General features: G+C 63.3%; 55 protein-coding genes and 1 pseudogene (2 of these 56 cut by a window edge). 41 read left to right on the plus strand and 15 right to left on the minus strand.

Annotated features, from left to right (window positions below; genetic code table 11):
- Positions 1-624 carry the 3' portion of a TetR/AcrR family transcriptional regulator gene (locus tag ACWNZ3_RS18960; RefSeq protein WP_496902240.1) on the plus strand. The gene continues 12 nt to the left of window position 1, outside the view, so only the last 624 of its 636 coding nucleotides appear in the window; its start codon lies beyond the left edge, outside the window; the stop codon is at positions 622-624.
- A 17-nt stretch (positions 625-641) separates the two neighbouring features.
- On the opposite strand, the gene ACWNZ3_RS18965 is transcribed toward ACWNZ3_RS18960, so the two are convergent.
- Positions 642-1253 carry a helix-turn-helix domain-containing protein gene (locus tag ACWNZ3_RS18965; protein WP_274574450.1) on the minus strand — a complete coding sequence of 204 codons (612 nt, stop codon included), beginning with the start codon at positions 1251-1253 and terminating at the stop codon, positions 642-644.
- A gap of 150 nt (positions 1254-1403) precedes the next feature.
- On the opposite strand from ACWNZ3_RS18965, the gene ACWNZ3_RS18970 reads away from it, so the two are divergent.
- The 15 genes from ACWNZ3_RS18970 to ACWNZ3_RS19040 all read left to right on the plus strand — a co-directional run bounded on the left by ACWNZ3_RS18970 (position 1404) and on the right by ACWNZ3_RS19040 (position 16938).
- Positions 1404-2549: an NAD(P)/FAD-dependent oxidoreductase gene (locus ACWNZ3_RS18970; RefSeq protein ID WP_496902241.1), complete on the plus strand. Its 1146-nt coding sequence runs from the start codon at positions 1404-1406 to the stop codon at positions 2547-2549.
- Positions 2546-3829: a TRAP transporter large permease gene (locus tag ACWNZ3_RS18975; protein ID WP_496902242.1), complete on the plus strand. Its 1284-nt coding sequence runs from the start codon at positions 2546-2548 to the stop codon at positions 3827-3829. Before ACWNZ3_RS18970 ends, ACWNZ3_RS18975 begins: the two co-directional genes overlap by 4 nt.
- A 41-nt stretch (positions 3830-3870) precedes the next feature.
- Positions 3871-4836 (plus strand): TRAP transporter substrate-binding protein, encoded by a 966-nt coding sequence (locus tag ACWNZ3_RS18980; RefSeq protein WP_496902243.1) that lies wholly within the window; start codon positions 3871-3873, stop codon positions 4834-4836.
- 4 nt (positions 4837-4840) lie between these two features.
- Positions 4841-5365, plus strand: coding sequence for a TRAP transporter small permease (locus ACWNZ3_RS18985; RefSeq protein ID WP_496902244.1), 525 nt, complete (start codon positions 4841-4843; stop codon positions 5363-5365).
- Positions 5362-6810: a M81 family metallopeptidase gene (locus tag ACWNZ3_RS18990; RefSeq protein ID WP_496902245.1), complete on the plus strand. Its 1449-nt coding sequence runs from the start codon at positions 5362-5364 to the stop codon at positions 6808-6810. Before ACWNZ3_RS18985 ends, ACWNZ3_RS18990 begins: the two co-directional genes overlap by 4 nt.
- Positions 6811-6823: 13 nt before the next feature.
- Entirely contained in the window at positions 6824-8326 is a 1503-nt protein-coding gene (locus ACWNZ3_RS18995; protein ID WP_496902246.1) for an amidohydrolase family protein, read from the plus strand.
- A complete protein-coding gene (locus tag ACWNZ3_RS19000; protein ID WP_496902247.1) occupies positions 8323-9222 on the plus strand; it encodes a CobW family GTP-binding protein in 900 nt (299 codons plus the stop codon). The genes ACWNZ3_RS18995 and ACWNZ3_RS19000 overlap by 4 nt, the downstream gene beginning before the upstream one ends.
- A 272-nt stretch (positions 9223-9494) precedes the next feature.
- Complete coding sequence (locus ACWNZ3_RS19005) at positions 9495-10370, plus strand: GNAT family N-acetyltransferase (RefSeq protein WP_496902248.1); 876 nt, start codon at positions 9495-9497, stop codon at positions 10368-10370.
- Positions 10371-10754: 384 nt separating this feature from the next.
- Positions 10755-11927, plus strand: coding sequence for a DSD1 family PLP-dependent enzyme (locus ACWNZ3_RS19010; RefSeq protein WP_496902249.1), 1173 nt, complete (start codon positions 10755-10757; stop codon positions 11925-11927).
- Positions 11927-12322, plus strand: coding sequence for a RidA family protein (locus ACWNZ3_RS19015; protein ID WP_269360724.1), 396 nt, complete (start codon positions 11927-11929; stop codon positions 12320-12322). The genes ACWNZ3_RS19010 and ACWNZ3_RS19015 overlap by 1 nt, the downstream gene beginning before the upstream one ends.
- A gap of 9 nt (positions 12323-12331) precedes the next feature.
- A complete protein-coding gene (locus ACWNZ3_RS19020) occupies positions 12332-13189 on the plus strand; it encodes a GNAT family N-acetyltransferase (protein WP_496902250.1) in 858 nt (285 codons plus the stop codon).
- A gap of 9 nt (positions 13190-13198) precedes the next feature.
- Positions 13199-14476 (plus strand): NAD(P)/FAD-dependent oxidoreductase, encoded by a 1278-nt coding sequence (locus ACWNZ3_RS19025; RefSeq protein ID WP_496902251.1) that lies wholly within the window; start codon positions 13199-13201, stop codon positions 14474-14476.
- 20 nt (positions 14477-14496) lie between these two features.
- On the plus strand, positions 14497-15933 hold the full coding sequence (locus ACWNZ3_RS19030) for an aldehyde dehydrogenase family protein (RefSeq protein WP_496902252.1): 1437 nt from the start codon (positions 14497-14499) through the stop codon (positions 15931-15933).
- A gap of 106 nt (positions 15934-16039) precedes the next feature.
- Positions 16040-16630: a TetR/AcrR family transcriptional regulator gene (locus ACWNZ3_RS19035; RefSeq protein ID WP_496902253.1), complete on the plus strand. Its 591-nt coding sequence runs from the start codon at positions 16040-16042 to the stop codon at positions 16628-16630.
- Between the two features lie 14 nt (positions 16631-16644).
- A complete protein-coding gene (locus tag ACWNZ3_RS19040) occupies positions 16645-16938 on the plus strand; it encodes a YciI family protein (protein WP_496902254.1) in 294 nt (97 codons plus the stop codon).
- 50 nt (positions 16939-16988) lie between these two features.
- On the opposite strand, the gene ACWNZ3_RS19045 is transcribed toward ACWNZ3_RS19040, so the two are convergent.
- Both ACWNZ3_RS19045 and ACWNZ3_RS19050 read right to left on the minus strand, forming a co-directional pair.
- Positions 16989-18323, minus strand: coding sequence for an aspartate aminotransferase family protein (locus ACWNZ3_RS19045; protein ID WP_496902255.1), 1335 nt, complete (start codon positions 18321-18323; stop codon positions 16989-16991).
- On the minus strand, positions 18320-19078 hold the full coding sequence (locus ACWNZ3_RS19050; protein ID WP_496902256.1) for a beta-keto acid cleavage family enzyme: 759 nt from the start codon (positions 19076-19078) through the stop codon (positions 18320-18322). Before ACWNZ3_RS19050 ends, ACWNZ3_RS19045 begins: the two co-directional genes overlap by 4 nt.
- Before the next feature lie 228 nt (positions 19079-19306).
- On the opposite strand from ACWNZ3_RS19050, the gene ACWNZ3_RS19055 reads away from it, so the two are divergent.
- Complete coding sequence (locus ACWNZ3_RS19055) at positions 19307-20194, plus strand: MurR/RpiR family transcriptional regulator (protein ID WP_496902257.1); 888 nt, start codon at positions 19307-19309, stop codon at positions 20192-20194.
- Between the two features lie 135 nt (positions 20195-20329).
- Here ACWNZ3_RS19055 and ACWNZ3_RS19060 read toward each other — a convergent pair whose 3' ends face one another.
- A complete protein-coding gene (locus ACWNZ3_RS19060; RefSeq protein WP_496902258.1) occupies positions 20330-21469 on the minus strand; it encodes an ornithine cyclodeaminase family protein in 1140 nt (379 codons plus the stop codon).
- Between the two features lie 544 nt (positions 21470-22013).
- Between ACWNZ3_RS19060 and ACWNZ3_RS19065 the strand changes: the two genes are divergently transcribed.
- A complete protein-coding gene (locus ACWNZ3_RS19065) occupies positions 22014-22787 on the plus strand; it encodes an aspartate/glutamate racemase family protein (protein ID WP_269360707.1) in 774 nt (257 codons plus the stop codon).
- A gap of 341 nt (positions 22788-23128) precedes the next feature.
- Here the strand turns inward: ACWNZ3_RS19065 and ACWNZ3_RS19070 are convergent.
- A pseudogene (locus ACWNZ3_RS19070) lies at positions 23129-23215 on the minus strand (helix-turn-helix domain-containing protein); the annotation flags it as partial.
- Positions 23216-23612: 397 nt separating this feature from the next.
- On the opposite strand from ACWNZ3_RS19070, the gene ACWNZ3_RS19075 reads away from it, so the two are divergent.
- The 7 genes from ACWNZ3_RS19075 (at position 23613) to ACWNZ3_RS19105 (ending at position 30986) form a co-directional block, all read left to right on the plus strand.
- Positions 23613-24290, plus strand: coding sequence for a GntR family transcriptional regulator (locus ACWNZ3_RS19075; RefSeq protein ID WP_269360705.1), 678 nt, complete (start codon positions 23613-23615; stop codon positions 24288-24290).
- Positions 24290-25882, plus strand: a complete 1593-nt coding sequence (locus tag ACWNZ3_RS19080; protein WP_496902259.1) for a gamma-glutamyltransferase family protein — start codon at positions 24290-24292, stop codon at positions 25880-25882. The genes ACWNZ3_RS19075 and ACWNZ3_RS19080 overlap by 1 nt, the downstream gene beginning before the upstream one ends.
- A gap of 1 nt (position 25883) precedes the next feature.
- Positions 25884-26420: a TRAP transporter small permease subunit gene (locus ACWNZ3_RS19085; protein WP_274574473.1), complete on the plus strand. Its 537-nt coding sequence runs from the start codon at positions 25884-25886 to the stop codon at positions 26418-26420.
- Positions 26417-27973 carry a TRAP transporter large permease gene (locus ACWNZ3_RS19090; protein WP_496902260.1) on the plus strand — a complete coding sequence of 519 codons (1557 nt, stop codon included), beginning with the start codon at positions 26417-26419 and terminating at the stop codon, positions 27971-27973. Before ACWNZ3_RS19085 ends, ACWNZ3_RS19090 begins: the two co-directional genes overlap by 4 nt.
- A 29-nt stretch (positions 27974-28002) precedes the next feature.
- Positions 28003-29082, plus strand: a complete 1080-nt coding sequence (locus ACWNZ3_RS19095) for a TRAP transporter substrate-binding protein (RefSeq protein ID WP_269360697.1) — start codon at positions 28003-28005, stop codon at positions 29080-29082.
- Positions 29083-29211: 129 nt separating this feature from the next.
- Positions 29212-30657: an amidase gene (locus tag ACWNZ3_RS19100; RefSeq protein ID WP_496902261.1), complete on the plus strand. Its 1446-nt coding sequence runs from the start codon at positions 29212-29214 to the stop codon at positions 30655-30657.
- Positions 30658-30731: 74 nt separating this feature from the next.
- The gene (locus ACWNZ3_RS19105; RefSeq protein WP_496902262.1) at positions 30732-30986 is read left to right on the plus strand and encodes a hypothetical protein; all 255 of its coding nucleotides are present in this window, start codon (positions 30732-30734) and stop codon (positions 30984-30986) included.
- Positions 30987-31017: 31 nt separating this feature from the next.
- Here ACWNZ3_RS19105 and ACWNZ3_RS19110 read toward each other — a convergent pair whose 3' ends face one another.
- Positions 31018-31905: a LysR family transcriptional regulator gene (locus ACWNZ3_RS19110; RefSeq protein WP_496902263.1), complete on the minus strand. Its 888-nt coding sequence runs from the start codon at positions 31903-31905 to the stop codon at positions 31018-31020.
- A 100-nt stretch (positions 31906-32005) separates the two neighbouring features.
- On the opposite strand from ACWNZ3_RS19110, the gene gstA reads away from it, so the two are divergent.
- The 5 genes from gstA (at position 32006) to ACWNZ3_RS19135 (ending at position 35980) form a co-directional block, all read left to right on the plus strand.
- Positions 32006-32617 (plus strand): glutathione transferase GstA, encoded by a 612-nt coding sequence (gstA, locus tag ACWNZ3_RS19115; protein WP_496902312.1) that lies wholly within the window; start codon positions 32006-32008, stop codon positions 32615-32617.
- Positions 32614-32994 carry a nuclear transport factor 2 family protein gene (locus tag ACWNZ3_RS19120; protein WP_496902264.1) on the plus strand — a complete coding sequence of 127 codons (381 nt, stop codon included), beginning with the start codon at positions 32614-32616 and terminating at the stop codon, positions 32992-32994. The genes gstA and ACWNZ3_RS19120 overlap by 4 nt, the downstream gene beginning before the upstream one ends.
- Before the next feature lie 3 nt (positions 32995-32997).
- The gene (locus tag ACWNZ3_RS19125) at positions 32998-33228 is read left to right on the plus strand and encodes a tautomerase family protein (protein ID WP_269360689.1); all 231 of its coding nucleotides are present in this window, start codon (positions 32998-33000) and stop codon (positions 33226-33228) included.
- 122 nt (positions 33229-33350) lie between these two features.
- The gene (locus ACWNZ3_RS19130; protein ID WP_496902265.1) at positions 33351-35063 is read left to right on the plus strand and encodes a thiamine pyrophosphate-binding protein; all 1713 of its coding nucleotides are present in this window, start codon (positions 33351-33353) and stop codon (positions 35061-35063) included.
- Positions 35064-35131: 68 nt separating this feature from the next.
- The gene (locus ACWNZ3_RS19135) at positions 35132-35980 is read left to right on the plus strand and encodes an IclR family transcriptional regulator (protein ID WP_269360685.1); all 849 of its coding nucleotides are present in this window, start codon (positions 35132-35134) and stop codon (positions 35978-35980) included.
- A gap of 6 nt (positions 35981-35986) precedes the next feature.
- Here ACWNZ3_RS19135 and ACWNZ3_RS19140 read toward each other — a convergent pair whose 3' ends face one another.
- The 3 genes from ACWNZ3_RS19140 to ACWNZ3_RS19150 are packed head-to-tail and all read right to left on the minus strand — an operon-like array spanning position 35987 to position 39000.
- Positions 35987-37468 (minus strand): tripartite tricarboxylate transporter permease, encoded by a 1482-nt coding sequence (locus tag ACWNZ3_RS19140; RefSeq protein WP_496902266.1) that lies wholly within the window; start codon positions 37466-37468, stop codon positions 35987-35989.
- Positions 37469-37489: 21 nt separating this feature from the next.
- Positions 37490-37981 (minus strand): tripartite tricarboxylate transporter TctB family protein, encoded by a 492-nt coding sequence (locus ACWNZ3_RS19145; protein ID WP_269360682.1) that lies wholly within the window; start codon positions 37979-37981, stop codon positions 37490-37492.
- A gap of 56 nt (positions 37982-38037) precedes the next feature.
- Positions 38038-39000: a Bug family tripartite tricarboxylate transporter substrate binding protein gene (locus tag ACWNZ3_RS19150; RefSeq protein WP_496902267.1), complete on the minus strand. Its 963-nt coding sequence runs from the start codon at positions 38998-39000 to the stop codon at positions 38038-38040.
- Between the two features lie 148 nt (positions 39001-39148).
- On the opposite strand from ACWNZ3_RS19150, the gene ACWNZ3_RS19155 reads away from it, so the two are divergent.
- Together ACWNZ3_RS19155 and ACWNZ3_RS19160 are read left to right on the plus strand one after the other, a co-directional pair.
- Positions 39149-39916: an SDR family NAD(P)-dependent oxidoreductase gene (locus ACWNZ3_RS19155; RefSeq protein ID WP_496902268.1), complete on the plus strand. Its 768-nt coding sequence runs from the start codon at positions 39149-39151 to the stop codon at positions 39914-39916.
- Positions 39913-40845: an NAD-dependent epimerase/dehydratase family protein gene (locus ACWNZ3_RS19160; RefSeq protein ID WP_496902269.1), complete on the plus strand. Its 933-nt coding sequence runs from the start codon at positions 39913-39915 to the stop codon at positions 40843-40845. Before ACWNZ3_RS19155 ends, ACWNZ3_RS19160 begins: the two co-directional genes overlap by 4 nt.
- A 22-nt stretch (positions 40846-40867) precedes the next feature.
- Here the strand turns inward: ACWNZ3_RS19160 and ACWNZ3_RS19165 are convergent, their stop codons facing one another.
- Entirely contained in the window at positions 40868-42814 is a 1947-nt protein-coding gene (locus ACWNZ3_RS19165) for a sensor histidine kinase (RefSeq protein WP_496902270.1), read from the minus strand.
- Positions 42815-43445: 631 nt separating this feature from the next.
- On the opposite strand from ACWNZ3_RS19165, the gene ACWNZ3_RS19170 reads away from it, so the two are divergent.
- The 3 genes from ACWNZ3_RS19170 to ACWNZ3_RS19180 are packed head-to-tail and all read left to right on the plus strand — an operon-like array spanning position 43446 to position 45669.
- On the plus strand, positions 43446-44150 hold the full coding sequence (locus ACWNZ3_RS19170) for an ABC transporter permease (RefSeq protein WP_269360672.1): 705 nt from the start codon (positions 43446-43448) through the stop codon (positions 44148-44150).
- A complete protein-coding gene (locus ACWNZ3_RS19175) occupies positions 44150-44860 on the plus strand; it encodes an ATP-binding cassette domain-containing protein (RefSeq protein WP_496902271.1) in 711 nt (236 codons plus the stop codon). Before ACWNZ3_RS19170 ends, ACWNZ3_RS19175 begins: the two co-directional genes overlap by 1 nt.
- Positions 44860-45669, plus strand: a complete 810-nt coding sequence (locus ACWNZ3_RS19180; protein WP_496902272.1) for an ABC transporter substrate-binding protein — start codon at positions 44860-44862, stop codon at positions 45667-45669. The genes ACWNZ3_RS19175 and ACWNZ3_RS19180 overlap by 1 nt, the downstream gene beginning before the upstream one ends.
- A gap of 44 nt (positions 45670-45713) precedes the next feature.
- Here the strand turns inward: ACWNZ3_RS19180 and ACWNZ3_RS19185 are convergent, their stop codons facing one another.
- The 5 genes from ACWNZ3_RS19185 to ACWNZ3_RS19205 are packed head-to-tail and all read right to left on the minus strand — an operon-like array spanning position 45714 to position 50184.
- The gene (locus ACWNZ3_RS19185) at positions 45714-46211 is read right to left on the minus strand and encodes a DUF6505 family protein (protein WP_496902273.1); all 498 of its coding nucleotides are present in this window, start codon (positions 46209-46211) and stop codon (positions 45714-45716) included.
- On the minus strand, positions 46208-46924 hold the full coding sequence (locus ACWNZ3_RS19190; protein ID WP_496902274.1) for a biotin/lipoate--protein ligase family protein: 717 nt from the start codon (positions 46922-46924) through the stop codon (positions 46208-46210). Before ACWNZ3_RS19190 ends, ACWNZ3_RS19185 begins: the two co-directional genes overlap by 4 nt.
- Positions 46921-47991, minus strand: coding sequence for an Mrp/NBP35 family ATP-binding protein (locus ACWNZ3_RS19195; protein WP_496902275.1), 1071 nt, complete (start codon positions 47989-47991; stop codon positions 46921-46923). The genes ACWNZ3_RS19190 and ACWNZ3_RS19195 overlap by 4 nt, the downstream gene beginning before the upstream one ends.
- Positions 47992-47994: 3 nt before the next feature.
- Positions 47995-48198, minus strand: a complete 204-nt coding sequence (locus ACWNZ3_RS19200) for a DUF6494 family protein (protein WP_496902276.1) — start codon at positions 48196-48198, stop codon at positions 47995-47997.
- 33 nt (positions 48199-48231) lie between these two features.
- Positions 48232-50184: a 4Fe-4S binding protein gene (locus ACWNZ3_RS19205; protein ID WP_496902277.1), complete on the minus strand. Its 1953-nt coding sequence runs from the start codon at positions 50182-50184 to the stop codon at positions 48232-48234.
- Between the two features lie 380 nt (positions 50185-50564).
- Between ACWNZ3_RS19205 and ACWNZ3_RS19210 the strand changes: the two genes are divergently transcribed.
- The 6 genes from ACWNZ3_RS19210 to fdh3B form a co-directional block, all read left to right on the plus strand.
- Entirely contained in the window at positions 50565-51104 is a 540-nt protein-coding gene (locus ACWNZ3_RS19210; RefSeq protein WP_496902313.1) for a DUF3305 domain-containing protein, read from the plus strand.
- Complete coding sequence (locus tag ACWNZ3_RS19215; RefSeq protein WP_496902278.1) at positions 51101-51718, plus strand: DUF3306 domain-containing protein; 618 nt, start codon at positions 51101-51103, stop codon at positions 51716-51718. The genes ACWNZ3_RS19210 and ACWNZ3_RS19215 overlap by 4 nt, the downstream gene beginning before the upstream one ends.
- Complete coding sequence (locus ACWNZ3_RS19220; RefSeq protein ID WP_496902279.1) at positions 51715-52320, plus strand: TorD/DmsD family molecular chaperone; 606 nt, start codon at positions 51715-51717, stop codon at positions 52318-52320. The genes ACWNZ3_RS19215 and ACWNZ3_RS19220 overlap by 4 nt, the downstream gene beginning before the upstream one ends.
- A gap of 50 nt (positions 52321-52370) precedes the next feature.
- The gene (locus ACWNZ3_RS19225) at positions 52371-52583 is read left to right on the plus strand and encodes a twin-arginine translocation pathway signal protein (protein ID WP_269360657.1); all 213 of its coding nucleotides are present in this window, start codon (positions 52371-52373) and stop codon (positions 52581-52583) included.
- A 119-nt stretch (positions 52584-52702) separates the two neighbouring features.
- Positions 52703-55690 (plus strand): formate dehydrogenase subunit alpha, encoded by a 2988-nt coding sequence (locus ACWNZ3_RS19230; protein WP_269360655.1) that lies wholly within the window; start codon positions 52703-52705, stop codon positions 55688-55690.
- 11 nt (positions 55691-55701) lie between these two features.
- Positions 55702-55937: the 5' end (the start) of a formate dehydrogenase FDH3 subunit beta gene (gene fdh3B / locus ACWNZ3_RS19235; protein ID WP_114276808.1), read on the plus strand. The gene runs 358 nt beyond the window's last position; the window shows 236 of its 594 coding nt (coding positions 1-236); its start codon is at positions 55702-55704; the stop codon falls past the right edge of the window.

Here is a 55937-nt window from a genome sequence, read left to right on the forward strand (position 1 = left end):
GACAAAATGTCCCGCCTCGTGGAAAAGGCAGACGCCAAATCCGCAAAGCGCGCGCGCAAGAAGGACGATCTTGCCGACAGCGCCATCGCGGCGCTCAAGCAGCTTGGCTATGCCCGCACCAGCCTGCGCGACATCGCCGAACTGTCGGGCGTGGCCGTGGGCACGCTGCATTATTATTTCGAGGACAAGGTCGATCTGATTACCTATTGCGTCCGGCGCTACAAGATCAGCTTCATGAAGGAAATGCAGTCGATCCTGTCGGATGATGTGGAGGCCACCCAACTGGCCGAGCGCTTCATCAAGGGGTTGTCGCGGTCAATCCGGCGCGATGCGGAGACTCACCGGCTTTGGTATGACATCCGGTCCCAGGCGATGTTCGACCCCGCCTTTCACGAGGTCGTGCAGGACATCGAAAACGGGTTGATCGACATCGTCGGAGAGTTTCTGACCCGGACAGGCAACACCCATTCGGAGGCAACGCCGGTCTACCTCGTGCTGGATGCCGCGTTTCGGTTTCACCTGCAGAAATATCTTGCAGGCGATCAATCAATGCCTGCCAGGTTCGAAGCGCAGGTTTCGATGCTGCTGGCCTCGATCACTGCCGCACCCACATCCGGTGACTGACGGGACCGGACCGGCTTTCAACCGGGCTGATCGGCCTCGCCGGGCCTGAGGCGTTGGGAGTCGGTGCAGACGCACAGGACTTCGGCCTCCTGCGCACCGGTGCTGAGATAGGCATGTCCCATGGTGCTGTCGAGGTAAACGCTTTCCCCCTGCTGCAAGGTCACCGGGGCATAGAATTCGCTGCGTACTTCGACGGTTCCTTTCAGCACGATGAGGAATTCTTCGCCTTCGTGTTGTTCCAGCCTGCCGAAATCGTGAAGGGTCGAGGATTTGATGCGGGCAAGGATCGGCACCATGCGCTTGTTCGTCAGCTCGGCACAGAGGTATTTATATTCGTAGTTGTCGGTGTCGATGACGATGCCGTCGTCGATCCTGGAGGGCAGCATCCGGCTGTTGGGAGGGCGCTTGTCATAGGCGCTTTGTTCATCCCCGATCAATTGGCCGATAGACAGTTCCAGCCCCTCGGCCAGACGCAGAACCTTGTCGAGCGTTGGTGACAACGCGCCGTTTTCGATCTTGGAAATGGTTGAAACGGAGACACCCGAAAGCGATCCCAGGTCCGTCAGTGTCATCTGTTTCGACTTGCGCAAATGCCTGAGGCGCGCGCCAAGAGCTTGGGCAGTGGTCATGGATTCCGGGTCTCCGATAGGCTTCGGAATACTTTTAAGCCGGATTCTCCTGGAAGGAAATTATTTTCGTATGTGAGAAATTTTTGTTGCATCCTGCGAAAACCTGCCTAGCCTGACGGCAATGGAATCGACCCCATAGAAAGTGCTGCAATGGCTGGACAGACCCACTCGGCGGACGTGATCATCATCGGCGCAGGCATTGCCGGGGCATCGGTCGCGGCGCATTTGGCCGCCACACTGCGGGTTGTGCTGGTCGAGATGGAAAGCCAGCCGGGCTATCACACCACCGGGCGTTCCGCCGCCGTCTTTGCCCCCAGCTATGGGCCCGAAGCCGTGCGCGCGCTGACCCGTGCCTCTCGCGGGTTTTACGATCAGCCGCCCCAAGGTTTTGCATCGGAAGCGCTGCTGACGCCCCGCCAGATCCTGATGATCGCCCGTGCGGATCAGCTTGCCGCGCTGGAAAGCTCGATTGCTGCGGTGGCAACCGGGACCAGCGTGCAGCGGCTTGATGCGAGCGGTCTGCGCGCCCATCAACCCTTGCTGCGCGAAGGCTATGCAACTGCGGGGATGCTGGATTGTGGCGGGCAGGACATCGATGTTGCCGCGCTCCATCAAGGTTATCTGCGGCTGTTCAGGGCGCGGGGCGGTGTGACCCGTACAAAAGCCGCTGTTGAGGGGCTGAAGAGGGAAGGCAACACCTGGGTTGTCCGCACCTCTGGCCAAGACCACATGACCGCGCCGGTGATCGTCAACGCGGCGGGGGCCTGGGCCGATCAGATCGGGCAGCTGGCAGGTGCCGAAAACATCGGACTGGTGCCCAAGCGGCGTACGGCGATGGTTGTGGCGGAACCGGCGGGTTTCACCCGGCGCGATGCCCCCATCACAATCGACATTGACGAAGAATTCTACCTGAAGCCCGACGCGGGCCGGTTGCTGATCTCGCCTGCCGATGAAACACCAACCGATCCCTGTGATGCCCAGCCCGAAGAAATGGATGTCGCCATCTGCGCGGACCGGATCATGACAGCCTTCGATCTGGATATCAGACGGATCGAAAACAAATGGGCGGGACTGCGCAGTTTCGTCTCCGACAAGGAGCCGGTCATCGGGTTCTCCCGGAGGGTTGACGGTTTCTTCTGGATGGCCGGGCAGGGTGGATATGGTATCCAGTCCGCCCCCGCCGCCGCCGAGGTTGCGGCGGCCCTGATCCTGGGCGCGGAGATGCCCGCGGTGGTGACCGACACCGGCTTTGACCCTTCGCAGGTCTCGCCCAACCGGCTGGCGGTGCCGGCATGATCTGGATCGTGCCCTTCATCGCGGCGGCCTTTCTGGCCTCTGGCCTTGCGCTTGCCTATGTCATCGGCGGCGCGGCAGTGCTCAGCTTTGTCATTTCCGACAACACCCGCTACCTGGCAGTCCTGCCGCAAAAGGTGTTTTCCCAGATCAGCGTGTTTTCCCTGCTGGCGATGCCGCTGTTCATCCTTGCAGGCGAATTGATGAACCGGGGGGGCGTGACCAAGTCGCTGATCGACCTTTCGATGGCACTGATTGGACGGCTGCGCGGTGGGCTGGGGCATGTGAATATCATGACTTCTGTCTTTTTCGCGGGCATTTCAGGGTCGGCCGTGGCCGATGCGGCGGCGCTGTCAAACACCCTGGTCCCGGCGATGCGGGAACGGGGCTATACGGCGGAATATGCCGGTGCGATCACTGCGGCCTCGTCGATCATCGGCCCGATTGTGCCGCCCTCCATCATCCTGATTTTCTACGGCGCATTGATGCAGACCTCGGTTGCGGCGCTGTTCGTTGCGGGCATTCTGCCGGGCCTGCTGCTGGCTGTGGCGCTTTTCGCGGTCAATGGTTTCTTTGCCTGGCGCGACGATCACCCGCGCGTCGAAAAAGGCGAAGCGCCGAACCTGCTGTCCGCAGTCTTTGCCGCCCTCCCGGCATTGTGCCTGCCGCTGGTCATTGTGGGCGGCATCGTTCTGGGCTGGATGACCCCGACCGAAGCGGCCTCTGTCGCGGTAGGCGCCGCGATCGTCGCATCATTCTTCTATTCGCCGCTGACGGCCTCCGATGTCTGGGAGAGTTTCTCGCGCACCGCCGTCCTGACCGGGTCGATCTTCATGATCCTCTGCGCCGTGGCCGCCTTTGGCCATCTCGCCGCACTCGAAAGAATTCCGCAGGCGATTGCCGGGCTGGTCGATCAGATGGGCCTTGGCCCCGTCGGTTTCCTGATCGTGATGAACATCCTGTTTATCTTTGCCGGGATGGTGATGGACGTGCCCGTTGCACTGGCCTTGCTGGTGCCGCTGCTGGCACCTGTCGCACTGGCCAACGGGGCCGACCCCGTACACCTGGGCATCGTCATCTGCTTCAACCTCTGCATCGGGTTGGTATCGCCCCCGCTGGGCGGCTGCCTGCTGATCGTCTCCACCGTGACGGGCGTGGATTACTGGCGGCTTGCCCGCGCGGTCATGCCCTTTGTCTTTGCCGAAATCATTGTCCTGGGCGTGCTGGTTTTCACGCCCGAGATCAGCCTCTGGCTGCCCCGCGCGCTGGGGCTTTGGAAATAGCTCAAGACCACACCAACAAGGGAAGGAACAAGAAAATGAGAATGACAACCATTCTGACCGCTTCAGCCATCACCGTCGCCCTGACGCTGCCCGCAACGGCGGAAGTCAAGATCGCGCTCGACAGCCCGCCTGATCTGGAGAAATCAGGCACCTACATGTGGGCCCATACCTTTGGCGAATACCTCAACGCCAATGGCATCGAAGCCACGGAGTTTGAACGCAACTCGCTGGGCGAAGAGGCAGAGCGTCTGGACCAGGTCAGCCAGGGGTTGCTTGAAGTTTCCATGTCCGACGCGAAATCGGCAGGGGCGCTCGACACCACGATCAACGGGTCAATGATGCCCTACTTCTTCGACGACATGGCGCAACTGGACATGGCGCTGGACGCAGGCGGCATGCTGGCGCAGATCAACGCGGGCACCACCCCCAAGGGCGTGCGCGTGCTGGACATCGTCTATACCGGCACCCCCACGGGTATCTTCACCACAGAAGTGCCGATCCGCACGTTTGAGGACATGAGCGGCGTGCGGATGCGTGCCCTGGACGAGGTGCAGATCAACACATTCGAACAATGGGGCGCGAAAGGGACCATCGTATCCTGGTCCGAAGTGCCCAATGCGCTGCAAACCGGCGTCGCGGGCGGTTATATCAACCCGGCCTTTGTGCCGCTGACCTACGGGCACACCTCCTTCATCAACTATTTCACCAATGCCCGGATGAGCCCCTCTGTCCGCGTCGCGATTGCTTCCGAGGACTGGTATCAAGGTCTGACGGACGAAGAGCGCGCGACCGTGCAGGCGGCCGTCGCAGCGGCCCATGCGGCGAACCGCAAGCTGGTTTCCGACGATACCGAAGTGCTCAAGCAACTGGGTGAGGCGGGAATCGAGGTGATCGAACTGACACCGGAGGAGCGTCAGAAATTCCGTGACGCCAGCCAGCCGCTTTATGAATCCACCGAAATGCCCGATGGCGCGCTTGCCGCCTGGAACGCAGCGGTCGGGCGCTGATCCCATGCGGGCGTTGGCAAATCTGCTGGACCGGCTGTCGGGCGGGCTGAACCGCGTGGCGCTGCTGGGAGCTGTCCTGGCGGTCGCGCTGATGCTCTTCGCGGCCGGCTGGCAGGTCATCGCCCGCTACCTTCTGAACCAACCTCCGATCTGGACTGAAGAGCTTGCGCGCTTCTCCATGGTCTGGGGCGGATTGCTGGGCGCGACCTGCGCCTTTCGGTTCCGCAGCGACCCGACCCTTTTCCCCGACGCCCTGAAAGCCACCGGAACCCGCGGGTTTGCGGCCACTCTGGTCCGCGCCTTCGGCGTATTGTGCTTTATCCTGCCGATCCTCTGGTTCAGCTTCCTCGGGCCCGGCGCCGATCCGGCGCGCGGCTACCTCGCGCGGCTGGCGGGCCGGCAGACCGAAACGATGGACCTGCCGATGGTGGTCTTCGGGATAGCAATCCCGCTCGCCTTTTCGCTCATTCTCCTGCACGTGCTGGCCGATATCGCGCGGGCCATCGCCGAACTGAAAGACACCCGATGAAACTCTTCATGGCTTCGCTGGCAACTGAAACCAACTCGTTCTCCCCGATCCCGACGGGGTGGAGCGGGTTCAAGGAACATCTTTACACCAAGCAGGCATCGCGGGGCGAAGCGGGGCTTTACGCCGCTGCCGTCACGGTCTGGCGACACCGCGCCGAAGCGCTGGGATGGGAAGTGGCCGAAAGCCTGTCGACCTATGCGCAACCGGCGGGCCCGACCGTCGGCCATGTCTACGAGGCGATGCGCGATGACATCCTGAGCGATCTCAGATCTGCCATGCCGGTCGACGTGGTGCTCTTGTCGATGCATGGCGCGATGATCGCACAAGGCTACGACGATTGCGAAGGTGACCTGCTCGACCGGGTGCGCGGCATCGTCGGGCCCGATGCAAAAGTGGGGCTGGAGGTTGACCCTCATTGCCACCTTACCGAAGCGATGCTGGACAATGCCACCGCGATCATCTGCTACAAGGAATACCCCCATATCGACGTGACCGAACGCGCCGAAGAACTGTTCACCATCTGCGCCGATGCAGCGGCGGGCCGGGTCACGCCGGTCATGCGCGACTATGACTGCCGGATGATGGCCATGTATCATACGCCGTTCGAACCGGTGCGCAGCTACGTGGACCGGATGAGCGCGATGGAAGGGACGGGCGGTATCCTCTCTGTCTCTCTGGTGCATGGCTTTCCATGGGGGAACAATCCGCGCTGCGGGACAAGGACGCTGGTCATCACCGATGGCGACGCGGATCTTGCCGCAGAACGGGCCGAAGCCCTGGGCCGGGAGCTTTGGGACATGCGCGGCGACCTGCGCCGCTTCCCCGGCATGGACGAAGGGATCGACCGTGCCGTCGCATCCAACGCCGCACCCGTCGTGCTGGCGGATTTCGCGGATAATGCGGGGGGCGGGGCGCCTTCGGATTCCACCTATGTCCTCCAGGCCGTGCTGGAGCGCGGGCTGAAAGATGTCGCCATCGGCACCTTCTGGGATCCTGTGCTTGTCGGCATGTGCATCGACGCGGGCATCGGGGCCACAATGGCCGTGCGCGTGGGGGGCAAGATCGGACCCATGTCAGGCGATCCGGTCGATCTGACCGTGACGGTGCGCGGCATCGCCCATGATGCCGTGCAGCATCTGGGCAAGGCGGAAATGAACATGGGCGATTGCGTCTGGCTCGAAGCGGATGGTGTGCATCTTGTCCTGAACACGCGCCGCACCCAGACCTTCCACCCTGAAGCCTTCGAGAACCTTGGCATCAACCTTGCCGCAATGCAATACGTGGTCGTGAAATCCTCACAGCATTTCTACGATGGCTTCGCCCCGATGGCGGCAGAGGTTATCCACCTCGGCACCCCCGGTGCCATCACCCCGGATTTCACCAGGCTTCCGCTGACCAAACGCGACGGGAACTATTGGCCAAGGGTCGATAACCCTTTCTCATAGAATGGAATAATCCATGACAGATTTCCCCGACATCTTAATCCGCAATGGACGGGTGATGGACCCGGACAGCGGCTTCGATCAGGTCTGCGACATCGCCATCTCGGGCGGGAAGATCACCCGGATCGGCGCGGTATCTGACAAGGGCAAGACAGAGATCGACGCAACCGGGCTGATCGTCTCTCCCGGTTTCGTGGACATTCACGCACATGGCCAGTCGGTTGCGGCGGACCGGATGCAGGCTTTTGACGGTGTTACCACAACGCTGGAACTGGAGGTCGGCGCGCTTCCCGTGGCGGGATGGTACGACAGGCAGGCGGGTATTCCACGAGCGCTGAACTATGGCACCGCAGCGGCCTGGCTGTTCGGGCGCAAGGCGGTGATGGGTGCCATCACACTGGACGCCGGCGTGCATCCGATCGACCAGATGGGCGCCGGTGCGGAAGATATGCGCTGGTCGACAGAGGCCGCGGATGCGGATCAAACGAAAGCCATCGTCGCCCATGTGCGGCAGGCGCTGGATGAAGGTGCCATAGGCATCGGTATCCCCAACGGCTATGCCCCTGGCGCGGGGGTCAAGGAAATGACCGAAATCTGCGATCTGGCTTTTGAATACGGCACACCGACCTTCACCCATATCGCCTATCTCAGCAACATCGACCCGCAAAGCTCGGTCGACAGCTATGTGCGGCTGATTGGACTGGCAGGGGCAACCGGTGCGCATATGCATATCTGCCACCTGAATTCGACTTCGCTGATGGACATCGAGCGGGTGACGGAACTGGTCGCCAAGGCGCAGGCCCAGGGCCTGCCGGTCACGACCGAGGCCTACCCCTACGGCACGGGGGCCACTGTTGTCAGCGCCGGTTTTTTCAGTGACCCGGACTTTACCCGGCGCACCGGCAGCGATTATTCCAATGTCGAGCTGATCCGGAACCACCACCGGTTCACCGGACGCGAGGATATTGAAAAAGCCCGCGAAAACGCCCCTTCCGACCTGGTGATGTGGCATTTCCTTGATGTGGAGGTGAACGATGAGCACCGCCGCCTGCTGGACCTGTCGGTGACCTATGCGGGCGGCTCGATCGCCTCGGACGCGATGCCCTGGATCAACGAGGACGGCAGCATCTATGAAGGGTTGGAATGGCCGTTGCCCGATACCCTTTCCGCGCATCCGCGTTCATCCGGCACGTTCACACGGTTTATCAGCCGCTATGTGCGGGACCGCCAGACCATGTCCCTGATGGAAGGTCTGGCAAAATGCACGATCCTGCCCACCAGGGTCATCGAAGGATGTGCAGCGCAGATGACGCGCAAGGCCCGGCTGCAGGAAGGGTGCGATGCCGATATCGTCGTTTTCAACCTCGAAACCCTTGAGGATCGGGCCGATTTCACCGCGATGAACCGCCCGTCGGTGGGTGTGTGCCATCTGCTGGTCAACGGGGTGGCTGTCATCACGGATGCTATGCTCAACCCCGATGCCGCGCCGGGCAGGCCGATCAGACGCGAGACCTCATGAGCGTACCGATCCTGGTTGTCACCGGGGTTCTCGGCGCCGGGAAGACCACTTTCATCAACACATTGTTGCAAAGCGGTCATGGCCTGCGGATCGCGGCCATTGTCAATGACTTCGGGTCGATCAACATCGACGCCACATTGATCGGCGCATCGGCAGATGGCGTGATCGGGCTGAAGAACGGCTGCATCTGCTGCTCGCTTCAGGGCGACCTGCTGCGCACGCTGCGCACGGTCATGCGCCAGACACCGGTGCCGGAACTGATCGTGGTCGAAGCCAGCGGTGTGGCAGATCCCACCGGCATCATCCAGTCCCTCATGGACCCGGTGATCTGGCAGTCCGCGCGCCTGCAGACGGTCATCGGCGTCGTCGACGCCACAGATGCCCCGCACCGTATGGAAGACCCCTTGTGGCAGACGCAGGTCCGCGGGTCGGATGTGCTGCTTCTGGCCAAGGGCGATTGCACGACCACTGAAGCGCTGAGCGCATTGCGCAGCCGCCTGTCCGTCGCCTTCAGAAAGACCATCCTCGACCTTTCGGAGGCGCCCTCGATTTCCGCCTTGCTTGAGCTGCAGGAGACAAACCGCAACTTCCCCAGGACAAACCCGGTGCCGGACAATCGTTTTGCCCACGCGGAATGGATCCATGAAGGTGCCATTGATCTTGGCGCATTTCAGAAAGTGATGGGCCAGCTCGCGCCGGGGTTGTTGCGGGCAAAAGGGTTCATTCGGTTCAAGGGCCAGGCTGACATGATGCTGTTCCAGCTTTCAGGCAACCGCGCCACGCTGGCCCGCGCAGAAGAAGGGGTGGATCCCGTCTGCCGGCTTGTCCTGATCGCAGAGCGTGACAAGACCGGGTTGGACGAGGCCATCGGGCTGCTCCGCAGGCTTGAAACCTGAATTGTACTGTCAGTGGCCCGGCTTGCACCGGAAATGCCCGTCGGTTGGAACAGGGGTCGCGGTTCAGCTATCGCTCACAGCCGATGGCAATGTTGGTTGTGCGTAATATCAAACCAGTTTAGCAGAATAATTGGCTGGCCAGGCCAAATGAAGTGAATTCTACCGATGCATTGAAGCCATTATCAGGACAACAACTATTGTTCCCGCGCTAAACTCACCGGTGGGATGTGACCGGGAAAATAGCGGATCAGATCGCTGGAGGAGGAGTCTCGATGGGAAAATCCGTTCGCATTAAGTCCTTCGAGCTGGTCGCGCAGGATATTTCCGATGTCGATGTTCACCTGTTGCATGCCCTTTCGGCCGGGGTGGGCTGGCCGCACCGGCCCGCCGACTGGGAATTCCTGCGGCAGGTTGGCGAGGGGATCGTCGCGGTAGACGAGATTGGTCGCGTCTTTGGCAGTGCGATGTGGTTTCAGCAAAGCGAAGACTTTGCGACAATCGGGCTGGTGATCACGACGACCCGCTCGCAGGCGCAGGGGGCGGGCCGCTGGCTGATGGCGCAGGTGCTGGAGCGTTGCAAAGTCAGCAACCTGGCCCTGAATGCGACAAAGGCCGCCTATCCGCTTTATCTTTCTCTGGGCTTTGAACATGAGGCGACGGTTTTCCTGAATGCGGGCAAAGTGTCCGCTGTGCCGGAACTGGGCGCCGCGCAGGGAAGTCTGGGCAAATTGCCTGTCTCCCAGATCGATGAGATCATGGATTGCGACAGCCAGGGCTTTGGCGTGAACCGTGCGTCGGTGCTGGAAAAACTGGCGGAAACGTCTTCCATCTGCGTTCTGCGCCGGGATGGAAAAGTGGTTGGTTATTCGATGCGCCGTCCCTTCGGGGGGCTTGAGGTGATTGGCCCGATTGTCGCCAGCAGCGATGAAGACGCGATCCAGCTTGCCGCCTGGCATCTGAAAACGATGAAGGGGTGTCAGGTGCGGATCGACACCCGCGAAGAATCCGGCCCGTTTGCCGAGTTCCTGACCCAATGCGGGCTCGCCCCGGTCGAGACGACGATCACGATGTCGAAGGGCCGCAGGTTCCTGAACCGCTCTGCGACCGCACCCTGGGTCTTTGCTCTGGCGGGCCACGCCCTGAGTTGATCGGGCGGGGCTGAGCCACGCCATCCTCCGGCCGGATTGTACTCCCCGCGGGGACCCTCACCCCGGGCTGACCCTCCCATCCAAGGCAGTCTTCCGCAGTTCTGCGGCAAGTGTGAACCCTGCGGTTTTTCATGGAAGTACGAAAGAAGATGTCGCGACCGGCTGCGGAAACGGAGAATCCTGCGGCGCGCGAATGGTCATTCTGATCCCAAGGGCACCAGGGCCGTCCGGTTCGCCCGAAAGAGAAGATATGCAGATGCCAGCCAACAGAACCGCCGGAAAGAACACGCCCCACTGGTGGGAAGCCGCACCGGCCGGATCACCGGCGTTGCGACCGGGCCGGAGCCGGGCACTGCCGATTACCCCAAGTTACGGAGCCTGAAGATGTCCTCAATCCCAGCAAATCCACCATCTGAGGCCGGTCAGTGCCTGGAAACCCTTGCCACCCCCTGTCTGGTTCTTGACCGTGACCGTATGGACCGCAATGTGACGCGGTTGCGGGGGCGGCTGGCGCAGCTTGGGCCCGATCTGCGCCCGCATCTGAAAACCTGCAAATCGCCCGAGGCCGCGCGGCGGGTGATGACCACGGCAGCAGGCCCGGCGACGGTATCGACGTTGAAAGAGGCCGAGGAATTTGCCGCCGCCGGTGTCACCGACATCACCTATGCCGTGGGCATCACCCCGGACAAGCTGGCCCGCGTGCTGGCGCTGCGCGGGGCAGGGGTGGATCTGGCGGTGACCCTGGACACGGTGGTTCAGGCGCAGGCCGTGGCCGAGGCTTCGCTAAGGGCGGGTGCTGCGATTCCGGCGCTGATCGAGATTGACTGTGACGGCCATCGCTCCGGCGTGCTGCCGCATGATCGCGAGAGGTTGCTGGCCATTGCGGGGGCGCTGACAGAGGCGGGCAGCCTGCGCGGGGTGCTGACCCATGCCGGAGACAGCTATGGCGCGCGCGGCGACGCGGCGCTGCGCGCCTGTGCCGAGGGCGAGCGGGCCAGCGCGGTCGCGGCGGCCACCATTCTGCGCGAGGCCGGCTATGAATGTCCGGTGGTCAGTGTCGGGTCCACCCCGACGGCGCATTTTGCCGAGAACCTTGACGGTGTGACCGAAGTGCGGGCCGGTGTCTTTGTCTTCTTCGATCTGGTGATGGCCGGGATCGGCGTCTGCGCGGTGGACGACATCGCGGTATCGGTGCTGGCCACGGTGATCGGACATCAGCAGGAAAAGGGCTGGATCCTGGTCGATGCCGGCTGGATGGCGATGTCGCGCGACCGGGGCACATCGAAACAGGCGCTTGATCAGGGCTATGGGCTGGTCTGCGACATTGATGGTGCGCCGCTGGCGGATCTGATCATGGTGGATGCCAATCAGGAACATGGCATTCTTGCCCTGCGGCCCGGATCAGGCGCTGTGCTGCCGGATCTGCCGATCGGCACCCGCCTGAGGATCCTGCCCAATCACGCCTGCGCCACCGGTGCGCAGCATGACCGCTATCATGTGCTGCGCAGTGACAGCCGCGATGTCGAAGCGGTCTGGCCGCGGTTCGGAGGCTGGTGATGCGCGCGGCAGAGATCACCCCGGTTTCGACCAAGGATGCCCCCGCTGCTGCAGGCCACTACGTGCAGGCACTGCGGCATGGCGGGCTGGTCTATGTCTCGGGGCAGCTGCCCGTCGCCCCGGATGGCAGCCACCACCCGCAGGCGGATTTCGAGACCCAGGCGCGGCAGGCCATCGCCAACCTGCTGGCTGTCACCAGGGCCGCCGGGGCCTCGGCCGAGACCCTGCTGAAGGTGACGGTATACCTTGTGGACGTCGCCAACTGGCCACGTTTCAACGCGATCTATGCGCAGATGCTGGGCGATCTGCGCCCGGCCCGTTCTGTCGTGCCGGTGCCTGAACTGCACTACGGCTATCTCGTTGAAATCGACGCTATCGCCGCCTGCCATGCGTGAGGAGAAGACATGGATCTGAAGACATTGCCCGTAACCCTGCGCCCGATGACCGCAGCGCAGCCTGATCTGGAAAGCGCGCTGCACCTGTCACAAGCGGTCGGCTGGGCCTATCGCCTGGAGGACTGGCGCATCGCGCAGACCCTGGGGCAGGGGGTTCTGGCCGAAGAAAACGGCGCGGTCATCGGCTCTGCCCTGTGCTGGCCCTATGGGGATGGTTTTGCCACCTGCGGCAGCATCATTGTGTCACCGGCCATGCAGGGGCGCGGGCTGGGGCGGGTCTTGCTGACCCGTTTGCTGGAACTTACCGGCAGGCGCGCCGTGATGCTGAATTCCACGACCGAGGGGATGCGGTTGTATCAGAGTTTCGGTTTTGAGACACAGGGCACGGTTCATCAGCATCTGGCACCGGCCAGCCTGAACGTGGCACCGGATGCGGCAGATCCGCAGGTGCGTGCCGCCCGCGCCGAGGACATGCAGGCGATCCTGCAGATGGACCGGCGCGCCTTTGGGGCCGACCGTCAGCGGATGATCGCGGAATTCTTCCAGACCGGTTCCGTCGTGGTGATCGCTGGTGACGCGGGGCCGCAGGCCTATGCCATCTGCCGCCCCTTCGGGCTTGGCCAGGTGATCGGGCCGGTGGTGGCGGGCGGGGCGGCGGATGCCAAGGCGCTGATCCGGTATTTCCTGCGGTCCAGGGCCGGTCAGGTCCGGCGCATCGACATCGGCGGCGACAGCGGGCTGGGCGCCTGGCTGACGGAGCTGGGCCTGCCCGAAGTGGATCAGGTCACTACCATGATGCGGGGCAAGCGCCCTGCAATTCCCGGGCCGGAGCGGCTGTTCGCTCTGGCCAGTCAATCCTTTGGTTGAGGCAAAGAAATGAAACTTGTTCCTTACTGGCACGACACCGCCCCCAGGTTCCAGGGTTGCGAAACGGGGCCTGTGGAAGGCGATTATGACGTGGCCGTGGTCGGCGGCGGCTTTACCGGGTTGTCCGCTGCCATTGCCCTGGCGCGCAAGGGCGCAAGCGTGGTCCTGCTGGAGGCCGACCGGCTTGGCGGCTGCGCCTCGGGGCGGAACGGCGGCATGTGCAACAACGGCTTTGCCCAGGATTATGCCGGTATGGTCGGCAAGCTGGGGGCCGAAACCAGCCTGCGGCTTTACCAAAGCTTCAACACCGCCGTGGATACGGTTGAAGCCCTGATCCGCGCGGAGAACATCGATTGCGACTTTCAGCGCGTCGGCAAGCTGAAGATGGCGGCCAAGCCTGCCCATTATGACAAGCTGGCCCGTTCGCATGAGCTGATGGTGCAGGGGGCAGACCCCGATGCGCGGCTGGTCTCGCGCGCGGAGCTGGGCGCGGAAGTGGGCACGGACCGCTATTTCGGGGGGCTGATCTTTCCACATTCGGCGCAGATGCATATGGGCAAATATGTCCATGGGCTCGCCAGTGCTGCGGCCCGCCATGGCGCGCATCTGCATGAGGGCAGCCCGGTCACCGGCATCAGGCGGCTGAACGGTCAGGCGCATAGGCTGACCACGCCACGCGGTTCGGTCAATGCCAGGCAGGTGTTGCTGGCCACGGGCACCTCGGCTGTCGGGCCGCTGTCGTGGTTCCGCCGCCGCATCGTGCCGGTGGGGGCGTTCCTGATTGTCACCGAGCCCCTGTCCAGAGAGCAGCTTGACGCTCTGGTGCCGGGCCGCCGCAATGCCACGGACACCCGCAACTTTGTCAGCTATTTCCGCGTCACCCCCGACAACCGCCTGCTGTTCGGGGGGCGCGCCCGGTTTGCCGGGTCCAACGCCAGGTCGGATGTCAAAAGCGGCGCCATCCTGCGGCGCTCCATGGTCGAGATCTTCCCGGACCTTGCCGATACCAGGATCGATTATTGCTGGGGCGGGATGGTCGATATGACCGCCGACCGGCTGCCGCGTGCGGGTGAACGCGAGGGGCTGTTCTATTCCATGGGCTATTCCGGGCACGGGACGCAGATGGCGACCTACATGGGTCAGATCATGGCAGAGGTGATGGACGGCAATACCACTGCCAATCCCTGGGGCGATTTCGACTGGCCCGCGATCCCGGGGCATTTTGGCCCGACATGGTTCCTGCCCTTCGTGGGGGCCTATTACAAATTGCAGGATTACCTGCACTGATGATGAAAGAGGTGAGCCCGATGGATATGACCAGAACCAGGCAATTCTACATTGACGGCGCATGGGTCGATGCATCGTCCGATGCCGGTATCGCCTTTGCCGATCCCGCGACGGAGCAGCAGACAGGCAGTATTGCGGCAGGCACCGCTGCGGAAGTGGACCGCGCCGTCATTGCCGCGCGCCGGGCGTTCGACAGTTTTTCGCAGACCACGGTGGCAGAGCGCCGCGCCCTGCTGGGGCGCATACAGGCGCAGCTGGAAGCGCGGGCCGAAGACCTTGCGCAGGCGATGACCCGGGAAATGGGCGCGGCCATCAGCTTTTCCCGCAGCACCCAGGTGCCCTTCGGGATTGCCCATATCCGTGCCGCCATCGAAGTGCTGGGCGATTACGACTTTCTTGTCCGGCAGGGCACAACCGCAATTCTGCGCGAGCCGATCGGCGTTTGCGGGTTGATCACCCCGTGGAACTGGCCGTTGTATCAGATCACCGCCAAGGTCGGGCCCGCCATCGCCGCCGGTTGCACGGTGGTTCTGAAACCCAGTGAGCTGTCACCGCTGAGTGCGATCCTTTTTGCGCAGGTCATGCATGATGCGGGCACGCCTGCGGGTGTGTTCAACATGGTGACCGGCACCGGGCCGGAGGTGGGTGCCGCCATCGCCTCGCATCCGGGTGTGGATATGGTTTCGATCACCGGCTCGGTGCGCGCCGGTGTGCAGGTGGCGCAGGCGGCTGCGGTGACGGTCAAGCGGGTGGTGCAGGAGCTGGGGGGCAAATCGCCCAATATCCTCTTGCCTGATGCCGATTTTACCCGCGTCGTGCCGCTTGGTATCGCTTCGGGCATGCGCAATGTGGGCCAGTCCTGCAGTGCGCCGACACGGATGATCGTGCCGGCCGCGCGCCTGGAGGAGGTCGAGGCGCTCGCGCGGGAACATGTCGCCACCATGGTTGTCGGTGACCCGAAGGATCCGGAGACAACCATGGGGCCGGTGGCCAACCGGGCGCAATATGACCGCGTGCAGCAGATGATCCGCGTCGGGATTGAGGAAGGCGCGCGGTTGATCTGCGGCGGGCCGGGCCGGCCCGAAGGAATCACCCAGGGGCTTTATGCGCGGCCGACGGTCTTTTCGGGTGTGCAGAGCGCCATGCGTATCGCGCAGGAAGAGATCTTTGGCCCGGTGCTGTGCATCCTGCCCTATGAGAGTGAGGAGGAGGCCGTGGCCATCGCCAATGACACGGTCTTTGGTCTGGGCGGCCACGTGCAATCTGCCGATCTGGAAAGCGCGCGGCGCGTCGCGCGCCAGATCCGCTCCGGTCAGGTCCATATCAACCATCCGGCCTGGGATGCCCATGCGGCCTTTGGCGGCTACAAGCAATCGGGCAATGGCCGCGAATACGGTGTCTTTGGCATGGAGGAATGTCTGGAGACCAAGGCCATCCTGGGGTTCTTCCCGGGCTGATCGCGGCTGCTTTGCCTGCCAGTGAACACACCATTGACAGGTTAGGACAAGCGACCTAATGATAATGCCTAGGACGTTTGACCTAGGCATTATCCGGGGCGCAAGCATGACAGCGGAACCAACAGCGACGCGGGAGAAAATCGTATCGGCGGCGGACAGGCTGTTTTACGAACGGGGGTTCGAAGCCACGTCCTTTGCGGATGTCGCGGAACTGGTCGGCATTTCGCGCGGCAATTTCTATTATCACTTCAAAACCAAGGATCAGATTCTGGATGCGGTGATTGAACGCCGTATCAGGGACCGGCACGAGATGCTTTGCGGTTGGGTCGATGATGGCCAGCCGCCCCGGGACTGTATTGCGAATTTCATTGGCATCCTGCTGAAGAACAACAGGAAAATCCGGTCCTTCGGCTGCCCTGTCGGCACATTGTTTTCGGAACTGGCCAAGCTTGACCATCCCGGGGAAAGCGGTGCGCGCGGCCTGTTCGACCTGTTCCGCGTGTGGCTGCGCCACCGCTTTCAGGACATGGGCTGCGGAAAAGAGGCTGATGCGCTTGCCTTGCATATTCTGGCCCGCAGCCAGGGTGTGGCGACCCTGGCCAATGCCTATCCGGACGAGGATTTCCTGGAGAGGGAAGTCGCGCAGATGCTGGCGTGGCTTGATGCCGTGGCAGATCAGCACAACAACCACCACTGATACGAGGACAGATCATGTATATCGTCACGCTTTCCCTCACGGCACAGAAATCAAGGGCATCGGAGTTCATGGCGGCCCATAATGCCTGGATCGCCCGTGGTTTTGATGAGGGTGCCTTTCTTCTTGTGGGCAGCCTGAAACCCCAGGGAGGCGGCGCCATTCTTGCCGCAGGCAGTGATCGGGCGGCGCTGGAGCAGCGCATCGCGGATGACCCCTTTGTACAGGAAGGTATCGCCATCCCCGAAATTCAGGAAATCGCCCCGGCACGTACCGACGAGCGATTGTCGTTCCTGACTGCAGCGTCATGACCGGATAAACCGGTGCAGCCATGTTGCGCCGATGCAGATGGTGTGACGGGTCAGAGACCCAGGATCACGGTATCGACGGCGCGCGACAGGCGGTCGACCATCTCGTCAAGTTCGGCTTCGGTGGCGATGAAGGGCGGGGCCAGCAGCACATGGTCGCCGTGGCGTCCATCGCGGGTGCCGGGCATCGGGTAGCAGATCAGCCCCTCGGCAAAGGCGGCTTTCTTTACCTTACCCGCAATGCCCAGTGCCGGGTCGAACGGTGCTTTCGTGCTGCGGTCAGCCACGAATTCGATCCCCCGGAAAAGCCCGCGACCGCGGATGTCCCCGACATGGGCGTGCTGGCCGAAGCGCTGTTCCAGCGCCGCCTGCAGGTGCTGCCCCCGCGTGCGGACCTGCGCGGGCAGGTCCCTTTCCAGCAGTTCGGAGACAACGGCGAGCCCGGCGGCGGCCGCGACCGGGTGGCCGATATAGGTGTGCCCGTGCTGGAAGAACCCGGTGCCCGCCGCGATGGTGTCGTAGATCTGCCGCGTGCAGAGCATGGCCCCGATGGGCTGGTACCCCGCGCCAAGACCCTTGGCGATGCACAGGATGTCGGGCGCGATGCCGTCACCGTCGCAGGCAAAGAGGTGGCCCGTCCGGCCCATGCCGCACATCACCTCGTCGAGGATCAGCAACACGCCGTAGCGGTCGCAGATTTCGCGAAGGCGCTTGAAGTATCCCGGCACGGCGGGCACGGCGCCCAGCGTTGCGCCGACCACCGGTTCGGCGATGAAGGCCATGACGCTGTCCTCGCCTAGGCGCAGGATCTCGGCCTCAAGCTCATTGGCGACGCGCTGGCCGTAAGCCTCCGGAGTCTCGTCCTCCGGGCGGTCGGCGTATTCGTAGCAGGGGGCGATATGGCTCATCTCGACCAGCAGAGGGCCGAATTGCTTGCGGCGCCAGGCGTTGCCGCCAGCCGAAAGCGCGCCGATGGTATTGCCGTGATAGCTTTGGCGGCGGGCGATCAGATGGCGGCGCTGAGGTTCGCCATTTTCGACATGGTACTGGCGGGCCAGTTTGATGGCGCTTTCCACGGCTTCGGAGCCGCCGGAGACGAAATAGACCCGGTCAAGGTCACCCGGCGCATTGGCAATCAGCAGATCGGCAAGTTTCTCGGCGGGGTCCGAGGTGAAAAAGCCGGTATGGGCAAAGGCCAGCTGGTCGACCTGCGCCTTGATCGCTTCGCGCACCCGCGCGTTGGAATGGCCGAGGCAGGAGACCGCGGCGCCGCCGGAGCCGTCGAAGTAACGCTTGCCGTCGGCGTCGATCAGATAGCAGCCTTCACCGCCGATGGCGGTCGGCAGCGTGGCGTGGCAATGGCGGGGGAAGACGTGGCTCCGGGTCATGACAGATGGTTCTCCAATAAGGAACGCAGCGCCGCGACGGAGGCGGCGTTGTCAGGGTGGGGGTGGTTGCAGTGATCGGTCAGGCTGTTTTCGAACCCCACGCGCAGCGCGCCGCCTGCGCGGGCTGCGGCCAGCAGGCAGGCATGTTCCTGGCGGCCAAAGGCGCAGACCATCCAGCCCGCAGACTTTGGCATGGCGTCACGGAAAGGTTGCAGATCGTCGGGGGAAGACGCCTGGCCCGGCGTGTAGCGGCCCAGCACGAAGATCACTTCGGTTTGATCCGGCTGCACCTTGCCCTCGGCCTGCCAGCGGTTCAGCAGCGCGATGTCGTCGGTGTCATAAAGGATGTGTTGCACCTCGGTCCCCAGGTCGGCGCAGGTGCCATAGACCAGTGCCGCCAGCGCCGGGTCGCGGGCGATTTCGCGCACCGAGATCGAGGCCCAGCCGGGTTTCACCGCCTTCAGGCAGGCAAGCTGGTCAGCCACGTCTAAGATGCCGCCCGCCTCTGTCGTGATCTGAAGCCGCAGGGCAGGCGCCCGCGCCGCGATTTCGGCCAGCGCCTCGCGGTAGCGTCCGGCGTCGAGCGAATGCCGCCCGTCGTCGTCCCGCACATGCAGGTGCAGGGCATCGGCCCCGGCGTTGGCACAGGCCAGGGCGGTGGCGGCGATCTGATCGGTGGTGACGGGCAGGGCGGGGTGATCCGCCCTGCTGCGCCGGGCCCCGTTCGGGGCGACCATGATGAAGGGGCGTGTCATGGCTCAGACCCTCCTGCGGTTGCTGTCGGGTCATGGGCGCGGTTCGTTCCCGCGCTGCCGCCGTTGACGACAACGGAAGCGTGCGGGGGGAGCGTGTCGGCCATCTGTTCCTGCCTTGTCTTGCGGCGGTTCGGGGTTCCTGTGTATGTCTTCACCCTTGCGGCGAAAACGAATTCCGTCAATATCGTCGCAAAATAACGAATGTTATGTCCGGAGGAACCGTTTCACATGGATCCCACGCTGCGCAGCCGCATCCTCGCAACCCTCAAGGACCAGATCCCGGATCTGCCGAAAGGGCTGCGCACCGTGGCCAAATATGTCGTCGATCACCCGTCCGACTTCGGGCTGGATCCGATCCGGCAGACGGCGAAGAAGGCGGGCGTGAGCACATATACCCTTGTCCGGCTTGCCGAACGTCTCGGCTTTGGCGGCTACGACGAGATGCGCGAACCCTTCCGTCAGGCGCTGGTTTCGGCGGCGGGTGTGATGGAAAAGCCCGCGTGGATCGACCGGCTGCGCGAAGCGGATGAGGTGGGGCGCATACAGGCGGAGGCCGCGCTCAACAGCATGAGCATCGTGCAGCGCACGCTTGAGCAGCAGGACGCCGCGCAGATGGAACGGGTGGTGGACATGCTGATGGCGGCGCCGACGGTCTACCTTACCGCGGTGCGGGCGACCTATGCGCTGGCCTATTACCTGCATTATGTCGGCCGGATGGCGCTGCCCTCGCTGCAACTGATCCCGCGACATATGAACAGCCCGGTGGACGAGCTGCACGACGCGCAGCCGGGGGATGTCATGATCGCCCTGACCTTTACCCCCTATTCCCGCGAGACCATCGAGGCCTGCAAGCTGGCGCGGCGCAAGGGTGTGAAACTCATCATGATTTCAGACAGCGAGATCGTCGCACCGGACTTCAGTGCCGACGAAACTATGATCGCCTCTGTCCTGTCGCCGCATTACTTCAGCTGTTACGCCGGCGCCATGGCTCTTATCGAGGCGCTCATCACTCAGCTGGTGGCGGCCAGGGGCGATGCGGCGCGGCAGCGAATCGTCTCTTACGAAGCCATCCGCGCAGAGAGCCATGCCTATTGGTCAGCGCAGAAAAAACGTTAGTTTTTGGTGTTTGGGGGCAGAACGGGCCGTTCTGAAGGCCGGTTCTTTAAGGACCGCCTTAAACAGGCATCGGACAGGCGTAACTCGGGACACCATCGGGCAGTATCTGCGTGTCGGGCCCCGGTTACCGACGCATCAGCGCAGAACCGGCGTATCCCAGAGATTGAGCTTCACGCCGATCCCCTTCTCGATCGCATTGCGATAAAGGACCGTCCCCCATGCCACGTCCTCGACCGGCATGCCGCCGACGGAAAGCATGATGATCTCTTCATCGTTCCTGCGCCCCGGTGCGACGCCTGCGACGATGTCGCTCAGATCCTCCAGATCGTCCATTGTCAGACGTCCTTCGTCGACAAGGTCCATGAAACGCATCCCGACTACGGGGATCGAATTGTGGGTCGGTTTGGGCACCTCATCAAACCAGGCCTCGTACAGGCCGGTATAATCCAGCACCTTGCGCACCTCCGGCCCTTCGACGCCCTTGTCGAAATTCCCCAGTGCGGGCATGGCCAGAAACGTGCCGGGGCTGATCCAGTCCCGTTCAACATGCGGATAGGCCGACGGATCGCCTGTCGCGCCGGAAGAACAATAGGCCACGACATCGGAGCCCCGCACCAGTTCTTCATTGTTTTCAACTTCGCGGATCGTCGTGACCTGGGGATAGGTTTCCCTGACCCATTCGAGGAAGTTTTCCAGGTTCTTGCGGCCGCGCCCTTTCACCTTCACCGTGTCGATCCCGGGGCAGGCCGCAATGAAGGCACTGAGAGAGGTCTTGCCCATGACGCCAGGACCGAGAATGCCTGCCACCCGTGAATCTTGCCGTGCGAGATGGCGCGCGCCGACGCCCGGAATGGCGCCTGTCCGGTAGGCCGAAAGCAGGTTCGCCGACATCAGCGCAAGGGGCGCGCCGGTGTCGGTGTCTGTCAGGATGAACATCAGGATTGACCGCGGCAGGCCACGTTCGCGGTTTTCGATGTTCGAGCCGTACCATTTCACACCGGCGGTGCCGAAGTTGCCGCCCAGATAGGCGGGCATGGCCATGAACCGTCGGTCCACCGTGGGCTTTGGCATGTTCGGAAATGGTGAGTTTTCGGGAAAGAGGATCAGCGATCCATGCGAGCTGTTGTTCGTGCCTGCCATGCGGTAATCGCCCCTGGACAGGAGGGCGAACATCTCTTCCATTGCATCCACGCAGGCGGGCATATCGGTCACACCCGCGCGGACCATGTCCGGTTCGGACAGGTAGATGAAATCGATCTTGGTGGAAACACTCATGGCTTCTTCCTCCTGGTCTTTCGTGCCGTTCGCCCGCCTGCAGGGCAGGCCGCGGGCCCTTGCCCGGACAGCAAGACGCGATGGTCTTAATACCCGGCCACCTGCGGAGCCGCGGCAAAACGTGACTGATTGTTACCGGGTCGCGGGACAGCCGGGAACGGCACTTGCGGCCAGTTTCTTGACAGTTCCGGCCAGGTGACCTGAGCGTGCGTGTCAAAGCTGTTGGCGACCCCTCGACGGTAAACAATCCCTTGACGGTATTTTATTTCATACATAAAACTATGCATATACATAGAGCGGAACAGGGCATCGTCGTGCCATCCATAAGCTATGAACTACGCATCGTTTCGAGTGAGACTGAAAAGGTGACGCGGATCGAAGTGGCCCCTTCGACCCAGATGGTATGGACCGGTTTATGACTGTCAGCGCGGCGACTGCGGCACAGGCCGATGCGATGTGATTGAATGCAATCCGGAACAGCGCGATGTCATCCTGAGCGACATCCAAAAGACCGCCAACAAGGTTGTAAGAAACGGAGAGAAAAATGAAGATTTGGTATCAGAGCTATGTTGATTACGAAAACGGTGCCACCTATTGGGAGCACCTGCGCGAGAACCTGAACGCGGCCATGTCTCCGGGGACAACCGTGGATATTCACGGCATCACACCTTACGACAGCTATGCCCATCCGCTGGTCGAGTTCCGCTGCGCCCGCGAGATGATTGCCAATGTGATCCGGGCAGAACGCGAAGGTTACGATGCCGTTGTGGTCGGGCATTTTCAGGATGCGGGATTGTACGAAGCGCGCAGCGTTGTCGACATCCCTGTGATCGGCCTGGGCGAGGCGACGATGCTCTGGTGCTGCCAGTTGGGGCAACGCCTTGGCATCGTGACGATCAACCCCCGGTTCATCCCCTGGTTCCACCAGCAGATCGGCAAATACGGCCTGCGTGACAGGGTTGCGGGCGTTCATTCCCTGAAGTTTGAGCCGGGTCAGATCCTTGGGGCCTATGGCGACGCGGACAAGGCGCTTGAGGTCAAGGATCTCTTCGACAAACAGGCGGCGCCCCTGGTGGAACAGGGCATCGACGTGGTGATCCCGGGTGGCGGCATTCCGATGGTCCTTTTCGCGCAGTTCCAGAACCACAATGTCGGCGGTGCGCCGGTCATCAATGGCATCCCCATAGCGATCAAGATGGCGGAGATGGCTGTCAGTCTGAAGCAATTGACGGGCCAATCCGTCAGCCGCACCGGAGATTACGTAAAGGCTCCGCCGGAAGTGATCGAGGAATTCCTGACGCATCCGAAAGGTCTGTAAGGCACCGTAAAGTTGTCAGTCGTCGGCCCAAGCGGAGGGTCGGAAGGAGAACGTCTGTACCCCGGCGCATACGGCGTGTTCCGGGCCTGGGTGCCAGTGATCGACGGCAGCAAAGTCCCGTATCGCCGCTCCACAGCCCGGCGATGCGCTTCGTTGCGCAAGACCGGTTTGAATGGGAAGTTCACGGCTTTCGACACCAGAAACCGAGATGTGAGGTCGAACAGGTTGTGCGCCTGTTCGATCTGGGTCATGCCCGGTCGCACATAGGTCGGCAGGGCCTGCCCGGCGGGGGTCAGGCTCACGCCTACGCTGCTGCGCTTGAACAGCCGGTTTCCGACCAATTAGTCCAACCCGCGAATGATCCGCGATACGTTTGGGTGCGCGGTATGAAGCGCTTCGGTGGCTTTTGTAACCGACTTGCAATCCGCGACCTGCGGAAAATTCCAATTGACGCATCTTGATCGGGCGACGGCTCACGGGTGTTTCCGCCGTGAAGAGGTTCGAAGTCGCATATTCATCTCGAAGTGCGCCCTGATCTGGCTCGCAAGGCGGTTCAAAGCAGATCAGCTCATGGTCGAAGTCTGTAGTGAAGCCCTGCCATCGCAGAGCACCGGATTCTGGCCCGGAGACCGCGCGCAGGGGCGGTGGGCGCCCCTTTTCCCCTGTTGTCACCGGTGAAATGCCTTTGATGCCGGGCAGAGGCTGCCAAATACATAATAAAAACAATAATATATCTCTATAGGTATGCGAAACATCATTTTTGTATGCAATTTTGCTTTACAGAATGCAGAAACAGGACCTAGCGTAGAGAGGACAGGAGACCCCATGCCCCATACGCTTCGACAACAACTCGCCGACCTCGTTCTTCTCGGGGAACTGAAACCCGGAGACCGCCTTGATGAACACAAGCTTGCCGAGCGTTTTGGCGTGTCACGCACGCCCATCCGCGAGGCGATCCGACAGCTTGGCGCCTCCGGCCTGATCGAAATCCGGCCCCGCCGGTCGGCGGTCGTGCGCAGCTTTGACCGGACCGAGCTGAGCGAGGCTTTCGAGGCCATGGGAGAGATCGAGGCGCTTTGTGCCGCCCGCGCCGCCGTGCGGTTCAACGAATCCGAACGGTTGCGCCTGCGTGCCCTGATCGCCACGTCCGAGGATATCACCGCGCGCAAGGATCGCTCCGCTGCGCTGGAGATGGATTTCGAATTTCACGGATTGCTGCATGACGGCGCGCGCAACTGGATGCTCAAGACCGTGGCCGAAGAGACCCGGTTGAAGATCACCCCCTACAGCGCCGCGCTGTTCACCATGGAAAGCTATGATGCCGATCTGGGGCGACCGCATAATCAACACGCCGAAATCGCCGAGGCGGTGCTGGTCGGTGATGGGGACCGCGCCGGGGCGCTGATGCGCGAACATATCGCCCAGGCCCTGATCGCCCTCCAGCAATTCTTTGAAGAGACGGCGGCGCAGCCGGATGCGCCCAAGGCAAAAGGCAGAACCTGATGAGCCATGCATATCTCGGCCCCGGCCGCGCGCAGATGTTCGCCACCGGCGCGATGTGCGCCACGTCACACCCCTTCGGCGCCCGCGCGGCAATCGAGGTTCTGGGGCAGGGCGGCAATGCGGTGGATGCGGCGGTGGCCGGGGCGGTCGTTCTGGGGTTTTGCGAACCTGCGATGACCGGGCTGGGTGGCGATGTCTTTGCGTTGATCCATGATGCCAGGACCGGTGAAAGCCGCGGCCTGAACGGGTCCGGCCGTGCGCCTGCGGCGCTGGACGCGGCGGATCTGCGGGCGCAGGGGATGCAGGCCATCGGGCTCGATTCGGTTCATTCCGTCACCGTGCCCGGGGCCGTCGATGCCTTTGGGCGATTGATCGCGGAAGAGGGGCGGCTGGACCTGGCCACGGTGCTGGCCCCGGCGATCCGCTATGCCGAAACCGGGGTGCCGGTGCATCGCCGCACTGCCATCGACGCCGACCATTTCAGCCACCGGCTTCAGGGGGCGGGGCGGCAGCACTTCCTGAACCACGGCAAACCCTACCGCGAGGGCGATATCTTTGTGGCACCCGGCCAGGCCGAAGCACTCAGGCTGATCGCAAGGGACGGTGTGGGCGCATTCTATGAAGGCCCGATCATGGAGGACATCCTGTCGAGCCTGCGCGCAGCGGGCGGCAGGCACACGGCCGAAGACTTTGCCAAGACCCGCGCCGATGCGGTGACCCCGATCCGGCGCGCCTATCGCGGGCATGATCTGGTTGAATTGCCGCCGAACGGGCAGGGGGCCACCGCCCTTCTGATCGCGGCACTGCTTGAAAAGTTCGATATCGGCGCACTTGACCCCAATGGGGCAGAGCGGGTTCACCTGGAAGCCGAGGCCACTCGCCTGGCTTACGGTGCCCGCAACCTTTTTGTCGGCGATCCGGGCAACGCGACGCTTTCCCTCGACGGCATGTTGTCCGAGGCGGCAATCAATGCGCTGGCCGCCGAGATCGACCCGAAACGGGCCGGCACCCTGATCCAGCCGCGAACAGAGGCTTTGCACAAGGACACGGTCTATATCACCGTGGTGGATGGCGACGGGCTTTGCGTGTCGCTGATCTATTCGATCTTCTGGCCCTATGGCTCCGGTTTCGCGTCGGAGCGTTTTGGGATCGGGCTGCAGAACCGGGGCGCGGGCTTCACGCTGGAAGAGGGCCATGTGAACGAGCTGCGCGGCGGCAAGCGTCCGCTGCACACGCTGATCCCCGGTCTGCTGGAAAAACCCGGCGAATATGCCATGCCCTTCGGGGTGATGGGCGGGGCCTATCAGGCGACGGGCCACGGCCATTTTGTCTCCAACCTTGTCGATTATGGCATGGACATCCAGGCTGCCATCGACGCGCCGCGCAGTTTCCTCGACATCACCTCCGGCATGCTTGATCTGGAACAGGGCTTTGACGACAGTGTTGCGGCACGCCTTGCAGAGATGGGGTACAAGGTGCAACGCCCGCCGGTCGGCATGGGCGGGGCGCAGGCGATCCGCCGCGATGTGGCCGGTGGCCTTCTGACCGGTGGCAGCGACCCGCGCAAAGACGGCATGGCCCTGGGGGTGTAGGATGAACGGTCCGACGCCACGCAGTTCCCGGACCCGACCCCGTTTCAGTTTTGCGGGCGCGCTGCGCGGTCTGGCGGCCGTCGCCGTGATCTCGCTGCTGATGTTGCAGATCGTCGTCGTGGCCCTGCGCTATGTCTTCTCGATTGGCGCGCCATGGGCCACCGATCTGCTGACCTACCTCTTTTTCTTCATCGTTTCGCTGCCGCTCGCCGGGGTGCTGCTGCGTAATGAAAGCGTGCGCGTGGACGTGATGAACCAGCGCTTCCCGCCCGCTCTGCGCGACTGGATAGACCGCTTCGCCCTTCTGGGGCTGCTGTTCCCGGCTATGGCCTGGGCGGCGTGGAAATCGGTGCCGATGGTGCAGACCTCCTGGCGGGTACTGGAAAGCTCTCCGACCCTGGGCGGCCTGCCGGGTTTCTTCATCCTCAAGACGATCACGGCGCTGCTTTTTGTCACGCTTGCCGTTGTCGCCCTGATCCTCGGGCTCCGGCCCCGCCTCTACCGGCGCAATCCGAGCGAAGAAAGCGATGCGACATGAGCGGTGCCCTGCTTGTCCTTCTCGGGGTCACGCTTTTATGCGGTATCCTCTCCGGTGCGCCGGTGTCCTTTGTGCTGATCGGGGTGCCGACGGTGGTCGCCTTCCTCGGCGCGGTGCTGGGCGTGTTCGATCTTGGCTTTCTCGCGGCCTTCCCGTCGCGGGCCTTTGGCATCCTGACCAACGACGTGTTTCTGTCGGTGCCGCTCTTTGTCCTGATGGGCGGACTTCTGGAGCGGTCGAGCATCGCCAAGCGGATGATGCTGACGGCGGGCGCGCTTTTCGGGAACCGCGAAGGCGGCATGGCCTATGCGGTGGTCATCGTCGGGGCGCTTCTGGCGGCGTCCACCGGGGTGATCGGGGCGACGATCTTCATGCTGGGCATGATCGCGATGCCGGCGATGCTTGAGGCGGGCTATTCGAAATCCCTGGCGTCGGGGGTCATCTGTGCGGCCGGGTCGCTGGGTCAGATCATCCCGCCCTCCATCCTGCTGATCCTTTTGACCGACCAGATCTCGGCGGCCTATCAGGCCGGGCGGCGCTCAGCCGGGGAATGGGCGGTCGAACCTGTCTCCGTCGGGGATCTCTTTGCCGGGGCGTTCATTCCCGGCCTCCTGCTGGTGGTCCTCTATATCCTCTACATTCTGTTCACTTCGATCCGGACCCCGGCCAACTGCCCGCCGGTGGTGACACGTGATGCCGCGGGCAACCGGACCCGGCCGGACCTGCGCGAGGTCACCTATTCCCTGCTCATGCCCTTGCTGCTGATCGTGATCGTGCTCGGTTCGATCCTTGGTGGCGTGGCCACGGCGACAGAAAGCGCGGCGCTTGGCGCGGCGGGGGCGCTGGTGATGACAGCGATGAACCGCGACGGCGTGCCGCTCTGGCGCATGCTGTTGTTGATGGCGGTACTGCCCGCCGCCTTTGCGCTGGTTGCCGTCAAACTGTCCGGCGGTGCGCAGGCCTCGCCGCTGGCGGGGGGCATCGGGCTGGTGGCGCTGGTCGTGATGTGCCTTGGCACCCTCAGCGCCCTGCTGCAGGAATTGCGGCGCGGTGGCATGTGGGACGCCGCTGTCGACACCGCCAGTATGGTCGCCATGCTGACGCTGATCGTGCTGGGGGCGACGATGCTGTCGCTGGTCTTCCGTGGCCTGCACGGCGAGCAAATGGTCGAGAGTTTCCTGCACGGCCTGCCGGGCGGAGAGCTGACGGCGGTGCTGGTCGTGATGGCGATCATCTTCGTGCTCGGCTTTGTCATCGAATATGTCGAGATCATCTTTATCGTCGTGCCGATCGCCGGGCCGCCGCTGATGGCGGCGGGTGTCGATCCGGTCTGGTTCGCCATCCTGATCAGCATGAACCTTCAAATCAGCTTCCTCACGCCTCCCTTCGGCTATGCGCTGTTCTACTTCCGCCGCGTCGCACCCGAGAGCGTGAAGACACTGGACATCTACAAGGGGATCCTGCCGTTCATCCTCTTGCAGATCGTCGCGCTGGCCATCGTCTTCCTGGTCCCGGACCTGGCGACCTGGCTCCCCGACACGATCTACAAATGAGCGGCCCAACCAACAGGGATGATAAAGAAATGAAAAGAAGAGCCTTCATCACCGCCGCATCCGTCGCCTCGGTGACCCTCGCGGCCCCCCGGATCGCCAGCGCCCAGGCGCAGCATAACTGGAAACTCGTCACCTCCGTGCCGCGCGGCCTGCCCGGGCCCGGCGTCTCGGCCCTTCGCTGGGCGGAGCGTGTCACCGCGATCACCGAGGGCGCGATCAACGTGCAGGTGTTCGGCGCCGGCGAGCTGGTGGCGCCCTTTGCCACCCAGGAAGCCGTCGAAAGCGGGACCGCCGAGGTCTACCACGGCTCCGGCACCTGGTTTTCCGGCCGGGACATCGCGCATGCCTTCTTCACGGCCGCCCCTTACGGGCTGACCTTCGATGAGATGCATGCCTGGATGTATTACGGCGGCGGCCAGGAGCTGCTGGACGAATTCACCAATCCGCGGAACCTCAAAGTGTTCATCGGTGGCGGCTCCGGCCTGCAGACCGCCGGCTGGTTCAAGAAACCGATCACCTCGCTCGACGACCTGCAGGGGCTGAACTTCCGCGCTGCCGGCCTTTATGGCGAGGTGCTGCGCAAGCTCGGCGTCAATCCGACCTCGATTCCACCGGGCGACATCTTTGCCGCGCTTCAATCCGGCGCGCTGGACGGCGCCGAATGGGTCGGTCCGTCGAACGACCTGGCCTTCGGCCTGCAGAACGTCGCAAAGTACATGTATGCGCCCTCGCCGGTCGAGATTTACGGCGGCATCGAGTTCGGCATCGGCATGGACGCCTGGAATGCGCTGACCGACGGCCAGCGCGTCATGGTCGAAGCGGTGACCGAGGCCGAGGCCAACCGGTCCTCCGCCGATACGCTGCATGCGCATTTGCAGGCCTATGAAAAGCTGAGCGCCATGCCGGACCTGACCATCGACACATTCCCCGATGAGGTCTGGACCGCGATCCAGGACGCCTCCCGCGAGGTGATCGAAGAGGTGAAGGAGACGAGTGATTTCCACCGCCGTTTCGTCGACGCCTATTATGCCTATGTCGGTCAGGCGACGCAGTACAAGCGCTTCTATGACACGGGCTTCCTGCAGGCACGGCAGAACTTCATCCTTTGAAGCGCCGGGCGATCTTCCCGCCGCTGATCGGGTTCCTGATGGTGCCCATGGGATCGGCGGCGGGTTGTTCAGGGTGATCCGGTTTTGAACCGGCGCCAGGCCACCCCAACCGTCACAAAGAGATACCCTATGACCCGCGAAACCCCCATCTATACTGGTCCCGAGCTCTGCGCGCTCAGCGCGGTCGAAGCGGTCGGTCTTCTGCGCCGGGGCGACGTGTCGGCCCTTGAGCTGATCGACGCGGCCCAGACCCGGCACGCCCAGACGGATCCGGCGATCAACGCCATGCCGACACCCTGTTTCGACCGGGCGCGGGCGGCGGCAGGGGCGCTTCAAACACCCGGCGAGGACCGGGGCGCTTTGTATGGCCTGCCTGTCGGGATCAAGGATCTGACTGCGGTGGCCGGGGTGCGGACCACTTTCGGCACGCCGGGTCTGGCCGATTACGTGCCCGAAGCCTCCGATCCGCTGGTCGACCTGATCGAGACCCGGGGCGGCGTTGTGCTGGGCAAGACGAACACGCCTGAATTCGGGGCCGGGGCCAATACGTTCAACGCCATCTTCGGCGCCACGCGGAACCCCTGGGACACCCGCCTGAACCCCGCCGGGTCCTCGGGCGGGGCGGCGGCACAACTGGCTGTCGGGCAGGCATGGCTCAGCCAGGGTTCGGATCATGGCGGCAGTCTGCGAACCCCCGCGGCCTATTGCGGTGTGGTGGGCCTGCGGCCCAGTCCCGGGCTTGTCGCGGGCGGACCGGCCCAGGCGGGTTATATCACCGAAGGCGTGCAGGGGCCGATGGCGCGCTCCGTCGCGGATTGCGCACTCTTCCTCGACACGATGACCGGATTCGATGCGCGCTACCCGCTGTCCTACCCCCGCGCGTCCGCGCCCTATCTTGCGGCGACAGACCGTGCCGAGGTCACCAAATTGCGCATCGGCTACCTGCCGGACCTGTCCGGTGAAAGCGCGGTCGACACCGACATGCGCAGCCATATCGACGCGGCGATGCAAAAGATGGCGCGGGCGGGCGCTTCGGTCGCGGAGGTTGCGCCGGATCTGACAGGTATGCGGCGGGCCTACTACATACAGCGCGGCCTGCTCTGGGCCAGTCTGATGCGCGACATCGACCCGGCGATCCGCAGCGGGTTCAAGCAGACGCTTGAGGACAACCTGCAGTTCGGCCTGAACCTGCAGATGGATGATATCATCGACTCGCAACTCATCCGCTCCCGCCTCTACGATGAAACCCGTGCGGTCTTTGTGCAGGTCGATGTGCTCGCGGCACCGGTCGTCGGATGTATGCCCCATCCGGTCGAAGAGGAATGGGTGCGCCGGGTCGGTGGCCGGGACCTGGATTTCTACATGGACTGGCTGGATTGCGGCTTTCTCGCGACGGCTGTCGGCCTGCCCGCCATGTCGGTGCCGGTCGGGCTCAATGCGCAGGGCGTGCCGGTCGGGCTGCAATTGATCGGCAAGCCGAGGGGCGAGGCGGACCTGCTGGCGGCCGCCCGCTGCGTTGAACTGGTTTTCGGCGGGCCGATGCCGGTTTTTGACCCCAGGGTGACCCACATCTGATAGGAAGCGCAACGGCGGGTGGTCGATCGCCACGATGGCCGCATCTGAAGAATCCGTTTCACGCCATTTCGCTGGTGTTCGACCCCGATGAATACCCTCCGCGCCTCGGCCTTTCGGCGGCGCAAGAGGTTGTGCTTTGCCTCTATTTGATGGAGGAGGCGATCACCAAGGGTCTCAACGAGGGCGTTGCGGCGATCATGGTCGAGCCGATCATGGGCAATGGTGGCCATATCGTTCATGCGAAAGCCTATCACGAGGGGCTGTTGGTGTCCTGCGAGCTGGTCCGTGACCGGCAGGCCAAAACCCCATCCCTCAGGGCAGCGGCATAGGTAAGCCGGCGCGGGCCGGTGCGCCGCGCATTCAAAGGGTCGCGTTACGGTCCGAGACCCATTTCCAAAGGGCATTTGCAACCGGACCCGGAGAAGACTCCCGGCGGCGCATGGCAAAGATTTCAGAACGCCGCGGAGAGAAACCATCGACCGCTATTGGACGTAATGAGCCATCTGCGATTTCCTGACGGATCAGGTGATCCGGCATGCCGCCCCAGCCGAGCCCGGAGAGGATGACCTGTTTCTTGGCGGCAAAGTCCGAAACCGTCCATCGGCGGGCACCGGGCAGAAGGTCGCGGCTCTGGCTGTCGTCGGGTCCCGCGGTGCCCGAGACAACGATCTGCGGGATCGCCTGCAACACCGACAAAGGCAGGGTGCCGGGCCCGAGCCGTTCGGCCATCGCGCGGCAGGCCACGGGCCGGATATGGACCACGGCCAAGGGGCGTGTCTCGACCTCCTCCAGCGGCACACCGTCCAGGGTCGCTATCGCGACATCGGCCCGGCCTTCCATCAGGCGCGCAATCGGACCGCCCATCATTTCCGTGGACAGCCGCAGATGCGTCGCCGGGAAGCTTTTGCCGAGGTCGGCCAGCACCGGCAAAAGCAGGTCCAGCGGCAAGGTTGCGCTGACGGCGAGGCGCAGCTCCGGCTCTTCATGTGCGCGGAGCCGGGCAGCGGTCGCATTCAGTTCCCGCATCTCGGTCAGGACGCGAATGGCTTCGCGGTAGAACACCCGCCCCTCGGCGGTCAGGGTCGGGCGATAGGTGTCGCGCGAAAGAAGCTTCAACTCCAGTTCGTCTTCAAGCTGGCGGATCGTGTGGCTGATGGCGCTTTGGGATTTGTTCAGCCGTTCTGCGGCCCCGCGAAAGGTGCCGGTGGCGACGACGGCGTCCAGGGCGAGCAGTTGATGATGTTTCATGATGATTAGGTATATTGATTATTTATGTGAAAACTCGATATTATCTATAAATCATCATGCGCGCTAGAGACAGGGTATTCCCAGACCAGGAGACCCCATGATGAAACTCTACTACAAACCCGGTGCCTGCCCCCTTGCCAGCCACATCGCGCTTTACGAGACCGGTGCGGCCTTTGAAATCGAGGCGGTCGATACCGATACCGGTCGCACGGAATCCGGCGCGGATTTTCGGGCGATCAACCCCAATGGTTACGTGCCGGCCCTCCGGCTTCCTGACGGGGCCGTTCTGACCGAAGGTGCTGCAGTTCTGCAGCTGATCGCTGATCGCCATCCGGAGGCCGGGCTGGCACCGGCACCGGGGAGTTTCGACCGCGCCCGTCTGCACGAGGCGCTGAACTGGATTTCCGCCGAACTGCACAAGGCCTTTGGCCCGTTGTTCCGCGCAGGCACCACCGAGGACGAACAGGCCGCCGCTCGCATCGCGGTCGGAACGAAATTTGATCGGGTAGAGGCCCAGCTCTCGGATGGCCGCATCTGGCTCGTGGCCAACCAATTCTCGGTCGCTGACGCCTACCTCTTTGCTGTGGCGAACTGGGCAAACTTCACCGGGATTGAACTGTCGAACTGGCCGAACCTTGCCGCGCTGGTCGATCGCGTGGCTGCCCGGCCTTCCGCCCAAAAGGCGATGAAAGCCGAAGGATTGATCCAGTGAATCCCGCAGAACACCACCGCATTGCAGAGCTGATGGAAGTCTATTTCGAAGGTCTGCATCAGGCGGACAGCAGAATGTTGCGCCGGGTCTTTCATCCGCAACTGGCCTATGTCTGCGCCACCGAGGGCGACGAGCTGTATCTCGACCTTGAAACCTACATGACCCGCATCGACGGGCGCGAGCCGCCCGCCCGGCGCGGTGATCCGCGCGACGAGGCGATCCTTGAGATTGCCTTTGGCAGCCCCCGCCTGGCCCGCGTTACCGCGCGCATGAGCATGATGGGGCGCAGCTATCTCGACTACCTGACACTTGTTCCGCATGACGGTGCATGGCGCATCGTGACCAAGGCCTTCACTTACCTGCCGCGAGAGGACTGACCCATGCCCTATGTCAACATCAAGATCACCCGCGAAGGCGGTCCTGAAGGAACCGGCCCTTCGGCTGAGGAGAAAAGCCGCCTCATCAAGGGCGTCACCGATCTGTTGCAGGAGGTCCTAGGCAAGGACCCCGCGACGACATTTGTCGTGATCGACGAGGTCGCGCTGGATGACTGGGGGATCGGCGGGTTGCCGGTGCCGGATTACCGGCGGCAGCAGGGAAGCCCCGCCTGACCGCAGCCTATGGCCTGTCGGCGGGGGCTTCGGCACTCACCGCATAAAAACCACTATGCGGTTAATAATTGCTCTTGTCGGAATTAATTGATGCGACTAGGGTGCGGGGGAGAGGAGACCCCATGAAAACCAACGAAGGCGTTATCAACACATTCATCGAGGCCGGGATCACGCGCGGATTCACGCTGCCCGGCCTTGGCATCACCTGGTCGCTGCCGGCCTTTTACGACCGCCAGGAGGAGTTCGAGCTTGTGCTTGCGCGCTCGGAGCAAAGTGCCTCGGTCATGGCCCAGGTGGCGGGCAAGCTGACGGGAAAGCCGGGGGTGCTGATGGCGCAGGGGCCCTTTGCCACCAGCACGGGGGCCTTCGGGATACTGGAGGGGTATTTCTCATCCTCGCCGATGGTCGTGATCACGGATACCTCCTGCTACGACGGTTTCGCGCAGCATGGTGTTTATCAGACCATGACGGGTGATTACGGCGCCGGTGATGCCTTTGCCGTGCTCAAGACCATGACGAAATACGCCACTTACGCGACCACGCCGACCGAGGCGGTCTATGGCACCCAGCTTGCAATCAAACATGCGATGACGCCCCGGCAGGGACCGGCGGCGATGATCATGCGGACCAACATCATCCGCGCGGAGGTGCCGGAAGACGCCCGTGCACGGCTTTATCCGACCGAAGGCTACCTGCGGCGCACGCCGATGGTGCCCGACCGCAAGGCGTTGCAGGCCATTGCCGAGGCGCTGGCAGGGGCGAAGGCACCGGTGATCATCGCGGGCAACGGGGTCTATATGAGCCGTTCGGGCGAGAAGCTGCAGCGCTTTGCGGAAGCGCAAGGTGTTGCCGTCGCGTCGAGCTATCATGGCAAGGGTGTGATCGACGAGACCTGTCCGATTGCGGTCGGGATGATGGGCAACTGGGCCTCTGCCTCTGCCAACCGGATGGTGCAGGCGGCGGATGTGATCCTTGTTCTGGGGTGCAGCCTGGGGCCGGAATACACGCGGTTCCGCGATGCGCAGATGATGCGGCCCGGCGATCAGACGATCATTCAGGTGGATACCGATCCGCTTAACGCGGGCTGGGTCGTGCCGGTGGATATGGCGGTGACGGCGGATGTGGCCGATGTGCTGGATTTCCTGCTGGGGGCCGAGGCGCCAGAGGCGGGCGTTGTTGACGGGCGTCTTCGCCGGATTGCGGCGATCCGGGAACAGAACGATTATGGCGTGCTGCCGGAGTACAAGACCGCGCCGGGGACGGTGCATTATGCCGATATCATGCGCGGTCTGGGAGGATTCCTGGAGGCGCAGGACCTGCTGACGCTGGACGCCGGGACAAACCGGATCTGGGCGACCTCGCGCCTGCCGCTGCGCCATCCGCATCAGCTGGTCGCGCCCGGTGGGATCGGCGGCATGGGGTGGAGCACGCCTGCCGCAACCGGGGCCAAGATCACCTGCCCGGAAAAGCGGGTGACCGGGCTGATCGGGGACGGCGGTTTTATGATGACGATGGATGCCGTCGCCACGGCCGCGGAACAGGGGATCGACGTGGTCTATGTTGTTGCGAACAACGCCGGGCTCGGGATGGTGCGCGACAATCTGGGCAACCAGCGGATCGGTGTCGATTTCATGGATCATGACTTTGCCAAGGTTGCCGAAGGGCTGGGCGGTTCGGGGCTGACGGTGACGGAAGCCGACCAGATGGGCGATGCCCTGCGCGATGCGCATGGCCGGTCCGGGCCGGTCGTGATCGACGTCAAGGTCGACCCGGCAGCCAGCCACCGCGATTGTTCGGACTATGGCGATCTGATGGATCCTGCGACGCTGAAGTGAGCTTTGGCCGGGGATGACGCGCACCTTCGCACAAGACACGCGAATTCATATGGGGTAATGCAGGCCCCATGACAGATGCAAAGAAACCCAAACTCACCGCCAACCGGCGGGGCAGACCGCGGCAGGACATGGGTGCCGCGGCCCTGAACGACGACCGGCCCTTTGTCACCTCGCTGGCGCGGGGCCTGTCGATTCTGCGGGCCTTTCAGGCCGAGGACATGGTGCTTGGCACCCAGGTCATCGCGGAACGGACGGGGCTTCACAAGACAACCGTGTCACGGTTGCTGGGAACGCTGACCAAGCTGGGATACCTGCGGTATCTGCCGGAATATGGCAAATACGCCGTTTCAAACCAGGTTCTGACTCTGGGTTTCGCCGCCATCGGGCGGTTCGGCTTTGCCGAGATGGTGCGGGGCCATATGGAGAAGATCGCCAGCGGTGGCGATTGCGCCGTGGCGCTGAGCGTTCGGGACGAGCGCGACATGATGTTTGTCGAGCTGATCCGCAAGCCGACGGCGGTGGCGCTGAACCTGAATGTGGGGTCACGTATTCCGCTGGCGCTGTCTGCGCCGGGGCGTGCCTATCTGGCCTTTGCGGAGGGGCAGGAGCGTGAACGCGCTTTTGCCGATCTGGCAAAGCTTTATGGCGACAGCTGGGAGGAGCGGGTGCGCCCGGATTTGCAGGCCGCGCTCGACCGATTTGTGACGCAGGGCTATGCCGACAGTTTTGGCGACTGGAACGCCCAGCACAACGCCATCGCGGTGCCGGTGCGCGAGCCTTTGACCGGCGACATCTATACCATCAGTGTCGGTGGCAATGCCGCGCTGCTGCCGCCGGAAACCCTGCGCGCACAGCATCTGCCGCAATTGCTGAGCGCCGCACAGGCGATTTCCACCCTGGGCGGTCGGGTGCATTGAGGCGGGTCAGCCGGACCGCCTGAGGCGGGACCGAAGCAGCGGCCAGAGCAGGATTGCCGCTGTCACCGCAAAGAGCGCCAGTGCGATGGGACGCTCCAGGAAGGCCAGGACATTACCGTCCGTCAGGATCAACCCCTGCCGCAGTGACATCTCGATGGTTGGTCCCAGGACCATGCCGATCACGATGGGGGCCAAGGGGTAGGAGAGGTAGCGCAGGAGGGCACCGCCGACCCCGGCGGCAAAGGCCACCCAGATGTCGAAAGTGCTGCCATTCACCCCATAGGCGCCGACCGTCGAGATGATCAGGATCAGGCCGATCAGGATCGGTTCCGGGATTCGCAGGATGCGGGTGAACAGCGATGCGCCAAGGGCACCGGTGGCGAACATCACCAGGTTGACCAGGATCAGGCAGAGGAAGATCGCATAGATCAGATCGAGGTGGTTGGCGAAAAGCTGCGGGCCGGGGGCGATGCCCTGTACCACCAGCGCCCCCAGCATCACAGCGGTGACGGGGTCGCCCGGAATGCCGAGGGCGAGGGTCGGCACCAGTGCGCTGCCGGTCACCGCGTTGTTTGCGGATTCGCAGGCGACCAGCCCGTCGGGCTCGCCCTTGCCGAAATTCTCCTGCCGCTTCGAGGTGCGCCGCGCTTCGGAATAGGCGATGAAGGCGGCGGTGGCGGCCCCGGTGCCGGGCAGCGCACCAACGAAAGAGCCGATCATCGAGCCGCGCAACAGCATCCCCAGCCGGATGCGCCATTCCCGCCAGGGCGGCACGCGGAAGCCGACGCGCATCTCGGCGGGATCGGGCTTGTCGCCGTCAAGATTGAGGACTCTCAGGAACATCTCTGAATAGGCGAAGATACCGACAATGACAGGGATCAGCGCAATCCCGGCGCTGAGTTGGAAGCTGCCGAAGGTATAGCGCATGTCGCCGGTCACAGGGTCGACGCCGATGGCGGCCAGCATCAGCCCGATGCCGCCCGAGACCAGCCCCTTGGCCATCTGCCCGGAGGAGACACCGGCGATGCAGGTCATCGCGAAAAGGCCGAGGGCGAAATATTCGATCGGGGTGAATTGCAGGGACAGGGCCGCGAGCGACGGGCCCGCGATGATGAAGATCGCGACGGAGAACAAACCACCAAGGGTCGAGGCCACGGTGACCCAGCCGAGCGCGAGATCGGCATCACCGCGCCGCGCCATCGGGAATCCTTCGAGCGCGGTGGCCGCCGCCTGGGGCGTGCCCGGCGTGTTGAGGATGATTGCGGTGATGGAGCCGCCATAGACCGAGCCGCAATAGACGCCCAGCATCAGCGCGATGGAGGGGATCTGCGGCAGGGAGAAGGTAAAGGGCAGGGCCATGGTCAGCCCGATGACGGAACCAAGCCCCGGCAGGACGCCCACGACAACGCCGACGATGGTGCCGCAGATGATGCAGACCATGGTCAGCGGGGTGGCGATCTGGGCCGCGGCGGTTATCAAAAGCTCCATCGTGATCCTATCTCCGGCTGTTCAGAAGCCGATGTCGAAGGGGCTGGCAGGAAGGATGATCAGGAACACCCGCTCGAACAGGAGCCAGACGGCGATGCTGTAGACCAGCGCGACGGCCACGATCGTGACCCAGGTGCGCCGGCCCAGCAGCAGCGGCACGGCGATCCCGAAGAGGATGCTGGCGATGAGGAATCCGGCGAACTGGATCAGGGCGCAATAGGCGGCGGTGGCCAGCACCAGCGACGCCACCCGCCAGGTCGGGCGCGGGCCGTTTTGCACGGCACCGCGCGGAGAAAAGACATTTGCCAGCAGGAAAGATTCCGCGATCAGCAGGAAGATCAGCACAAGGCGCGGGAAAAAGTAGGGGCCGCGTCCGGCGCTGTTTTGGGCAAAGGCGCTGACCTCGCCGAAGGTGAGCATGAGGAAGACCGCAGTGACCGCCACGATGCAGAGTGCCACGACCCGGTCCGCGATGATCGTGGACCGGAAGGGCGGGCGAGACGTCTTTTCCATCAGGTCGGGTCCTCCTGCCCAAGGCGCTGCCGGTCGATCCTGGCAGCGCCCCCGGTTCACTTCGAGAGCAGACCGGCCTTCTCAAGCAGGACGCGGTTTGTCTCGTATTTCTCCCGCACGAAAGCGGTGAACTCCACTGAACCCATATAGGCCGAGGGCTGTTTGACCGCTTCCATGCGTTCCTGGAACGGTGCGGAATTTACCGCAGCTTCACAGGCCCCTTCCAGGCGGGTGACGTCTTCCTCCGTCAGACCCTTGGGCGCGACGATACCGCCCCAGATCGGGAAGTCGAGATCATATCCCTGTTCGGCCGCCGTGGCGAGATCGGGTTGTTCCTTCAGACGTTCGGATTGCAGCATCGCCAGCGACTTCAGCTGTTCGGCGTTGCTGCTGAAGAAGGAGACATGCGGGATGAAGACATCGGCGGTGCCGTCCAGCAGCGCCTTGAGGGCGGGGCCGTCGCCGTTCACCGGCAGATAGGTCATTTCGATGCCCGCCGCTTCCGCCAGGGCCAGCCCCGCGATATGCGGCACGGAGCCGATGGCCTGTACCGCGAAGGTCACCTCGCCGGGGTTTGCCTTGGCGTGACTCACCATCTCCTCAAGCGTGGAGAAGGGTGCATCCTTGGCCACGGCGATGACGGTCGGGGCGGAATAGGCGAGGCAGATGTAATCGAAACTGTCGATGTTGTAGGGGAGGGCGCGCAGATGCGGCTGCGTGGTCAGCGGGCCGACAGGCGCCATGCCGAGCGTGCGTCCATCCGCGCGGGCGCGGGCGACTTCGCCGACACCCAAAGTGCCGCCGGCCCCGGCGGTGTTCTTGACGACGATATTGGCGTCCAGCGCGTCGGTCAGGCCGGATTGCATGGCGCGGGTGGTGATGTCGGTCCCGCCACCTGCGGCGAAGGGCACGACAACGGTGACCGGGCGATTTGACTGCGCCGATGCGCCGGTCGCGGCCATTGTCACGGCGATGGCCGATGCGACCCCTGCCAGAGTTCTAATTGCATTGCGTTTCATACGGCCCTCCCAGACTCGTCCATTTTCCATTTCACCGCAGCCTTCTCCTCTTTACTGCGGTCGAATGTTTTGTATAACGGGATTATGTAAGATATAATGAAATATGCAAGAGCCAATTTGAGCGGCTGTGGGGAGTGAGAAAGATCGCATGAAACGTATGTCGGGACGTACCGCACTGATCACCGGCGCGGCGGAGGGGCTGGGCAAGGCTGTCGCCGCGCGCTTGTCGGAGGAGGGCGCGCGGGTGGTCGTGATCGACCGGGACGCAGCGGCAATCAAACGCGCTTCGGTTGAACCGGATATGGCGGATGTCACCTTCCGCCAGGTCGACATGATGGATGGCGATGCCCTTGCCGCAACACTGGCAGAGATCGAAAGCGCCGGCTTTGACGTGGATATTCTGGTGAACAATGCAGGCGGGTCCCTGCACACGCCGCGCGACTTCTTTGAGGAGACGGATGCCCATTGGGATCAGGTGATGGGCCTGAATGTCACCGCTGCCGTGCGCACCCTGCGGATGATCTTGCCGGGCATGAAACGGCGCGGTTATGGGCGGATCGTCAACCTGGGGTCCAAGGCCGGGCGCTATGGCAGCCTGTTCACCGGGGCCAATTACGTGGCGGCAAAGGGTGCCATCCAGTCCATGACGCTGCAACTGGCGCAGGAATTCGGGCCCTATGGGATCACCTGCAACGCGGTCTGCCCAGGCGCCATCCACACCCCCCGCGTCATCGGCCTGCTGAAGGAGCGGATGACGGATGAGGAACAGCAGGCGGTGCTGGACACCATCCCGGTGCGCCGCGCGGGCCGGGTGGAGGATGTGGCCGCCGCCGTTGCATTTTTCGCAGCGGACGAGGCCGGGTTTATCACCGGGCAGTTGATGGATGTGAACGGCGGGCAGGGGATGTCGTCGTGAGTTGTGCGACAGCATTCCGGTTGCCCCTGACGATTGGTCCGATCCTGGTGACGGGCGGCGCCGGATTTCTTGGCCGCGCCCTGACACAGGCGCTTGTGGCCGAGGGGCATCGGGTTGTTGTCAGCGATTTGCGACTGCCGGACGAAGCGCAGCGCGTGACGGGAGCGACCTATGTCCAGAACGACGTGCGCGACGGCGCGGCGGTGATGTCGCTGGTCGAGGCGCAGGGCATTGCCGCCATCGTCCATCTTGCCGCCCTGGTCATTCCGGCCTGCCGGAAGGACCCGATGCTGGGCGCCGAGGTCAATGTTCTGGGCCATATCAACCTGCTGGAAGCCGCCCGCCGCGCCGGGATCAGGCGGCTGGTCTATACCAGTTCACTTGCCGCGCGGCCGCGCGGGCCGCTGGACAGCCCGGCCAACCTCTATGGTGTCTACAAGGCGGCCTGCGAGGATATCTCGAAGGTCTACCTGATGGACCACGGCCTGCCCTCCGTCGGGTTGCGGCCCAATGTGGTTTACGGCCCCGGCCGCGTCGAAGGTGAAACGGCGGCCATCAGCCTAGCCATGCGCGCGGCGGCGAGAGGCGAGCGTTTCGAAATCCCCTTTACCGGGCGCATGTGCTTTCAGCACGTCGATGAGGTGATCGAGATCTTCAAACGGTGCCTTGCGGCGCAGAATGATACCGCTGTTGTCAGTGACCTGACGACAAAAGTGCATTCCATCGACGATGTGCTTGCCGCGATCCGCGCCTGCGTGCCGGAAGCAGATGTGCGCGCAGTGCCCTCCTTGAGGGCCGCGCCCGACGGGTTGGACAACAACCCGCTGCGCCGGTTGCTGGGCAGTTGGAAGAGTGTTTCGCTGGCAGAGGGAACGGCACGAACGATCGCGCGCTGCAGGGAAGCGGCGGTTGCAGGCCCTCTGCGTTAGGGATTGAAAGATCAGACCGGGATCAGGCGGCAGTGAGCCAGACCACAAATTCCGCGCCCTTCGGCTCAAGATTGCGCACAGTGATGATCCCCCCTGCGCGCTGCACCAATGTCTGCGAGATCGACAAGCCCAGCCCGGTGCCTTCGCCGCGTTTGGTCGTAAAGAACGGATCAAAGACCGATGCCAACAAATCCTCCGGCACGCCGGAACCGGTGTCCCGTACGGCCAGGGCAGCGCCTGCCACGCCATCGCGGGTTTCCGGGTAGAGATGCAGGGTAATCTGCCCCTGCTGGCCCATGGCCTGGGTGGCATTGACCACCAGATTGACGATCACCTGCTGCACCTCGCCTGAATCCGCGCGGACCAGCGGGATGTCCTCGAACTCGCAGATCACCTCGATGTCGCCGCGCGAAATCTGATGGTCGACCAGAACAAGGCAATCCTGCACAATCGGCCGCAGGTCTATCCCCTCGTGATAATCCGAAAAATCCGAAGGGGCTGCGAATTTCAACAACTTGCCGACGATCACCTCGATCCGCGACACCTGTTTGTCGATCAGCGCCAGTTCGGCCTGCACGGGCTCTGCCGCATCTCCCAGCGTCTGGCGGATCACGTCCACATTCCCCAGGATCACCGCCACGGGATTGTTGATCTCATGGGCCACGCCGGCAGTGATTTCACCGATGGAGGCCAGTTTTTCGCTCATCACCAGTTGGCGGAAAGTCTGTTCCAGTTTTTCATTCGCCTCGCGCAGTTCGGCGGTGCGTTGATCGACCCGCTGGTTCAGTTCCTCGTTCCAGCTGCGCAACCGGCGGTCGCGGTCCTGTACCTGTTCCAGCAGGCTGTCCAGGTGATGCGCCACTTCGCCGATCTCGCCCTTTGCGCCAACGGGGCCGATGCGGGCGGAAAGCTCGCCTTTGCCGACCCGGCTCATGATCTGGGTCATGCGTTCCAGCGGCGAAAAGATTCCGCGCGCCATCCACAGGAAGACCGGCACGGACAGGGCCAGCACCGCCACAAAGGCGGCCATCATCCACAGAAAGGCCTCCCGCTTGGCCAGTTCAAAAGGCGCTTCGAGAAAGCCGACATAGAGCATGCCGACGCGGTCACCGAAACTGTCGGTGATCGGCAGGTAGCCGGAAATATACCAGTCGTTCACGACAAAGGCGCGGCCCAGCCAGGTGCGCCCCTCGGTCAGCACCCCGGCGCGGACCTCGGCAGAGACCCTTGTGCCAAGGGCGCGCACGTCCTCGAACAGGCGCACGTTGGTCGAAATGCGCACATCGTCGAGAAACAACGTGGCCGTGCCCTGCCGGTCCCCGCCTGTTGTGGCGTTGAGATAGACCAGATCGTTTATGGTATCTATGAAATCGAGGTTCCGGTTCAGCAGGGTGCCGCCGACAAGAATGCCGCGGTGGCCCGGGATGGTCACGGGGCTGGCGGCATGAACTACCATGCCCCGGTTCTCGACCGCGCGGGTGGTCGGCACTGCGGCGGGGGTTTCGATCAGCGGGACAACCGCGCGTTTTGCCATGTCGGGCGACAATCGGGTCAGGGTGTCCTGGGCAAAGACATCAATCTGCGTCGCGCTTTGCCCGGCGGCGGCCTGGGCGATGACCGGCCAGGCCTCTTCCTGCTCTGCGATCCGGTCATCGGGCAGGTAATACAGAAAATCGAGGCCCAGCCGGACCCGGGTCTGGTCAAAATAGCTTTCCCGGTCTGCTGCCGAACTGTGCATCAAGCTGTTGAACTCAACCGAGGCGACCACGGCATCCAGCTCGTCTCCGGTCTTGGCCAGCAGCCGTGCGAGGTATTGGCTGGCGATTTTCAGGTCGCTTCCGACATTGGCGTTCAAGACCTTGTCGTAATCGGCAGTCCAGCGGGTCATGCCGAGCAGCAGCAGGAGCGGCATCAGCACGATCAGCGGCGTCAGGGCAAGAATGAGAAGGCGGAGGCGAACGGATGTCATCGATCTTTCCCTAGATACCCGGAATCATAGTTCCGTTCATTGAATGCAGCGCTCAACGGCAGGTTCGCACCCGACCCCGAGGGCGGACCTCCATTTGGCGGGGCATCTCCATTTTTCCATACTTCGCAGCATCTTGCGAGGTCGGAGTTTCGCACCCGCCCTGGGGGGCGGGGTCGGGTGCGAACCGGATCGCAAGCGATCCGGGGGCAGGGGAAAAGGAGCGCAGATGCTTCTTGTCTGCGAAAAATCTGTCAAACTGAGCGTGTAAGATTAATGGGTCCAGAGCCTATGGTTCCCGCCTGTCCCGGCATCACTGTCAGGCAACAAAGATCACCACATCATGATCTTGCGCAAGGTTTTGCAAGGGCGTGACCCGCCGCGCGGCAGGTGGCAGAGCCTGAAACCCCTTTGTCAGAGACCAGTATAGGTCCGAAAAGGGAAGGGCGGCACGGTTTCTTGCAGTGGTCTTGTTTCAGATGCGTGATCCTGGCCATTTTGTCTACCCATGCGGGTGGGATCGAATTTCCTGTGGTCACTCTGTCCTGCGGGCTTTTTTCCCCGCGCGCGGGGGTGGAAACGGGTGACATGACCTGACAAGGTTGCGCGAAGAAGTCGGGGGGGCCATCACCATATGGTCGATTTATGGAGCGGTCTGGCGCAAGCCTTCTGGCTGGTCGTGACGCTGGATGGCGAATTGGTCGAGATCGCGCTGCGGTCGCTGCGGGTGACGCTGAGCGCGCTGGCCGTGGCCTGTGTGATCGCGCTGCCGCTGGCGGCCTTTGTCGCGGTGAAACGGTTCCGCGCGCGGCGGTTGGTGATTGCCATCCTGAACGCGCTGATGGGGCTGCCGCCGGTGGTGGTGGGGCTGATTGTCTATGTGTTCCTGTCGCGGTCCGGTCCGCTGGGGGTGATGGGGCTGCTGTTCACACCCACGGCGATGATCATCGCCCAGACCATCATCATCGTGCCGCTGATTGCCTCGATTGCCCATCAGTCGATCCGCGACCTCTGGCAGGAATACCATGACCTGCTGATCTCGATGAATGTCACCCAGGGGCAGAAGATCCGCACGCTGCTGTGGGATTGCCGCCGCGCCCTGCTGACCGCCGCGCTGGCCGGATTTGGCCGCGCGATCGGCGAGGTCGGCGCGATCATGATCGTCGGCGGCAACATCGACCATGCGACACGGGTGCTGACCACGGCGATTGCGCTGGAAACCGGCAAGGGCGAATTCGCGCTGGCGCTGGCCCTTGGCTTTGTGCTGATCGGGCTGGCGGTGGCGGTCAATCTGGCGATCCACTGGCTGGGCCGGACCGAACGTGAGGGGGCATGGTGATGGAATTGTTCCCGATGCAGGCCAGAGGAATTGAAAGCCGCAGGCACGGGCAGGTCCTTGTCGGGCCGGTTGATCTGAGGCTTGAGGGGCAGGGGGCCTGTGTGGTGATCGGGCCGAATGGTTCCGGCAAGACGACCCTGTTGCGCCTGTTGCACGGCACCGCGCGGTTGTCGGCGGGGCAGATCGACTGGGCCTGCTCGACCGAGGAAGCGCGCCATCATCAGGGCTTTGTCTTTCAGCGGCCGGTGATGCTGCGCCGCACGGTGATGGAAAATCTGGCCTTTCCGCTGCGTCTGCGCAAGGTCTCGGCGGGTGAGGCCCGCGCGCGTGCCCGCGACTGGGCCGCGCGGGTGGGGCTGGCGGGGATGCTGGAACGTCCCGCGCCGGTTCTGTCAGGGGGAGAGCAGCAAAAGCTGGCGCTGGCACGGGCGCTGATATCAGAGCCTAAAGTGCTGTTTCTTGACGAACCCTGTGCCGCGCTCGACGGTCGCGCCACCCGCGAGATCGAAGAGATCCTGACAGCTGCGAAATCCAACGGCACGCGGCTGATCCTGTCCACCCATGACATGGGGCAGGCGCGGCGGCTGGCAGATGATGTACTGTTCCTGCTGGGCGGGCGCATCCATGAAAGCGGCCCGGCAGAGACATTTTTCAACCGGCCCGAAACGCCACAGGCGCGGGCTTTTCTAAGAGGAGACATAGTCGAATGATGAAACACTTTGCAGTGACGCTGGCCGCGCTGGCCATCGGCACCGCCGCTCAGGCGGCGGATGTGATGAAAATGGCGGTGACGACGTCGTTCAACAACTCCGGGCTGGCGGATGTTCTGCTGCCCGAGATCATGAAGGATCTGGACCTTGAGGTGCAATTGCTGGTCGTGGGCACCGGTCAGGCGATCAAGCTGGGCGAGGCGGGCGACGTGGACGCCATTCTGGTCCATTCGCGCAAGGCCGAGGAGGCCTTTGTCGAGGGTGGCTATGGCACCCATCGCACCGAGATCATGTATAATGATTTCGTGTTCATTGGCCCCGCCGAAGATCCGGCTGGCATCAAGGATGCAGATTCTGCGGCAACGGCGTTGACGGAAATAGCCGAAGCCGAGGCCCCCTTTGTCAGCCGTGGCGATGACAGCGGCACGCACAAGAAAGAACTGTCGCTGTGGAAAGCGGCGGATCTGGACCCTGCAGGCTTTGGCGATTGGTACAAGGCCGTGGGGGCCGGCATGGGGGCCGCGCTGAACACCGCATCGGGCATTCCGGCCTATATCATGTCGGACCGCGCAAGCTGGCTGAATTTCGGCAACAAGGGCGATCTTGCGCTGCTGTATGCGGGCGATCCGGTGCTGTTCAACCAATACGCCTATCTGCCCGTGAACCCTGAAAAGCACGCCCATGTGAAAACCGAACTGGCGGGCAAGCTGGAAACCTGGCTGACATCGGAACGCGCGGCAGAGTTGATCAACGACTACAAGATCAACGGCGAAACCCTGTTCGTGTTCAACGCCAAGGCCGCGGAATAAGCCCGTATCAGAGACAGATCGCGCTCCTGTGATGGGGCGCGATGCTATTCCGGCAGGTCGCCGTGAATGGCGAATTGTTCCAGCCCGGCATCCTGCGGCTGGATCACGCGAAAACTTTCGCGCACTCCTGCGTCGGTCAACTCGCGCGCCACGGTCAGCAGGGTGTTGGCATCGTGGTCGGCGCACATATCCATCATCTGCGCCAGCTCCTCGGCGGCGACGGGGCGGGCGGCCTCCACGTCCGGTGCGCCGTAATAGGTGACGAAATGCTGCGCCAGCATCTCGGTCAGCGTCGCAACCTCGGCGGGCTCCACTTGGGTCACGGCAACAAAGGTCACGCGGCCGAAGGTTTCCAGCCCCAGCCAGCCGTTGGCAAAGGCCTGCCGCGCCTTGGCGGTCAGGTCGCCCTCGGTCCAGTCGGAGAATTCGAAGCCGCCGGACACGCACCATTCCCCGGTCCGCGCGGGGCTGGAAAACACGTTCATGTCGCTTTCATCGAAATGGATCGCGCGGGCAAGTTTGCGCAGGTCGGGATGTGTCACGGGCTGGGCTCCAATATGGCGGTCAGCGGGATCAGATGGGTGGTGTCGGCGTCGCGCAGGAGCAGGCCAAAGTGCTCATCAACGCCAAGGTAGGTGCCGGTCTTGCCGCCCTGGGTTGTCTCTTCGCCGATGCCGTAAGCCAGCCCGCGCCATGCGCTGTGCAGCGGGGCCACGCCTTCGCCGTCCCAGCGGCTGATCCAGTGCAGGCAATGGCGGGCCCATGCCTCGACCAGCGCGGGCGGGGACACTTCGGAGCAGCCTTCGGCATAAAGCGCGGTCTGATCCGGGCGCAGGCCGGTTTCGGCAAGGTCGGGATCGTCCGGCGGGTACAGCGGCAGGGTGAAGCCCACAACCAGCCAGTCGGGCACCGCGTCGGGGTCGGTGGTGGAGGCGATGCAGCGGAACCGCCCGCAGGAAGCGTTGTTGATGCGAATGCCGCCGTCCCAGTCCAGATGCACCGCGATTTCCGGCGGGGCCAATGCGCCCAATGCGTTCTGAAAGCCGATGCCGCAGAGCGGCAGCATCGCCATCGCGTCGCGCAAGGGCACCTCGGGAGCAAAGACCAGCGCCGCCTCGACCGTGTGACCGGCCAGCGCATAGACAACCAGCCCCGCGTCACAACCCGCCGCCGCACGTCTGGCGGCGTGGGCAAAGGCTTCCGCCGCCACGGGTTCACCCCACATCAGCGGGGGGAAGCGCAGCGCCTCGCTCATGCGGCGCCGCTTTCGATCAGCTGCTTTGCGATGGCCTGAAAGCTGGCCGCCTGTGCGCTGTCGGGCTGGCTGACGGTGATCGGCGCGCCACCGTCCGAGGCAAGGCGGATCTGCAGGTCCAGCGGCACCTCGGCCAGCAGGGGCACGCCCATCTTGGCCGCCTCAGCCGCCACGCCGCCGTGGCCGAACACATGTTCCTCATGGCCGCAGTTGGTGCAGATGTGCGTGGACATATTCTCGATCATGCCAATGATCGGCACCTTGAGCTGGTTGAACATGTCAATGCCCTTGCGGGCGTCCAGCAGGGCGACATCCTGCGGGGTAGAAACAATGATCGCCCCGTCCACCTGCGCCTTTTGCGCCAGTGTCATCTGCACGTCGCCGGTGCCGGGGGGCAAATCGACGATCAGCACGTCCAGCGCGCCCCATTGCACCTGTGTCATCATCTGCTGCAATGCGCCCATCAGCATCGGGCCGCGCCAGACAACGGCCTGATCCTCGTTGGTCATCAGGCCGATGGACATCATGGTCACGCCGTGGTTGCGCATCGGCAGGATCGTCTTGCCATCGGGCGAGGCGGGCCGGCCGGAGACGCCCAGCATCCGTGGCTGGCTGGGGCCGTAGACATCGGCATCCAGCAGCCCCACGCGCCGACCCTGTTGCGCCAAGGCGCAAGCCAGATTGGCGGAGACGGTGGATTTGCCCACGCCACCCTTGCCCGAGGCGATGGCGATGATCCGGTCGATGCCGGGGATTTTCTGCGGGCCTTTCGGCTCTGCTGCACGCTGCGGCTTCAGGTCGGGCGGCGGGGCCTTTTCGCTGTGGCCGGTCAGCACGATGGACACTTTGCCGATGCCATCGACCTGCGCCAGCGCGGCCTCGGCCTGTGCCTTGGCCTGCGTATAGGCGGCGGCCTGGGCGGGCGGGATCTCCATGACAAAGCGCACTGCGCCTGATGCATCCACGTTCAGCGCGCGCATCACGCCGCTGGCGACGATGTCGGTGTCGGTTGCCGGATCATTGACGGTCTTGAGCGCGGCCAGAACCGCCTCCCTGCTGGCTGGCACTTTTTATTCCTGCCCTGCTTCTGGGGCGGTGATGGTGCCGCTGACCTCATGGGTCAGGCCGAGTTCGGGGATGGTGATCACGGCCTTGACCGGCACCGACTGTCCCGCAACGGCCCCCTCGCGCATGGCCTTTTCGATGGCCTGCTGAGAGGTCACGCCGACCTGTTTGAGAAACTTGCGCATCGACATGTTGAAATCATCGCTCATGTGGGGCTCCTTTGGTTCTGGGAGAGGGGCGGATCAGTGATCGCGCCGTTTGGAAAGGTAATCATCGGTGGTGCGGGGCCGGGGGCGTTCACCACCCGCCAGCGGGTTGTCGGTGGCATGATACTGCGCGTTGATGCGGCAATCATCACACATCTGGATCATGCGCAACTTGCCCTCGTCCGCGAACATCGAATGGTTGCGCAGCTTGTCGGTGATCCGGTCGATGGTGGATTTGACGCCAAAAAGCGTGCCGCATTCGACGCAGGGAAAGGGCTCCTCCTCGTGCAGCACGCGCTGTTCCAGCGCAGCACCTGTCAGGTTCAGCTGCGGGGCCAGGGTGATCGCATCTTCGGGGCAAATGTTGGCGCAGAGGCCGCATTGCAGACAGGCGTCTTCCTGAAAGCGCAGTTGCGGCAGGTCCGGGTTGTCCCCCAGCGCGCCGGAGGGGCAGAGCGAGACGCAGGACAGGCACAGGGTGCAGGCTTCGCGGTCAACCACGACGGCACCGTATGGTGCGCCTGTGGGCAGGGGCAGCACCTCGGCCTCCGGGTGCAGGGCACGGGCGGCCTGGCGGGTGATCTGGCGGCGGGTGCCCATGGGTCGGACCGGTGTGGCCACCGGGGCAGGGGCCGCGCTGTCGTACTGGGTGTCGGACATGGTGTCCGGGTCGGGCGTGTCGATCAGCAGCACGCGGGTGTCACCCGCAATGGCGCGGACCAGCGCGATTTGCGCTTCAATCGCGTCGCGGTCGGATTTTCGACCCAGCAGCAGGCTGACCTCGGCAAAACCGGCGGCCAGCGCCGCCAGCGCCTCGGCATGACCAAAAGCCGCCAGCGCGGGCAGGGCCATGGGCACCACATCGGCGGGCAAGCCGCGCCCGTGGCGGGCCGACAGGCGGATCATCTCGGCTCCGTGGCTGTCGTCGTGGACCAGCAGGCGGGGCGTGGTGCCGCCCGCCTCCAGATAGGCGCGGGCCAGTGTCTGCACCCGCAGCATGGTGAAATCGACCGGCGGCGCATCATAGCTGATGGCACCGGACGGGCATGCGGCGGAACAGGCACCGCAGCCTGCGCAGATCATCGGGTCGATGCTCACATGGTCGCCGTCAGGCGTGATCGCCCCTGTCGGGCAGAGGTCCAGACAATTGGTGCAGGCGGTCTGCCCGGCACGGCTGTGGGCGCAAAGCAGGGGCTCGGTGCGCACATAAAGCGGCTTTTCAAAGGTGCCGACCATATGTGACGCGGCGAGTGTCGCGGCGGCCACTGCCGGGGGATGCGCAGGATCGGCGCGCAGGTAGCCTTCGCGTTTCTCGGGGGCGGGAAACAGTGGCTGGCCGCCGCGCAGATCGAGGATCAGATCACATTGGCTGACAGCCCCGTCCCGGGGCGCGCTCAGCCGCAGGGGTCCGCGGCCGGAGGGATCAACCTGTTGCAACGCGTCGATCACCACTTCGAATTGCCCCAAAGCGCCTTTGGCCCGGCGCAGCCTGCCGGTGATGACGTCATAATCGCGGGTGTCCGGCATCTCTGCCGCGTTCTCGAGCAGCAGGGTAACGCCCAGAAAATCCTTGAGCTGTTCTGCCGCCGCAAAGGCCACATCACCCTGCCCAAGGATCAGGCATAACCCCTGTGAGGCGACATCGAGCGACTTTTCCACCGGGGCGGCCAGCAAAGCCTCGGCGGCGAGGGCGGACATTTTGGGCAGTTTCGACGCGGGGTCATCAGACCATCCGGCCCGGTCGCGCAGGTCCAGCAGGGGGGCAGGGGGCAGGCCCAGCTCATCTGCCAGTTCGGCAAATACCCGTGCTTCCTGGGTGCAGCATAAAATTGCATCCCCCTCCTTCAGGGCCTTGGCCGCGACATCAATCTGGCGGGTACACAGGGCGGAACAGGCTGCGGGGACCACCAGACCGGTGGCTTTGGCAAGTGCGGGGGAATCGATGGTCTGAGAGCCTTCGCAATCACATGTTATCAATGCCTTGGCCATGGATTTTCCCTTGTTGGGTCTGCGATTTCAGGGGCGCCGCTGCCGCTGATCAGGCCCTAGGCTAGACGGCTTTCGGCCACCGCCACAACCGCAATTTTCCAAGCCCGCATCCGCAGCTGCGGTGCATGAGGAAATGCCGCGCAGCAGCATCGCATCGGGGTGATTCGTTTTCGGGTGCAGCATTATTTTCCTATAAAAACAGTCAGGTTGGACAATTCGTCCAAGAGGCACAGCATGGGCCAGGTTGGCGGGCCAAACTGTCTGGTGACACAGGTTTTTCCGGCGATCCCCCTGTTTGACCTTCACAGGGGGCGGGCGGCTGGCGAAGGATGGTGAAAGGGAGGCGCAACTTGATTCACAATCCAGCCATGTACCGGACAATACCACTGGGTATCGTGCTGCGACGCGCGCCCGGTGTGACCCGTTGGGCCAGGTGGAGCTGGAAGGCGACGGCTGTCCTGCCCGGTGCGCCGGATGCATCCTGGCGCGTGCTGCGCGAGAGTGACGGGACCACGGAATATCACGCGGCCACGGTGCCGCTGGACCTGCATGGTGCGGAGACCGAAGCCTATGTGCATGGGCTGGGGGCAGAGGTGCCTTGCGTCTATGTGGTGATGCGCCCGATTGCGGGCGCGCAGGATCACCCCTTTCAGATCCTGCTGGTCACCGCATCGCCCTATGAGGCGCAGGATTACTGCGACAGCGCTGAAGAGGTGGTTGAAAAGGTTGCCATGCCCGAGGGGCTGGAGGCATGGGTGCGCGAATTTGTGGACCTGTTCCACGAGGAAGAGGCCTTTGTGAAACGGCGGCGGAACAAGCAGACCGAAGGTGCCCGTCAGGATGGTATCGGCGATCCGCGTATCCATACGGGTGCGGATGTCTATGCCTCGCCGGGGCTGAAACGGGGGCGTGTCCTATGAGCGGTTTCTGGGATCGTCGCCGTGCTGCCGTTGCCGCCGAAGCGCAGGCCGAAGTTGAAGCCGCGCAGGAACAGGCGGCACAGGCGCAGGAAGCCAGCCTTGCCGCGCGCGATGACGACGAATTGCTGGCGGAACTTGAGCTGCCGGCACCGGAGGATCTGGTCGACGGCGAACAATTGCGGGCGTTTCTGCGGGCGCAATTGCCGCAGCGGCTGAAGCGGCGGGCTTTGCGCGCGTTCTGGCGCAGCAATCCGGTTCTGGCCTGTCTGGACGGGCTGAACGACTACGATGATGATTACACCGCCGCCGCGACGGCGGGGAAGGCCGTCAATACGCTCTATCAGGTGGGCAAGGGGTTTGCCGCGCCGCTGACCGAGGTGCTGGACGGCATCGCACTTGAGGAAGAGCCAGAAGGTGAGGCGGCATTCGCCGCGCCGGTCGACACGCTGTCGGTGCCGGATGTGGTGCCACCCGCCGCCACATCGCCGGTCGCGACAGAGGTGCAGGCATTGGGCGATCAGGATGAACCTGACGACATGGTAGACAGCCCTGCGCCGGTCCTGCGGCGGATGCGGTTCAGTTTTGCAGCGGATGCGGAAAGCACAGGCGTATGAACCAGATGACATCCTCCCCCCTGCCCGAAGAAGACCGCCTGCGCGCGGACGTGTATAATTTCATCGGTTTGATCCTTTCTGGTCCGCCGGACCAGATGCTGCTGGGCCAATGCAGTGAATTGCAGGGGGATGGCACCGAGCTAGGGCAGGGGTTTGTTGCCCTGTCCAAGGTGGCACGGCTGAGCAAGCCCGCCGCCGTGGAAAGCGAATTCAACCGGTTGTTCATCGGGCTGGGGCGTGGCGAATTGCTGCCCTATGCCAGCTATTATCTGACCGGATTTTTGAACGAGAAGCCCTTGGCGCTGCTGCGGCAGGACATGGCCGCGCGCGGGTTGGCGCGGGCGGACAATGTGTTCGAGCCGGAAGACAATATCGCATCCCTGATGGAAATGATGGGCGCGATGATTGTCGGGCGGTTCGGCGTGGCGGCGACGCTGACCCAGCAAAAGACCTTCTTTGGCAAACATATTGCACCCTGGGCGGGACATTTCTTTGCCGATCTTGAGGGGGCGAAGAATTCGGTCTTTTTCGCGCCCGTGGGCAAGATCGGGAGGGCCTTTATGGAGATCGAGGCTGAGGCATTTCGACTGAGTATCAACTGACGGCTGGCAACGAACCAGCGCGAAACCGAGACGTAAAAGAGGAGGCATTGATGACACGCAAACCTGACGCGAAGCCCGAAAAGGCGGTCCGCAAGGACAGGCGCGACTTTTTGAAATTTGCGGGCACCGCCGCGCCATTGGCCGCCGTTGCCGTCGCCACCGGCGGGACCGAGGCCGGGGCCGCAAGTGTTCCGGATCTGTCATCGGACAAGATGCAGGACACCGAACACACCCGGGCCTATTACGCCAGCGCCCGTTTCTGACGGCGCTACCCATCGATGGCCCGGCACCGGGCCATGGACACCGGCACGCGCAGCACCCGCGCCCTGCCATCCATTAGCCACCAGATGCGGGTCTGATCCCGCGTTCAGGGAGTGAAAATATGTTGAGGAAAAAGACCAACGGTGTTGCACGTAGCGCCCAACGGGGGAGCATCCTGTCGGATGTGGCCCGTTCCAGGATCGACCGCCGTGCGTTTCTGCGCGGGTCGGGGCTGGCGATTGGCGGGCTGACGGCGATTGCCGCCACAGCAGGCAGCGTCAAACCGGCAACGGCGGCTTCGGCTGCGGGAACCGGCGCGATCGAGATCAAGAAATCCGTCTGCACCCATTGTTCGGTCGGCTGCACGGTGATTGCCGAAGTCTCGGGCGGTGTCTGGGTCGGGCAGGAGCCGGGATGGGACAGCCCCTTCAACCTTGGCGCCCATTGCGCCAAGGGCGCGTCGGTGCGCGAACACGCCCACGGCGAACGCCGCCTGAAATACCCGATGAAGAAAGTCGGCAGCGAATGGCAGCGCATTTCCTGGGAACAGGCGATCAACGAGATCGGCGACAAGATGATGTCGATTCGTGACACATCCGGCCCCGACAGCGTCTATTGGCTGGGCTCGGCGAAACACTCCAACGAACAGGCCTATCTGTTCCGCAAGTTTGCCGCCTATTGGGGCACCAACAACGTGGATCACCAGGCTCGTATCTGCCATTCGACGACCGTGGCGGGTGTTGCGAACACATGGGGCTACGGCGCCATGACCAACAGCTACAACGACATCCACAATTCCAAGGCGATCTTCATCATCGGTGGCAACCCTGCCGAAGCGCATCCGGTCTCGCTTCAGCACCTGCTGAAAGCCAAGGAACAGAACAACGCGCCGCTGATCGTCTGCGACCCGCGCTTTACCCGCACGGCGGCCCATGCGGATGAATTCGTGCGCTTCCGGCCCGGTTCGGACGTGGCGCTGGTCTGGGGCATTCTCTACCACATCTTCGACAACGGCTGGGAGGATCAGGAGTTCATCCGCACCCGCGTCTGGGGCATGGACGAGATCCGCAAGGAGGTGGCCAACTGGACACCCGACGAGGTCGAGCGTGTCACAGGCGTGCCCGAGGCGCAGCTGAAACGTGTGGCCCGCACGCTGGCCAACAACCGCCCCGGCACCGTGATCTGGTGCATGGGCGGCACGCAGCACACCAACGGCAACAACAACACCCGCGCCTATTGCATCCTGCAGCTTGCGCTGGGGAACATGGGTGTGGCCGGGGGCGGCACCAACATCTTCCGCGGCCATGACAACGTGCAGGGGGCAACCGATCTGGGTGTTCTGGCCGATACGCTGCCGGGCTACTACGGATTGTCCGATGGCTCCTGGGCGCATTGGGCGCGGGTCTGGGAAGAAGACCTGGATTGGCTCAAGGGCCGGTTTGCCACGATGAAAGGCGCCGACGGCAAAGACGTGCCGATGATGGGGCTGACGGGCATTCCGGTGTCGCGCTGGATCGACGGCGTGCTGGAAGCGCGCGAAAATCTGGAACAGCCCGACAATACCAAGGCGATGGTGCTTTGGGGTCATGCGCCCAACTCGCAGACCCGCCAGAAGGAAATGAAAACGGCGATGGAAAAGCTCGACCTGCTGGTCGTGGTGGACCCCTATCCAACCGTCTCCGCCGTTCTGCACGACCGTACCGATGGCACCTATCTGCTGCCCGCGTCGACACAGTTCGAAACGTCGGGCTCTGTCACCGCATCCAACCGGTCGCTGCAATGGCGCGAAAAGGTGGTCGAACCGCTGTTTGAATCGCTGCCGGACCAGACGATCCTGTACAAGTTTGCCGCCAAGTTCGGCTTTGCGGACCGCATGTTCCGCAACATCGAGGTGAACGGGGAGGAACCGCTGGTCGAGGATCTGACCCGCGAGTTCAACCGCGGTATGTGGACCATCGGCTATACCGGTCAAAGCCCGGAACGGCTGAAGATGCACATGGCAAACCAGCATACCTTCGACAAGACCACGCTGCGGGCCAATGGCGGACCGGCGGATGGTGATTTCTATGGATTGCCCTGGCCAAGCTGGGGCACGCCCGAGATGAACCACCCCGGCACGGCGAACCTCTATGACATGTCGCTGCCGGTGGCCGAAGGCGGTTTGACCTTCCGCGCCCGGTTCGGGGTGGAACGCGACGGGGACAACCTGCTGGCCGAAGGCGTCTATTCCAAAGGGTCCGAAATTCAGGATGGATACCCTGAATTCACCATGCAGATGCTGATCGACCTTGGCTGGGATGGTGATCTGACACCGGAGGAACGCAAGTCCATCGAAATGGTCGCGGGCTACCAGCGCCCGGAGGACGCCGGAGAAGGCACCGAAGAGGTGGGGGAAACCTCGCAACAGGGTGAAATGCCATCGGACTATGTGGAGGCGGTTGGCGGTGTGAACTGGAAGACCGACCTGTCGGGCGGCATCCAGCGCGTCGCGATTGCACATGGTTGTGCCCCCTTCGGCAACGCCAAGGCGCGCTGCGTGGTCTGGACCTTCCCCGATCCGGTACCGCTGCACCGTGAACCGCTTTACAGCAACCGCCGCGACCTGGTGGCGGATTATCCGACCTATGACGACAAGACATTCTGGCGGGTGCCGACGCTCTATGCCTCCATCCAGAAGAATGACTTTTCGCAGGACTTCCCGATCATCCTCACCTCCGGCCGCTTGGTCGAATACGAGGGCGGCGGGGATGAAACGCGGTCGAACCCTTGGCTGGCCGAGCTGCAACAGAACATGTACATCGAGGTCAACACCCGTGATGCCAACAATCTGGGCGTCCGCGACGGTGCCGACGTCTGGGTCGAAGGCCCGGAAGGCGGGCGGATCAAGGTCATGGCCATGGTCACCGAACGGGTGGGCGAGGGGGTTGCATTCATGCCCTTCCACTTTGGCGGTCACATGGAAGGGGTCAGCCTGCGGGACAAATATCCCGATGGGGCCGATCCGATCGTGCTGGGGGAATCCACCAACACGGTACAGACCTATGGCTACGATTCAGTCACCCAGATGCAAGAGACCAAAGCGACTCTTTGCAAAATCATGCCAGCGTAAGGAGATAGACAATGGCCAGAGCAAAATTTCTCTGCGATGCCGAACGCTGCATCGAATGTAATGCCTGTGTCACGGCCTGCAAGAACGAGCACGAGGTGCCCTGGGGCATCAACCGCCGTCGGGTGGTGACCATTCAGGACGGCAAGCCGGGCGAACGCTCGATCTCGGTCGCCTGCATGCATTGTTCGGATGCGCCCTGTATGGCGGTCTGTCCGGTGGATTGCTTTTACCAGACCGACGAAGGTGT

The organism is Sulfitobacter sp. IGS-18 (assembly GCF_059628195.1).

Bases quoted from the DNA above. Each gene is read 5' to 3' on its own strand.
- ACWNZ3_RS19135 (WP_269360685.1), top strand. From the start codon at position 35,132: ATGACAGATGCAAAGAAACCCAAACTCACCGCCAACCGGCGGGGCAGA.
- ACWNZ3_RS19095 (WP_269360697.1), top strand. From the start codon at position 28,003: ATGAAAAGAAGAGCCTTCATCACCGCCGCATCCGTCGCCTCGGTGACC.
- ACWNZ3_RS19170 (WP_269360672.1), top strand. From the start codon at position 43,446: ATGGTCGATTTATGGAGCGGTCTGGCGCAAGCCTTCTGGCTGGTCGTG.
- ACWNZ3_RS18995 (WP_496902246.1), top strand. From the start codon at position 6,824: ATGACAGATTTCCCCGACATCTTAATCCGCAATGGACGGGTGATGGAC.
- ACWNZ3_RS19090 (WP_496902260.1), top strand. From the start codon at position 26,417: ATGAGCGGTGCCCTGCTTGTCCTTCTCGGGGTCACGCTTTTATGCGGT.
- ACWNZ3_RS19050 (WP_496902256.1), bottom strand. From the start codon at position 19,078: ATGACACGCCCCTTCATCATGGTCGCCCCGAACGGGGCCCGGCGCAGC.
- ACWNZ3_RS19055 (WP_496902257.1), top strand. From the start codon at position 19,307: ATGGATCCCACGCTGCGCAGCCGCATCCTCGCAACCCTCAAGGACCAG.
- ACWNZ3_RS19010 (WP_496902249.1), top strand. From the start codon at position 10,755: ATGTCCTCAATCCCAGCAAATCCACCATCTGAGGCCGGTCAGTGCCTG.
- ACWNZ3_RS18965 (WP_274574450.1), bottom strand. From the start codon at position 1,253: ATGACCACTGCCCAAGCTCTTGGCGCGCGCCTCAGGCATTTGCGCAAG.
- ACWNZ3_RS19065 (WP_269360707.1), top strand. From the start codon at position 22,014: ATGAAGATTTGGTATCAGAGCTATGTTGATTACGAAAACGGTGCCACC.
- ACWNZ3_RS19110 (WP_496902263.1), bottom strand. From the start codon at position 31,905: ATGAAACATCATCAACTGCTCGCCCTGGACGCCGTCGTCGCCACCGGC.
- ACWNZ3_RS19075 (WP_269360705.1), top strand. From the start codon at position 23,613: ATGCCCCATACGCTTCGACAACAACTCGCCGACCTCGTTCTTCTCGGG.
- ACWNZ3_RS19080 (WP_496902259.1), top strand. From the start codon at position 24,290: ATGAGCCATGCATATCTCGGCCCCGGCCGCGCGCAGATGTTCGCCACC.
- ACWNZ3_RS19030 (WP_496902252.1), top strand. From the start codon at position 14,497: ATGGATATGACCAGAACCAGGCAATTCTACATTGACGGCGCATGGGTC.
- ACWNZ3_RS18975 (WP_496902242.1), top strand. From the start codon at position 2,546: ATGATCTGGATCGTGCCCTTCATCGCGGCGGCCTTTCTGGCCTCTGGC.
- ACWNZ3_RS19200 (WP_496902276.1), bottom strand. From the start codon at position 48,198: ATGAGCGATGATTTCAACATGTCGATGCGCAAGTTTCTCAAACAGGTC.
- ACWNZ3_RS19190 (WP_496902274.1), bottom strand. From the start codon at position 46,924: ATGAGCGAGGCGCTGCGCTTCCCCCCGCTGATGTGGGGTGAACCCGTG.
- gstA (WP_496902312.1), top strand. From the start codon at position 32,006: ATGAAACTCTACTACAAACCCGGTGCCTGCCCCCTTGCCAGCCACATC.
- ACWNZ3_RS18970 (WP_496902241.1), top strand. From the start codon at position 1,404: ATGGCTGGACAGACCCACTCGGCGGACGTGATCATCATCGGCGCAGGC.
- ACWNZ3_RS19040 (WP_496902254.1), top strand. From the start codon at position 16,645: ATGTATATCGTCACGCTTTCCCTCACGGCACAGAAATCAAGGGCATCG.
- ACWNZ3_RS18980 (WP_496902243.1), top strand. From the start codon at position 3,871: ATGACAACCATTCTGACCGCTTCAGCCATCACCGTCGCCCTGACGCTG.
- ACWNZ3_RS19220 (WP_496902279.1), top strand. From the start codon at position 51,715: ATGAACCAGATGACATCCTCCCCCCTGCCCGAAGAAGACCGCCTGCGC.
- ACWNZ3_RS19205 (WP_496902277.1), bottom strand. From the start codon at position 50,184: ATGGCCAAGGCATTGATAACATGTGATTGCGAAGGCTCTCAGACCATC.
- ACWNZ3_RS19150 (WP_496902267.1), bottom strand. From the start codon at position 39,000: ATGAAACGCAATGCAATTAGAACTCTGGCAGGGGTCGCATCGGCCATC.
- ACWNZ3_RS19125 (WP_269360689.1), top strand. From the start codon at position 32,998: ATGCCCTATGTCAACATCAAGATCACCCGCGAAGGCGGTCCTGAAGGA.
- ACWNZ3_RS19000 (WP_496902247.1), top strand. From the start codon at position 8,323: ATGAGCGTACCGATCCTGGTTGTCACCGGGGTTCTCGGCGCCGGGAAG.
- ACWNZ3_RS19165 (WP_496902270.1), bottom strand. From the start codon at position 42,814: ATGACATCCGTTCGCCTCCGCCTTCTCATTCTTGCCCTGACGCCGCTG.
- ACWNZ3_RS18990 (WP_496902245.1), top strand. From the start codon at position 5,362: ATGAAACTCTTCATGGCTTCGCTGGCAACTGAAACCAACTCGTTCTCC.
- ACWNZ3_RS19060 (WP_496902258.1), bottom strand. From the start codon at position 21,469: ATGAGTGTTTCCACCAAGATCGATTTCATCTACCTGTCCGAACCGGAC.
- ACWNZ3_RS19215 (WP_496902278.1), top strand. From the start codon at position 51,101: ATGAGCGGTTTCTGGGATCGTCGCCGTGCTGCCGTTGCCGCCGAAGCG.
- ACWNZ3_RS19005 (WP_496902248.1), top strand. From the start codon at position 9,495: ATGGGAAAATCCGTTCGCATTAAGTCCTTCGAGCTGGTCGCGCAGGAT.
- ACWNZ3_RS19130 (WP_496902265.1), top strand. From the start codon at position 33,351: ATGAAAACCAACGAAGGCGTTATCAACACATTCATCGAGGCCGGGATC.
- ACWNZ3_RS19035 (WP_496902253.1), top strand. From the start codon at position 16,040: ATGACAGCGGAACCAACAGCGACGCGGGAGAAAATCGTATCGGCGGCG.
- ACWNZ3_RS18985 (WP_496902244.1), top strand. From the start codon at position 4,841: ATGCGGGCGTTGGCAAATCTGCTGGACCGGCTGTCGGGCGGGCTGAAC.
- ACWNZ3_RS19155 (WP_496902268.1), top strand. From the start codon at position 39,149: ATGAAACGTATGTCGGGACGTACCGCACTGATCACCGGCGCGGCGGAG.
- ACWNZ3_RS19020 (WP_496902250.1), top strand. From the start codon at position 12,332: ATGGATCTGAAGACATTGCCCGTAACCCTGCGCCCGATGACCGCAGCG.
- ACWNZ3_RS19015 (WP_269360724.1), top strand. From the start codon at position 11,927: ATGCGCGCGGCAGAGATCACCCCGGTTTCGACCAAGGATGCCCCCGCT.
- ACWNZ3_RS19085 (WP_274574473.1), top strand. From the start codon at position 25,884: ATGAACGGTCCGACGCCACGCAGTTCCCGGACCCGACCCCGTTTCAGT.
- ACWNZ3_RS19175 (WP_496902271.1), top strand. From the start codon at position 44,150: ATGGAATTGTTCCCGATGCAGGCCAGAGGAATTGAAAGCCGCAGGCAC.
- ACWNZ3_RS19140 (WP_496902266.1), bottom strand. From the start codon at position 37,468: ATGGAGCTTTTGATAACCGCCGCGGCCCAGATCGCCACCCCGCTGACC.
- ACWNZ3_RS19145 (WP_269360682.1), bottom strand. From the start codon at position 37,981: ATGGAAAAGACGTCTCGCCCGCCCTTCCGGTCCACGATCATCGCGGAC.
- ACWNZ3_RS19180 (WP_496902272.1), top strand. From the start codon at position 44,860: ATGAAACACTTTGCAGTGACGCTGGCCGCGCTGGCCATCGGCACCGCC.
- ACWNZ3_RS19225 (WP_269360657.1), top strand. From the start codon at position 52,371: ATGACACGCAAACCTGACGCGAAGCCCGAAAAGGCGGTCCGCAAGGAC.
- ACWNZ3_RS19230 (WP_269360655.1), top strand. From the start codon at position 52,703: ATGTTGAGGAAAAAGACCAACGGTGTTGCACGTAGCGCCCAACGGGGG.
- ACWNZ3_RS19100 (WP_496902261.1), top strand. From the start codon at position 29,212: ATGACCCGCGAAACCCCCATCTATACTGGTCCCGAGCTCTGCGCGCTC.
- ACWNZ3_RS19045 (WP_496902255.1), bottom strand. From the start codon at position 18,323: ATGACCCGGAGCCACGTCTTCCCCCGCCATTGCCACGCCACGCTGCCG.
- ACWNZ3_RS19025 (WP_496902251.1), top strand. From the start codon at position 13,199: ATGAAACTTGTTCCTTACTGGCACGACACCGCCCCCAGGTTCCAGGGT.